The sequence below is a fragment of the Klebsiella sp. GG_Kp146 genome (genome assembly GCF_040061975.1).
Lineage (GTDB): Bacteria > Pseudomonadota > Gammaproteobacteria > Enterobacterales > Enterobacteriaceae > Klebsiella > Klebsiella quasipneumoniae.
This window is the reverse complement of sequence record NZ_JBEAHA010000006.1, coordinates 113,613-154,427: the sequence shown is the minus strand read 5'-3', so window position 1 is coordinate 154,427 and position 40,815 is coordinate 113,613. Positions and strand designations below refer to the sequence as shown.

Here is a 40,815-nt window from a genome sequence, read left to right as displayed (position 1 = left end):
GCAGTTGACTTTTAATCAATTGGTCGCAGGTTCGAATCCTGCACGACCCACCAATGTAAAAAGGCGCCCTAAAGGCGCCTTTTTGCTATGCGCGGAACTCAACGATTCGACAAAATTGTCGGGAACAATTTTGAACAACGCGGCGGCGTTGGCCCGCAGGGCGAGTCTCAGGATGAGACGAGTGTCTCTGCAGCAGGTTCGGGTCGAACGCAGTGAGACAACGGAGCCGCTTGCGGCGACGGCCCGAAGGGCGAGGTGAAGCCGAGTCATCCTGCACGACCCACCAATGTAAAAAGGCGCCCTAAAGGCGCCTTTTTGCTATGCGCGGAACGCACGCTCTGGCCACGAGCCTCCCCGTGGCGATAAACCGCTATCAACGCTGATACAGCGGATCTTCAACCCTGGCGGCGGTGAGATTCTCCCCTTCTTCTCGCACGATTTCCCATAAGGCCTGGGCGGCGGTCGACAGCGAGCGATTTTTCCGGCATGCCAGCATCAGCTGCCGCTCCATTATCGGAGTGAGTCGCTTCACCGCCAGATGGCTTCCCTGCGGTAACGGCAGCGCCAGCGCCGGCAGTACGCTGATGCCAATTCCCGACTCCACCATCGGAAACAGCGTTGCCGGATGGCCAATCTCCTGCACAATGTTCGCCCGGACAGCCAGCCTGCTGAGAGCCGCATCAATCAGCGGACGGCTGCCGGAGGCATAGTCCTGCAGGATCAGTCTCTCATCCTGTAGCGCCTGCCATGGCACTTCAGTCAGGCTGGCAAAAGGATGATCCTCCCGGCAGAGCAGCAAAAAAGGTTCCGCCAGGACCACTTCACATTGCAGGTCCGCCGCCGGGCCAGGATCAATCACAATGCCGAAATCCACTTCCCCCTGGCGAATACTCTCCAGCACCCACTGCTGAGGCCGGTCGTGCAGCACGAAATCGATATCAGGATAGCGACGATTGCTGTGAGCAATACACTGGGGAATAAGGTGGGCGGAAATCGTCTGACTGGCGGCAACCTTGACGGTGCCGCTCAGCTGCTGGCCTACCCGACCGGCATCGCGCAGCGTCACCGCCAGCTCATCGAGCAAACGCTCCAGCCTGCCTGCCAGCTGTTGACCCGCCTCGGTGAGGACCACCTCCCGGGTGGTACGGTCTAGGAGACGGACCCCGGTCTGATGCTCCAGCTCCTTGACGCTGTGGCTGACGGCCGACTGGCTTAAGCCAATCATCTCCCCCGCCCGGCTAAAGCTCCTGGCGCGGGCGACGGTAACAAATACTTTTAACTGACGCAGAGAGTAATTCATCTTTTTTATTCATGAATAGATGCAATAAATCAATTTTATTTCTCAAATCAAAAAAAGCACAATAACGCATCTCTTTTCAGGAGCGTTTATGAAACTTTTCCGCATTCTCGATCCGTTTACGGCAACCCTGGTCACCGTTGTCCTGTTGGCCTCATTCTTCCCGGCCCGGGGCGCTTTCGTCCCCTTCTTTGAACATCTGACCACCGCCGCCATCGCCCTGCTGTTCTTTATGCACGGCGCCAAACTCTCCCGGGAGGCAATTATCGCCGGCGGCAGCCACTGGCGTTTGCATCTGTGGGTGATGTGCAGCACCTTTATTCTCTTCCCGGTGCTGGGGGTTCTGTTTGCCTGGTGGGCGCCGGTGAAGGTCGATCCGATGCTCTACAGCGGCTTTATTTATTTGTGCATTCTGCCGGCCACCGTGCAATCCGCCATCGCCTTCACCTCGCTGGCCGGAGGCAACGTCGCGGCGGCGGTCTGCTCAGCCTCGGCCTCCAGCCTGCTGGGCATCTTTGTTTCACCGCTGCTGGTGGGTGCCCTGATGAACCTTCATGGCGCAGGCGGTAGCCTCGAGCAGGTCGGAAAGATCATGCTGCAGCTGCTGTTGCCTTTCGTGCTCGGCCATTTATCGCGGCCGTGGATCGGCAACTGGGTGGCGAAGCATAAGAAGTGGATTGGTAAGACCGACCAGACCTCGATTCTGCTGGTGGTTTACTCCGCCTTTAGCGAGGCGGTGGTGAACGGCATCTGGCATAAAGTGGGTCTGGGATCGCTGCTGTTTATCGTGGTGGTCAGCCTGGTGCTGCTGGCCATCGTCATCGCGGTCAATGTGTTCGTCGCCCGCCGCTGCGGCTTTAACAAAGCCGATGAAATTACCATCGTCTTCTGCGGTTCGAAAAAGAGCCTGGCCAACGGCATCCCGATGGCCAATATTCTCTTTCCGACCTCCATCCTCGGCATCATGGTGCTGCCGCTGATGATCTTCCATCAAATCCAGCTGATGGTCTGCGCGGTGCTGGCGCGGCGCTATAAACAGCAAACCGATGCGCGTCTCGCTCAGGAAAAGGCCAACGCCGCCAAAGCTTAACGCGCTTTCTTCAGGGGCTGGACCAGATCGCTCAGCCCCTCGCTTTTAATCAGAAGGGTCAGCGCCATCAGTTCGCCGAGATGGCCGGCAGGGAATTGATCCTTGCGCGCGAACCACAATAAATACTCCTCCGGGACATCGATTAAACGACGCCCCTTGTATTTACCGAACGGCATCTCAGTATTGGCGATCTCCACCAGCTGCGCTTTATCCACGTTATTCTCCCAGCAGACGCATCATTTCGGCTTCGTCAATCACCTCGATGCCGAGCTCCTGCGCTTTCGCCAGCTTAGAACCCGCCGCTTCGCCAGCAATCACCAGATCGGTCTTCTTCGATACGCTGCCCGCCACCTTCGCCCCCAGCGCCACCAAACGCGCTTTGGCGTCATCCCGCGACAGCTGACTGAGGCTGCCGGTCAGGACGACGGTTTTGCCTGCAAACGGGCTGTCAATCTCTTCCGCCTTCACCACCACCGGCGCCGGCCAGTGAACCCCTTCCGCCAGCAGCTGCGCGATGACATCGCGGTTGCTCTCTTCGGCAAAGAAGTTGAAGGTATGGGTGGCGACCACAATGCCGACATCAGGGACCTTCTGCAGCTCCTCAATGGAAGCCTGCTCCAGGGCCTCGAGGGTGCCGAAATGCGCCGCCAGGCCCGCCGCCGTCGCTTCTCCTACCTCGCGAATGCCTAAGGCGTAGAGGAAACGCGCAAAGGTTGTCTCTTTGGCTTTCTCGAGAGCGTTGACCACGTTTTGCGCGGACTTCGGCCCCATCCGATCCAGCCCGGTCAGTTTCCCTGCGGTCAGCCGGAACAGATCCGCCGGGGTATGGACGTACTCTTTCTCCACCAGCTGGTCGATGATCTTGTCGCCCATGCCGTCAACGTCCAGCGCGCGACGGGAGACAAAGTGCTTGAGCGACTCTTTACGCTGCGCGCCGCAGATAAGGCCGCCGGTACAGCGGGCTACCGCCTCGCCTTCCACTCGCTCAACGTCGGACTGACAGACCGGGCAGTGGGTCGGGAATTCAACATCCCGGGCATCTGCCGGGCGTTCGGAAAGCACCACGTTGACCACCTGAGGGATCACGTCGCCTGCCCGGCGAATCACCACCTTGTCGCCGATTTTCAAGCCTAAGCGTTCGATCTCATCGGCATTATGCAACGTGGCATTACTCACCAGCACGCCGGCGACATGGACCGGCTCCAGGCGCGCCACCGGCGTAATCGCCCCGGTGCGGCCCACCTGGAACTCCACGTCCCGGACGAAAGTCATCTGCTCCTGGGCGGGGAACTTAAAGGCCACGGCCCAGCGCGGCGCGCGGGCCACGAAACCTAACTGCTCCTGCAGCGCCAGCGAATCGACTTTGATCACCACGCCATCAATGTCAAAGCCCAGATGGGGACGATCTTCCTCGACTTTACGATAGTAAGTGAGCACTTCCTCGGGGGTATGACAAAGGGTGACGCGATCGCTCACCGGTAATCCCCATGCTTTAAACTGCTGTAAACGGGCCGAGTGGCTGGCCGGCAGCTCACCGCCCTCCAGCACCCCAACGCCGTAGCAGAAGAAAGTAAGCGGTCGCTTCGCGGTGATGCGCGGATCCAGCTGGCGCAACGAGCCCGCCGCCGCATTGCGCGGGTTAGCAAACACTTTTCCGCCGGTGCGTCGAGCTTCTTCATTGATTTTTTCGAACCCGGCCTGCGGGAGGAACACTTCCCCGCGCACTTCCAGGCGTGCGGGAATATTATCGCCATGCAGCCTGAGCGGGATGGTGCGGATGGTTCGCACGTTAGAGGTAATATCCTCGCCGGTGGTGCCGTCGCCGCGGGTCGCCGCCTGCACCAGCACGCCGTTTTCGTAGAGAATGCTCACCGCGAGGCCGTCGAGCTTCAGCTCGCAGCAGTAGATGAGAGGGTCAGTGCTTTTCAGGCGATCCTGCACCCGCTTGTTGAAGGCCAGAAAGCTCTCTTCGTCAAACACGTTGTCCAGCGACAGCATCGGCACTTCATGGCGGATCTGGCTGAAGGCGGTCAGCGGCGCCGCCCCCACGCGCTGAGTCGGTGAATCCGGGGTAATCAGCTCCGGATGCTGGCTCTCCAGCTCGCGCAGCTCGCGCATCAGCCGGTCATACTCCGCATCGGGCACTTCCGGTGCGTCCATAACGTGGTACAGGTATTCATGATGGCGAAGCGTGGTTCGCAGTTCAGTCAGTTGTTGTTCGATCGGTTCCATATCACACCATCAATGATAAAAAACCCCCGACAGGCGGGGGTTGAGAAGGAGTTGAGATAACGCGGAACGTCAGGCGTTCGCGTCTTTCACTTCGCGAATACGATCCTGGTATTCACGCAGTTTTTGCGGCGTCATCATGCGACGCTGATCGTCAAGCACCACGCCGCCCACTTCATCGGCGATATACTGCGCAGACTGCAGCATCAGCTTGAAGTTCTGCAGTTCATCACCGTAGGAAGGGACCTGCATAAAGATAGTCACCCCAGGGGTCATCATATCCGCCATGCTGTCCGGATTGAAGGTCCCCGGCTTCACCATGTTGGCCAGGCTGAACAGTACCGGGCCGCTGCCGTCCGGGCTCAGATGGCGGTGGAAAATATTCATTTCACCAAACTTGAACCCGGCCTGCTGGATGCTATTGATAAGCACCTCGCCGTTAAGCTGCGCGCCATGGTGCGCGGCAACGTTCATCACGATGACCGTCTCTTTACGCTCTTTCGGTTGGGGCGCTGCAGGCTGCTGCGGCTCTGTCGGCTGCGGTTCAGCAACCGCGGGCTGCGGCGCGGCAACAGGCTGGGGCGCAGGCTGCTGCGGAGCGGCCGGCTGCGGCTGGGCGACGGTCGGGGTCACCGGCTGCGGCGCGACAGGCTGTTGCACAGCAGGTTGCGGCTGGTGTTGCGGCTGCGCGGGTTGCGGCTGTTGCCAGCCAGGCTGTGGAGCCGCATGCGGCGCAGACGGTTGCCCCTGCGGTTGTGCCGGGGCCTGGCGCGGCGGCGCCTGACGAACCGGTTCCTCAGGACGCACAGGCTGCTGCATCTGGCGCTCGTAAGGCGGCTGGTACTGGTGCTGTGGCGCCTGACGAGGGGCTTCATGCTCCCCATGCGCGCCGTGCGGAGCGTGAGTCACCGGATGAACGCGGACTTCACCTACGCCTTCAACATTATCATCAAAGTCGTCATTTTCCGACTCATCGTCGCGCGACTTCATACGTTTCAGTGGGCGATCGCGAAACATCGAAGAACGTTCTTTACGGCTGGTCCAGAAACCATGTACCAGTAAAGCGATTATGGCGATCGCGCCAACAATGATTAATATCAGACGCAAATCCTGCATCATTATATTCTCTGTTGTTCTAACACCTTGCCACCACGGCAAACATTTACTCACTAAGAGTATTTGCCGATTACCTCAAGTGCAAGTGCGTCGGTCGCTTTCACCACATAAAGATGAACTAAATCGTGCTTTTTGCTGTTTTTTCGAACATTTCCTAACTGGTTATTGTCTGACGACCCGATAAAATAAGCGAGCATTCACACTGGATGTTCAAAAAGGAGCAATGCCTGGCTATGGTTTCATCATCCGCACCGACCCCGCGTAGCGGCGTATACTACTTTTCGCAGGGCTGGAAACTCATCAGGCTGCCGGGCATACGTCGTTATGTCTTCCTGCCTTTACTGGTTAACGTGCTGCTGATGGGCGGTGCTTTCTGGTGGCTGTTTACCCGTCTCGACAGCTGGATCCCTTCGCTGATGAGCCATGTGCCTGACTGGCTGCAATGGCTAAACTACCTGCTGTGGCCGGTGGTGGTGCTGTCGATCCTGCTGGTGTTTGGCTATTTCTTTTCTACTATTGCCAACTGGATTGCCGCCCCGTTCAGCGGCCTGCTGGCGGAACAGCTGGAAGCGCGTCTGACTGGCGCCACCCCGCCGGACGTCGGCGTCTTTGGCATCATGAAGGATATTCCGCGCATCATGAAGCGTGAGTGGCAGAAGCTGGCCTGGTACCTGCCCCGCGCCATCGTGCTGTTGCTGCTCTACTTTATACCCGGCGTTGGCCAGACGGTGGCCCCGGTACTCTGGTTCCTGTTCAGCGCATGGATGCTGGCGATTCAATACTGCGATTACCCCTTCGATAACCACAAGGTCCCCTTCAGGACCATGCGCGAAGCGCTGCGCAGCCGCAAGGTGATGAATATGCAGTTTGGCGCGCTCACCAGCCTGTTCACCATGATCCCGGTGTTAAACCTGGTGATCCTCCCGGTGGCTATCTGCGGCGCCACCGCCATGTGGGTCGATTGCTATCGCGACAGACACGCCAGCTGGAAGTAACAGCAGCACCTCCCCTGGAGCGGCGAGAGCCGCTCCTTATATCTCACTTATTCCTTCTTGATCATCATTATTTCCCTTCCGCATATAGATATGCTAAATCCTTACTTCCGCATATTCTTTAAGCGGGTATGCTGATGCCGTACCCCCAAATTTCATACAGTTAAGGACGGGCCATGAGTAAGATTTTTGAAGACAACTCCCTGACTATCGGTCATACGCCGCTGGTACGACTGAACCGCATTGGTAACGGCCGTCTCCTGGCAAAGGTAGAATCTCGTAACCCGAGCTTTAGCGTAAAATGCCGTATCGGCGCCAATATGATCTGGGATGCTGAAAAGCGCGGCGTGCTGAAACCGGGCGTGGAACTGGTCGAACCGACCAGCGGCAACACCGGTATCGCCCTCGCCTACGTGGCGGCGGCTCGCGGCTACAAGCTAACGCTAACCATGCCGGAAACCATGAGCATCGAGCGTCGTAAGCTTCTGAAAGCGCTGGGCGCCAACCTGGTGCTGACCGAAGGCGCCAAAGGCATGAAAGGCGCCATTCAGAAAGCGGAAGAGATTGTCGCCAGCAACCCGGAAAAATTCCTGTTGCTGCAGCAGTTCAGCAACCCGGCTAACCCGGAAATCCATGAAAAGACCACCGGCCCGGAAATCTGGGAAGACACCGACGGTCAGGTGGATGTCTTCATCTCCGGCGTAGGTACCGGCGGTACGCTGACCGGCGTCAGCCGCTACATTAAAAACACCAAGGGCAAAAAAGATCTATTCACCGTCGCGGTTGAACCGACCGATTCGCCGGTTATCTCCCAGGCGCTGGCGGGTGAAGAGCTCAAGCCGGGCCCGCACAAAATTCAGGGCATCGGCGCCGGCTTCATTCCTGGTAACCTGGATCTGAAGCTGGTGGACAAAGTGATCGGCATTACCAATGATGAAGCGATCTCCACGGCACGCCGCCTGATGGAAGAAGAAGGCATCCTCGCGGGTATCTCTTCCGGGGCCGCCGTTGCCGCGGCGCTGAAGCTGCAAGAAGATGAAGCCTTTACCAATAAGAATATTGTGGTTATCCTGCCTTCCTCGGGTGAGCGTTATTTAAGCACCGCGCTGTTTGCCGATCTCTTCACCGAGAAAGAACTGCAACAGTAGTGCCAGCTTGTAAATAATGTGTAAAAAAGCACCTTTTCAGGTGCTTTTTTGTGGCATACGTCAAAGTTTTACCCCTCCTGGCATTGATTCACCTCGTAGGGTCTGGTATTTAACCAGCACATTTATTTTGATGCGCGAAATTATTCAGAAGAGGATTTCCGCCAGCTGAATCGATTTTATGATTTGGTTCAAGTCTTCCTTTCGCGGCATAATGTTTAATGACGTGCTAGACGTCAATGGCCCGCAGGTCTTCGCAGCGCCAGGCGCTGCCGACGCCAAGGCCGGAAACGTAACGCCGGCGCTAACAATACAGGCTAAAGTCGAGTCGTTAGACTAGACTTTAGGTCCACAACACTAAACCTATAAGTTGGGGAAATATAATGTTCCAGCAAGAAGTTACCATTACCGCTCCGAACGGTCTGCACACCCGCCCTGCTGCTCAGTTTGTTAAAGAAGCTAAAGGCTTCACTTCTGAGATCACTGTAACCTCCAACGGCAAAAGCGCCAGCGCCAAAAGCCTGTTCAAACTGCAGACTCTGGGCCTGACCCAGGGCACCGTAGTAACCCTCTCCGCGGAAGGCGAAGATGAACAGAAAGCGGTTGAGCATCTGGTTAAACTGATGGCTGAACTCGAGTAAGTTCACGGGTTCTTTTTCATATCAGTCACAAGTAAGGTAGGGTTATGATTTCAGGCATTTTAGCATCCCCGGGTATCGCCTTCGGCAAAGCACTGCTGCTGAAGGAAGATGAAATTGTCATCGACCGGAAGAAAATTTCTGCCGATAAGGTTGATCAGGAAGTCGAACGTTTCCTGAGCGGCCGCGCCAAGGCCTCCGCCCAGCTGGAGGTCATCAAAACCAAAGCTGGTGAAACTTTCGGTGAAGAAAAAGAAGCCATCTTCGAAGGGCATATTATGCTGCTGGAAGATGAGGAGCTTGAGCAGGAAATCATAGCCCTGATTAAAGATAAGCATATGACTGCCGACGCGGCAGCCAATGAAGTTATCGACGGTCAGGCCACTGCCCTGGAAGAGCTGGACGATGAATACCTGAAAGAACGTGCGGCTGACGTACGTGATATCGGTAAGCGCCTGCTGCGCAACATCCTTGGTCTGGCCATCATCGATCTGAGCGCGATTCAGGATGAAGTCATCCTCGTCGCCGCCGATCTGACCCCGTCAGAAACCGCACAGCTGAACCTGAAAAAAGTGCTGGGTTTCATCACCGACGCGGGCGGCCGTACCTCCCACACCTCCATCATGGCGCGTTCTCTCGAACTGCCGGCCATCGTGGGCACCGGCAGCATCACGGCGCAGGTGAAAAACGGCGACTATCTTATTCTCGACGCGGTGAACAACCAGGTTCTGATCAACCCGTCCAACGAGCAAATTGAAGCGCTGCGTAATCTGCAGGCTCAGGTTGCGGAAGAAAAAGCCGAACTGGCGAAACTGAAAGATCTGCCGGCGATTACTCTCGACGGCCATCAGGTTGAAGTGTGCGCCAACATCGGTACCGTTCGCGACGTCGAAGGTGCTGAGCGCAACGGCGCCGAAGGCGTAGGCCTGTATCGTACTGAATTCCTGTTCATGGATCGCGACGCGCTGCCAACCGAAGAAGAGCAGTTTGCGGCTTATAAAGCGGTGGCTGAAGCCTGTGGCTCTCAGGCCGTTATCGTGCGTACCATGGACATCGGCGGCGACAAAGAGCTGCCGTACATGAACTTCCCGAAAGAAGAGAACCCGTTCCTCGGCTGGCGTGCTGTGCGTATCGCGATGGATCGTAAAGAGATCCTCCGCGATCAGGTTCGCGCCATCCTGCGTGCCTCCGCTTTCGGTAAGCTGCGCATTATGTTCCCGATGATCATCTCTGTTGAAGAAGTGCGTGCGCTGAAGAAAGAGATCGAAATCTACAAACAGGAACTGCGTGACGAAGGTAAAGCATTTGACGAATCCATTGAGATCGGCGTGATGGTGGAAACACCGGCTGCGGCGACTATTGCTCGTCATCTGGCCAAAGAAGTTGATTTCTTTAGTATCGGCACCAATGATTTAACGCAATATACTCTGGCAGTTGACCGTGGTAATGATATGATTTCACATCTTTACCAGCCGATGTCACCGTCTGTACTGAATCTGATTAAGCAAGTTATTGATGCTTCTCACGCTGAAGGTAAATGGACTGGCATGTGCGGTGAGCTTGCGGGCGATGAACGTGCTACACTTCTGTTGCTGGGTATGGGGCTGGACGAATTCTCTATGAGCGCCATTTCCATCCCGCGCATCAAGAAGATTATTCGTAACACGAACTTCGAAGATGCGAAAGTATTAGCAGAGCAGGCTCTTGCTCAACCGACAACGGACGAGTTAATGACGCTGGTTAACAAGTTCATTGAAGAAAAAACAATCTGCTAATCCACGAGATGCGCGGCCCAAATTACTGCTTAGGAGAAGATCATGGGTTTGTTTGATAAATTGAAATCTCTGGTTTCTGATGACAAGAAAGACACCGGAACTATTGAGATTGTTGCTCCCCTCTCCGGTGAGATCGTCAACATTGAAGACGTGCCGGATGTGGTTTTTGCGGAAAAAATTGTGGGCGATGGGATTGCCATCAAACCGACCGGCAACAAAATGGTCGCGCCGGTAGACGGTACCATTGGTAAAATTTTCGAAACCAACCATGCGTTCTCTATTGAATCTGATAGCGGCATCGAGCTGTTCGTTCACTTCGGTATTGATACCGTTGAACTGAAAGGCGAAGGCTTCAAGCGTATCGCTGAAGAAGGCCAGCGCGTGAAAGTCGGCGACCCGGTTATCGAATTCGATCTGCCGCTGCTGGAAGAGAAAGCCAAGTCGACCCTGACTCCGGTGGTTATCTCCAACATGGACGAGATCAAAGAGCTGATCAAACTGTCCGGTAGCGTGACCGTGGGTGAAACCCCGGTAATCCGCATCAAGAAGTAATATCTGCTGCATAAAAATGGCGCCGAAAGGCGCCATTTTTTTATATCGCATGGGTCACCGGCTGATAGCATTTTTCGCGGGATAAGATACGCAATCCTTCCGGAGTGCTCTCCAGAATTCGCCGCTCGCTGTCAGAGACCAGCAGTTCACACTGATATCCACCGGCCAGGCCGAACAGCGACCGCGCCACGCAGGCATCCTCCAGCGCCGCCTCCCCTGAAGTATCAAAATGACCAACAATGCGTCCCTGCTGACGGATCACTAACCGATAGCTTTTCATCTCTGTTTCTCCAGCGGCGGCAGGATCAGTTCGTCACATCCCTGCGCGGCAGTCCAGTTCATCACCTCCAGCACGCGCTGGGCGGCTGCCTCCGTCGCAGCACCCAGCGCCAGGCCGGAAAGCAACCCGCTCACCAGCTCGGCGCAGAACAGATCGCCGGTACCCTTTAAATCCGTCTCCACCCGCGGGTGAACCACCACCTCCACCGCATCGGCCGTCACCACCAGCACATTGATCGTCGAATCAGCTTCTCCCGGCGCGCTGGTGATCACCACCCATTTGAGGCTGTCCGACAGCAGGCTACGCGCCGCGGCGACCGCCTCCGGCTGATTGCGACAGCGCCGGCCGCTCAGCGTCTCCAGCTCAAACAGATTAGGGGTGATCCCTTGCGCCAGCGGCAGCAGGTGCTGACGATAGGCGTCCGGGATCTCGGCCTTGACGTAGATGCCGCTGTCGACATCGCCAATCACCGGATCCACCAGAATACAGAGATCGGGATGGCGGTCGCGGACCCGCGTCAGCCACTGCGCCAGACGTTCAATTTGCACGGCGTTGCCCATATAACCGGTCGTCACCGCACGCAGTTCGCGCAACGCGTCGCGCTCCTCCAGCGCCTGCAGGTACCCGACAAACCACTCCTCCGGGATAATGCCGCCATAGAACGTCTCATAATGGGGCGTATTGCTGAACAGCACCGTCGGCACCGCCAGCACGCGCAGACCGTGCTGTTTAATCGCCGGTACCGCGATGCTGTTGCCGACGCTGCCGTAGACTACCTGCGACTGCACGGCGACGATATCGACTTCCGAAGCCCGGCTTTTGTCGTGAAAGAGCACTGATTGTATGTCATCTTGCTGGCCCATCTTTTCTCCCCCCGCTGGACAGCGGGTCACGCTCTGATTATGATTCGTCCTATGCTAAATTTCATTTTGTCATAGGTCAATAATGTTTGCCGGAAAAACCGCCAGCGATATCTTCGATCATATCCGCCATTTGGTGCAGAGCGGTGGCTTGCAGCCCGGAGAGGTTCTGCCGCCGGTCCGCGAGCTCGCCAGCCAGCTTGCGGTGAATCGCAATACCGTCGCCGCCGCCTATAAACGGCTGGTCACCTCCGGGCTGGCCGTCAGCCAGGGACGGAACGGCACAGCTATCAAAGCACGGGATCCGCTGCCGGCGCTGGAAGGCGGTGACCCCACGACGCCGCTGAACGATCTTTCCAGCGGCAATCCGGACCCCGCCAGGCTGCCTGATTTACCACGCTATCTGGGCCATATTGCCCGCACGCCCCGCCTGTATGGCGATGCCCCCATCGAGCCGCGGCTAGGAGAATGGGCTGAGGCATGGTTTGCCAGGGAGATAACCGTTCCCTTTGCCCTGAATCTCGCCAGCGGGGCGATTGACGCGCTGGAGCGCCTGCTGTGCGCCTTGCTGCTCCCCGGCGACGGCGTGGTGGTTGAAGATCCCTGTTTTCTCAGCAGCATCAATATGGTGCGTTACGCTGGCTTTACCCCTTGCCCGGTGGCGGTGGATGCCGAGGGGATGGATCCAGACGGGCTGGAGGAGGCGTTACGCAACGGCGCGCGGGCGGTGATCTTGACCCCGCGCGCGCACAATCCTACCGGCTGTAGCCTGACGGAAACCCGGGCGCATGCCCTGCGGGAGGTGCTGGCCCGCTATCCGCAGGTGCTGGCGATCGTCGATGACCATTTTGCCCTGCTGTCGGCCACGCCCTGGTTTTCTCCTCTGCCAGCGAGCACCCAACGCTGGGCGGTGGTGCGTTCGATGTCAAAAACCCTCGGGCCAGACCTGCGGCTGGCTTTTATCGCCAGCGATGTCGACACCTCCTCCGCGCTGCGTCTGCGGCTTAACGCCGGCAGCCAGTGGGTCAGCCATCTGCTGCAGGATCTGACGCTGGCCTGTCTCACCGATAAGGCGTTTATCGCCTCGATGACGGAGACCCGCCGTCACTATCGGCAACAGAATGAGAAACTGGCGGCAGCGCTGGCCCGGCACGGCGACAGTCATGCTGCGCCTGGCGATGGCCTCAATTTCTGGCTGCCGCTGCCAACGGCGAGCCAACCCTACGCCTTACGCCTGGCCCGGGCCGGCTGGCTGGTCCGCGAGGGGGAGGTGTTTGGCATCCGTACGCCCTCCCACGGGCTACGCCTGTCGCTGGGCCGCCTGAGCGACGCTGAGATTGCCCGCCTGGCGGCCGATATAGCCCAGGTGTTAGACGCCCCCTGACGCAGGCAGTGCGCCGAACGCATCGGGGAGGGATGGCAGCTGTCGACAAGTTACTGAAAAATTAAACGAAAACAGGCGTAGTCTTACCTGCATGACCGGAACGTCGAGACGGATACAACGCTCTCGGTGGCTGATAAATCGCTCACAATAAGGAGCACCAGAGATGCATCACATTGACCTGACGCTAAAAACAGTCATTGAGGCCTGCGACCGCGCTATCTCGCAGGAAGATTACGATACCCTGATGGGCTATTACGCGGAAGACGCCGCGCTGGTCGTCAAACCGGGCATGGTGGTCAGAGGGAAAGAGAATATCCGCAAAGCGTTTATCGCCATTGCCGACTATTTCCAGCACCGGCTGATCGTGACTCAGGGGAAAATGGAGATCATCGAGGGCGGCGGCAATGCGCTGGTGATTCTGGAGACCCGGCTGGATATCCCGACGGCACAGGGGATAACACAGGTTACGCGACGCGCAACCTATGTCTTTCAGAAGCAGGGCGAGCGCTGGCTGTGCACCGTCGATAACTCCTACGGCACCGACCTGCTCGATGATTAAATACCCGCCCCCTGGCTAAAGTGTTCCTCGCCGAACACGCCGGTGGAGAGGTAGCGATCGCCGCGATCGCAGACGATCGCCACCACCACCGCGCCTGGGTTTTCGCGAGCGATACGTAACGCCCCGGCTACCGCGCCGCCAGAGCTGACGCCGCAGAAAATGCCTTCCTGTACCGCCAGCTGACGCATGGTGTTCTCGGCATCCTGCTGATGAATATCCAGCACCGCATCCACCAGCGAAGCGTTAAAGATCCCCGGCATATACTCTGCCGGCCAGCGGCGTATCCCGGGAATACTGCTGCCCTCCTCCGGCTGCAGGCCGACAATGGTCACCGGTTTACTCTGTTCGCGCAGAAAACGTGACACGCCGGTAATGGTGCCGGTGGTCCCCATACTGGAGACAAAGTGGGTGATACGCCCCGCGCTCTGCTGCCAGATTTCCGGCCCGGTGGTAGTGTAGTGGGCGTAGGGGTTGTCCGGGTTGTTGAACTGATCGAGCAGTTTGCCCTCCCCGCGCTGAGCCATCTCCAGGGCCAGGTCGCGGGCCCCCTCCATCCCCTGCTCTTTGGTGACCAGGATCAGCTCGGCGCCATAGGCGCGCATCGCGGCCCGGCGCTCCTGGCTCATGTTGTCGGGCATCAGCAGCTTCATCCGGTAGCCTTTCAGCGCGGCGATCATCGCCAGCGCGATACCGGTGTTGCCGCTGGTCGCTTCAATTAGCACGTCGCCGGGCTGAATTTCGCCCCGCTTTTCCGCTTCAACGATCATCGACAGCGCAGCGCGATCTTTCACCGAACCGGCTGGATTATTGCCTTCAAGTTTGACCCAGATTTCGCTGCCATTGTCCGGCCCCAGACGCTGAAGCCTGACCAGAGGGGTATTGCCGATGGTGTGTTCGAGTGTATTCACGATTTTTACTCAATAAAAAAGCCGGGCGGCGCTTCGCTTACCCGGCCTACCAGACGCGTGATAATTCCAGACCGGGTAAGCACAGCGTCACCCGGCAAAAGCACATGGATTTAAGCTATCAGGCCGACTGCGCCAGAGCAAGCTCGCCGCGCGGCTCGATACGCTCGGTACCGTTGTACAGGCGCGCGTTTTGCAGCCCGACGAACAGCCGTTCGCCGCGGGACGGCGCCTCATCGCCCGTTAACACCACGCTCAGCGGTTCGTCATACCACCCCAGAGGCTGGACGACTAATTGGGTGTAGTGACCTTTCGGGCTGGCCTCCAGGACCTGCACCGGCAGCGGCGAATCCAGGCTGGTTCGGCGGCTGATGTCCACTTCCCACGGACGCAGGAACAGATCCACCGGCCCCTGGTAAGCCGGGGTATAGCCTAACGGCCAGCGGTGAGCGCCAACGTGGAACTGTCCGCCGCGGATAACCCCCTGCAGGCGATTCACTTCCCCCATGAACTCCAGCACGAAGCGGGTCGACGGCTCACGCCACACGCGTTCAGGCGCATCGGCCTGTTCGATGTTGCCCTGGCTCATCACCACCACCCGGTCGGCAACTTCCATCGCCTCTTCCTGATCGTGGGTGACGAACACGCTGGTAAATTTCAGCTCTTCATGCAGCTGACGCAGCCAGCGGCGCAGCTCTTTACGCACCTGCGCATCCAGCGCGCCGAAAGGTTCATCCAGCAGCAGAATTTGCGGCTCTACCGCCAGGGCGCGCGCCAGCGCCACGCGCTGTTTCTGACCACCGGACAGCTGCGCCGGATAGCGATCCGCCAGGTGGGCCAGTTGCACCATCTCCAGCAGTTTGGTCACTTTGGCTTTAATCGCCGCGGCGTTGGGTCGTTCGCGGCGCGGCAGCACGGTCAGGCCAAAGGCGATGTTATCGAACACCGTCATATGGCGGAACAGCGCATAGTGCTGGAAGACGAAGCCCACTTTACGGTCGCGGGCGTGCATCCGGCTGACGTCGGTACCGTGGAAGCGGATATGACCGCTGGTCTGATGTTCCAGCCCGGCGATAATCCGCAGCAGGGTCGTTTTCCCGGAGCCGGAAGGCCCCAGCAGCGCAACCATTTGTCCGGAAGGGATATCCAGCGAGATATCATTCAGCACTTGGGTGCGACCAAACGATTTCTTAATATTGGCAATCTCAATGCTCATGATTTCCCTCCTGTTGCGCGCGTTTTTCCTGATTGGCCAGACGCCATTGCAACATACTCTTTAAAAACAGGGTCAGAATAGCCATTAACGTCAGCAGGGCCGCGGCGGTAAACGAGCCGACGGTGTTGTAATCCTGCTCCAGTAATTCAATTTGCAGCGGCAGCGACAGCGTTTCTCCGCGGATCGAACCGGAGACCACCGACACCGCGCCGAATTCGCCGATGGCGCGGGCGTTGGTCAACACCACGCCGTACAGCAGCGCCCAGCGAATATTGGGCAGCGTCACCCGGCGGAACATCTGCCAGCCGGAAGCGCCCAGCAAGACCGCCGCCTCATCTTCATGACTGCCCTGACTCATCATCACCGGCACCAGCTCACGCACCACAAACGGACAGGTGACAAAGATCGTCGCCAGCACCATGCCGGGCCAGGCGAACATGATTTGCAGGTTATGCGCATCAAGCCAGCCGCCCAGCGGACCGTTAGAGCCGTAGAACAGCAGATAAACCAGACCGGCTACCACCGGCGAGACAGCGAACGGGATATCCAGCATCGTCAATAGCAGCTGGCGTCCCGGGAACGTAAAACGCGTGACCAGCCAGGCCAGCAAGGTCCCGAACACCAGGTTCACCGGCACGGTAATCAAGGCGATCATCACTGTCAGCCAGATGGCGTGGAGCATGTCCGGATTGGCCAGGTTTTCCAGCACCGGCATTAACCCTTTGCTGAAGGCCTGGATAAAGATGTAAAGCATCGGCACCACGAGGATGAAGGCGGAGACCAGCATCCCGACGCCAATCAGAAACCATTTTCCCCAGTTGATGCGGGGCGCGTCGTAGCGTTTCAATTGAGTAACTTCCGCCATTAGTGACCTACCACGCGTCGACCAAAGCGACTCTGCAGGGTATTGATGGAAAACAGCAGCAGCAGTGAGGCGGCCAGGATCACCGAGGCGATGGCGCTCGCCGCCGGATAGTCAAACTCCTGCAGTCGAATAAAGATCATCAGCGACGTCACTTCCGTCTTCCACGCGATGTTGCCGGCGATAAAAATCACCGCGCCAAATTCGCCGAGGCTGCGGGTAAACGACAGGGCAATGCCCGCCAGCAGGGCTGGCGACAGCTCCGGCAGCACCACCTTGCGGAAGCTCTGCCAGCGCGTAGCGCCCAGCGTTTCCGCTGCTTCTTCATATTCCGGACCCAGCTCTTCCAGCACCGGCTGCACGGTACGTACCACGAAGGGGATGCTGGTGAACGCCATCGCCACGGCGATACCGAGCCAGGTATAGGTCACTTTAATATCGAACTTCGCCAGCCATTCCCCGTAAATGCCGTTAACCGAAAACAGCGAAGCCAGGGTCAGGCCGGCCACCGCCGTCGGCAGCGCAAACGGCAGATCCATTAAGGCATCCAGCAGCGTGCGGCCCGGAAAACGATAGCGGGTAAGGATCCACGCCATCAGCAGGCCGAAGACGCCGTTAAAAATCGAGGCCACGAACGCCGACAGCAGCGTCACCTTATAGGCCGCCACCACCTGCGGGTTGGTGATCACATCCCAGTACTGCGCCCAGCTCATCTGCGCCAGCTGCATCACCAGCGCGCTGAGCGGTAATAACAGAATCAGACAGACAAACAGCAGGCTGGTGCCGAGGCTCAGGGTAAAGCCCGGCAGCACGCGCTTGGACGACACAGCAAACATTACTTACGCCCCGCCGCCAGCAGTTTGTCCAGTTCGCCGCCGCTGGCGAAGTGGGTTTTCATCACCTCAGGCCAGGAGCCAAACTTGTCCTCCACGCGGAACAGTTCGGTCTGCGGGAATTTATCCTTCAGCGAATCCATCACTTTCGGGTTGTTTACCCGATAGTAGTAGTCGGTAATGATGGTCTGCGCCTGCGGACTGTAGAGCCAGTTCAGGTAGGCCTTCGCCGCCTTTTCCGTGCCGTTGGCTTTGACGTTTTTATCCACCCAGGCCACCGGGAACTCCGCCAGAATGTTGGTTTTCGGGATCACCACTTCAAATCCCTGCGCCTCATACTGCTTGCGAATATTGTTCACTTCCGACTCGAAGCTGATCAGCACATCGCCCAGGCCGCGCTCGGCGAAGGTGGTAGTCGCCCCGCGTCCGCCGGTGTCGAAGACTTCGACGTTCTTCAGGAACTGGGTCATAAACTGTTCGGTTTTGGCTTTATCGCCGCCGTCGGCTTTATCCGCCGCGCCCCAGGCCGCCAGGTAGGTATACCGCGCGTTGCCCGAGGTTTTCGGGTTCGGGAAGATCAGCTTAACGTCGGAGCGGACCAGGTCGCTCCAGTCATGAATGTTTTTCGGGTTGCCTTTGCGCACCAGGAAGCCCATCGTCGAATAGAACGGCGAGCTGTTGTTCGGCAGGCGGCTTTGCCAGTCGGCCGGGATCAGGTTGCCTTTGTCATGCAGGATCTGCACGTCCGTCACCTGGTTGTAGGTCACCACGTCCGCCTTCAGGCCCTGCAGGATCGCCAGCGCCTGCTTGGACGAGCCAGCGTGCGACTGCTTGATGGTCAGCTTGTCCCCGCCATTGTCCTTCGCCCACTGCTGCTCAAAAGGCGGGTTAAGGGCGGCAAACAGCTCGCGGGAGACATCATAGGAGCTGTTCAGCAGCTCCGTCGCCTGCGCCTGCGCCACCAGCAGCATGGAAGCCGCCAGCGCCAGATATCCTTTTTTCAGTGATTTAACGGCCATTGCGCACCCTTATCAAAAATGATCATTTACTGATGATCATCATATTTATAACGGGTACGAAAGGAGTAACGGTTTTATATACCGTTTGGCGATTTGGAAGTCGAAAAGGGAATAAGCGCCTGGCAAAGCTTAGCTGAAAGCGGCTGGCAAATAAGGTAATGAAATCGGACGAGGAGCGAACAGCGTGGCACACTTTGTTAATGGAAAACAGCACAAATGACGCCCGGCAGTTGCGCCGCCACCTGACGCCGCAGGAGCGCCGCCTGTGGCACCAGCTGCGCGATCGCCGTTTTGCCAGCTACAAGTTTCACCGCCAGCATCCCGCTGGACCCTATATTCAAGATTTCGCCTGGTGATTGAGCTCGACGGCGGCCAGCATGACAGCCGGACTGAATACGATGCCCGGCGCACAACATGGCTTAAGCAGCAGGGCTGGACCGTTTTACGCTTCTGGAATATCGAGTATGACCGGAACGAAACCGGCGTGCTGCAGGTGATCCTGCGCACGCACGAGGAACTCTCCCCCTCACCCCGGCCCTCTCCCTCAGGGAGAGGGTTAGGGTGAGGGGAAAGCATTACAGCGCCTGAATACGCTCCAGGGACGGCGCGAAGTAATAGCCGCCGGTCACCGGTTTGGTGAAGCGCAGCATCGCGTCGCGTTTGCCGTCGGTATCGCCGAACATGCTCAGCAGCTGCTGCTCGATGTTGTACAGACGCGCGCAGTAGGCGCAAAAATAGAGGCCATGGGTACCGCTGGCGGTGCCATACGGCAGGCTCTGGCGGACGATTTTCAGCCCTTTGCCATCTTCTTTTAAGTCAACGCGGCTCAGGTGAGACGTGACCGGACGTGCGTCGCCATCGATCTCTTCGTTGGCTTCTTTGGTGCGGCCAATCATCATCTCCTGATCCGGCACGCTCATGCGGTTCAGCTGTTTGAGATTATGCTCCCAGCGCTGGACGAATACGTAGCTGCCGCCCGCATCCACGCCGTCTTTGATCACCGCCACTTCACGACGGGTTTCTTCCCCCGCCGGGTTTTCGGTGCCGTCGACGAAACCGCTGAGGTCACGCTCTTCCACCCAGCGGAAGCCGTGGATCTCTTCTTTCACCTCGATAGCGTCGCCAAAGGCGGCCAGCGCGGCCTGCGCCACCGAGAAGTTCACTTCATGGCGGGCGGATAAAATATGAATCAGCAGGTCATACTGGGTGGATGGCGCCAGCCCTTTGCCGTAGACCGGAAAATCTTTTAACTCCTCCGCCCCTTCGCCGCCGCTCAGCTGACGCCAGACGTTATTGCCGAACGCCACCACCGCACCGAGTTTAGCGTCGGGGAATTTAGCCTGGAAGGTGGCCACGTTATCGACAAAATTTTTGCTCGCTTCGCGCAGGGCGTTAACGTCCCCTTTGATATTGGCTTCAATCCAAATCGCCGCGCGGCAATGTTCCGGCAAAATGCCGCTCTGAACCTGAGACATCGCTCCTCCTGAAATGATGCAACTACAACGCTGTCGCGTTGCTAACGCGCCATTGTAACCGTTTTTCAGGGCCGTCGTGTCTCTTCAGATCAATTTAGCGACGCCAGATAATTTTGCTGACCTTCCAGTTTTTCAGCGTATCGTCGGAGGGCATCAGCTCGTCCGGGCCGCTCCAGTGACCGGTGAAGGCGTAACTGATATGCTGGCTCCCCTCGGCCTGACACTCGACGACCGCGCCATTGTCATTGCTGCCTTTCTGGCAGTTGCCGAAGGCTTTGCTGTACAGGTCGCTGAACGGTGTGCCGATTTTCACGCCGCTGGCGGTTTTGATTTCGGCATCGCGGACGTCAATCCGGCTGATGGCGCCGTTGTCGCCATTGATGGTCAGCGCCACGCTGTTGTCTTTCAGCGCTTCAAAGTAGTGGACGATATTCCCCTTATCGGTCTTCATTCCGCTGCGCAAACGGTAGTCGCTCCCCAGCGCATCGCTAATGGCCTGTTCGTTGAGCGGCGTGGACGCCGTCAGTTTCCCCACCCCCTGCTCGGTCACCTCGGTGGAAGAACCAAACCAGTTCCACGGATAGGCCGCCGACCAGTTGACCGCGCTCATCGTTGAGCAGCCGGTCAGCGCCAGCGGAAGCGCGCAGAGCATTACACGTAGCGATTTCATATCACAATCCTTTCTGAGTCATTCAACGCATGTTGGAGTTCACGATCGGCAAAAAGTGCCATTAAAAGGTGGTCTGGCGAAAACAGGCGCCGAGGCGACGGCTGGTTGCCAGCCACCATAGGGCATAACCATCCGCCGCCAGCAGTCCGATGGTCAGCGAGGAGGGAGATTCGCCGCTCAGCCATAGCATCGGCTGCCACAGCAAGAGCAGCACTTGCGATAACACCAGCAGCCAGCGCATCGCCCGCCACAGGCGCGGCAGGCGCTGACGATAGCCGCTAAGCAGAAAGGCCAGCACCGCCGGCACGCCGGGGAGTAGACCGAGCCAGAAGCGGTCGTGATCGGGATAGAACAGATTTAGAATCGCGTCGCCCTGCTGACGCGACGCGCCGGCCATCAAGAACAGCACCCAGGTGCGGGCCTGTAACAACAGCACGCACCAGAAAAGGAAAGGCAGACGCAGACGGCCATGGGCATCAAAATCGGCGGGGATAAACTCAGTATTCTTCATCTTCAATCAGGCGTTTGCCCAGGGTCAGGACATCGGCGTACTCATAGCCCAGCCGCTCGTACATCCCCTGCACCACGTCGTTGTCCTCGCGGACCATAATATTGATTTTCGGGCAGCCGCGAGCAATCAGCTTTTTCTCCAGACGGTTGAGCAGCGCGTTCGCGATCCCCCGACCGCGATATTCCGGATGGACGCCCAGATAGTAGGCCGACCCGCGATGGCCGTCATATCCGCCCATCACCGTACCGACGACTTCGCCGTTCACTTCCGCCACCAGGAACAGGCTGACATCGTGATTCAGCTTGCGCTCAATATCCATCTCCGGATCGTTCCAGGGACGCAGCAGATCGCAACGCTCCCACAGCGTCACAACCTCTTCGAAATCCTGCTGGCGAAAAACGCGAATCTCCATGGTATTCCCCACCATTGACGGTTAAAAACAGTGATTATGGCGCGAATATGACTGATAGCCAATATCAGGCGAAATCAGCGACAAAAAATGGCATAATATGACTTTGTCATGTATTGAAATGAAAAGTAAAACAATTCTTATTTTGAATGGTCGTAACGGCAAACGCGATACGATATAACATTGGACATCACTTGTTTACAATTCAGGCCGAATGAGCACTTTTAAACCCTTAAAAATACTTGCTTCGCGCCGTCAGGTGCTGAAAGCCGGGCTGGCTGCCATGACGCTGAGCGGCGTCACTGCACAGGTCAGCGCAAAAGAGCAGCCACTGAAAACATCAAATGGACACAGCAAACCCGCCGCCAAAAAGGCCGGCGCACGCCGCATTGTGATGCTCGACCCGGGCCACGGCGGCATCGACACCGGGGCTATCGGCCATAATGGCTCGAAAGAGAAGCATGTGGTGCTGGCGATCGCTAAGAACGTGCGCAGCATCTTGCGCAGCAACGGCATTGACGCCCGCCTGACCCGCACCGGCGATACCTTTATCCCGCTGTATGACCGCGTGGAGATTGCCCATCAGCACGGCGCCGATCTGTTTATGTCGATCCACGCCGATGGCTTCACCAACCCGAGCGCTGCCGGCGCCTCGGTGTTCGCTCTGTCAAACCGCGGCGCCAGTAGCGCCATGGCGAAATACCTCTCCGATCGCGAAAACCGCGCCGACGAGGTCGCCGGTAAGAAAGCGACGGATAAAGACCATCTGCTGCAGCAGGTGCTGTTCGATCTGGTACAGACCGACACCATTAAAAACAGCCTGACGCTGGGCTCGCATATCCTGAAAAAGATCAAGCCGGTGCATAAGCTGCACAGCCGCAATACCGAACAGGCGGCGTTCGTGGTGCTGAAGTCGCCGTCCATACCGTCCGTGCTGGTGGAAACCTCGTTCATTACGAACCCGAACGAGGAAAAACTGCTCGGCACCACCGCCTTCCGGCAGAAAATCGCCACCGCGATTGCCAACGGCATTATCAGCTATTTCCACTGGTTCGATAACCAGAAAGCCCATTCGAAGAGACGTTAATGAAACCCGATGCCGCGCAGGTTAAAACTTTTCTGCTCCAGCTGCAGGACAGCCTCTGTCAGCAGCTAAGCGCCGTGGATGGCGCGCCGTTTATTGAAGACGCCTGGCAGCGGGAAGGCGGCGGCGGCGGACGCAGCCGGGTGCTGCGCGACGGCAATGTGTTCGAGCAGGCGGGGGTCAACTTTTCCCATGTCCATGGCGACGCCATGCCAGCCTCCGCCACTGCCCACCGCCCGGAGCTGGCCGGACGCAGCTTTGAAGCCATGGGCGTCTCGCTGGTGGTCCATCCGCTGAACCCCTATGTGCCCACCAGCCACGCCAACGTGCGGTTCTTTATTGCCGAAAAGCCTGGCGCCGAGCCGGTGTGGTGGTTCGGTGGCGGCTTTGATTTAACCCCTTACTACGGCTTTGAAGAGGATGCCGTCCACTGGCATCGTACCGCCCGCGATCTGTGTCTGCCTTTCGGCGAAGCCGTCTATCCGCGCTATAAAAAATGGTGCGATGATTATTTCTATCTGAAGCACCGCCAGGAACAGCGCGGGATTGGCGGTCTGTTCTTTGACGACCTGAACACCCCGGATTTTGACCACTGCTTCGCCTTTATGCAGGCAGTGGGTAACGGTTACGCTGACGCCTATTTACCCATCGTCGAACGCCGAAAAGCCACGCCGTACGGCGAGCGTGAGCGCCATTTTCAGCTCTATCGCCGCGGCCGCTACGTCGAATTCAATCTGGTCTGGGACCGTGGGACCCTGTTCGGTCTGCAGACCGGCGGTAGGACGGAATCTATTCTGATGTCGATGCCGCCGCTGGTACGCTGGGAATATGATTACCAGCCGGAGGCCGGCAGCCCTGAGGCGGCGCTGAGCGAGTTTATTAAAGTGAAAGCCTGGATCTGAGCGACGCCAAATCAGACCAAAAAGCCCCGGAGTACCGGGGCTTTTTTATGACGTTTACAGCGGTTCGGTTTGCGCTTCGACAACCGCCAGCGCCACCATATTCACGATGCGACGCACAGAGGCGATCGGCGTCAGGATATGCACCGGCTTCGCTACCCCCATCAGCACCGGCCCGACGGTGACCCCTTCCGAACTGGAGACGCGCAGCAGGTTATAGCTGATCCGGGCGGCTTCCATATTCGGCATCACCAGAATATTGGCCGACCCCTTCAGCGGGCTGTCCGGCATGCGATCGTTGCGAATGCTTTCCACCAGCGCGGCGTCGCCATGCATTTCGCCATCGATCATCAGCTCCGGCGCGCGCGCCTTCACCAGCTCAAGGGTTCTGCGCATCTTGCTGGCGGACGGGCAGTCGGCAGAGCCAAAGTTGGAATGCGACAGCAACGCCACCCGCGGTTCGATACCAAAGCGACGCACGCTTTCCGCCGCCATCAGGGTGATCTCCGCCAGCTCTTCCGGCGATGGATCGTGATTGACATAGGTGTCGGCGATAAAGGTGTTGCCGCTCGGCAGCAACAGCGCGTTCATCGCCCCGGCGGTGCTGACGCCGTCGCGATAGCCGAACAGCGGCTGCACCACGCGGTAGTGGTCGTGGTACTCGCCAATGGTGCCGCAGATCATCGCATCCGCTTCGCCACGGTGAACCATGATGGCGCCAATCACCGTGGTGTTGCTAATCACCGCCCGCTGCGCCTGCTCCTGGGTAATGCCGCGGCGTTTCATCAGCTGGTAGTACTCGCTCCAGTACTCTTTAAACCGCGGGTCGGATTCATTATTGACGATCTCGAAGTCAACGCCGGCCTTGATCTGCAGGCCCAGCTTCTGGATGCGCATTTCAATCACGCTCGGGCGCCCCACCAGAATCGGTTTGGCCAGCCCCAGCGACACCAGCTCCTGGGTGGCGTGCAGCACCCGGGTCTCCTCCCCTTCCGCCAGCACCACGCGCTTCGGCTCTTTGCGCGCCTGAGAGAAGATAGGCTTCATAAACAGGTTGGTCTTATAGACGAACTCGCTCAGCTTCTCGATATAGGCGTCAAAATCGGCGATCGGGCGCGTCGCCACGCCGGAGTCCATCGCCGCCTTCGCCACCGCGGGGGCGATCTTGACGATCAGCCGCGGATCGAACGGTTTCGGAATAATGTAGTCCGGGCCAAAGCTTAAATCCTGATCGCCGTAGGCGGAGGCGACCACTTCGCTCTGCTCGGCGTGGGCCAGCTCGGCAATGGCATGCACCGCCGCCAGCTTCATCTCTTCGTTGATCGCCGTCGCGCCGACGTCCAGCGCGCCGCGGAAGATGAACGGGAAGCAGAGGACGTTGTTGACCTGGTTAGGGTAGTCGGAGCGGCCGGTGCAGATGATGGCGTCATCGCGGACCTGCTTCGCCAGCGGCGGCAGAATTTCCGGCTCCGGGTTGGCCAGGGCGAGGATCAGCGGCGCGCGCGCCATCTTCTTCACCATCTCCGGGGTCAGCACTTTCGGACCGGAGCAGCCGAGGAAAATGTCCGCGCCGTCGATCACGTCATCAAGGGTGCGTTTGCCGTCGTCTTCCACCGCGTAGGCCGCTTTGGTTTCCGCCATGTTCGGCTCACGATCCTTATAGATAACGCCTTTCGAATCGCAGACCACGATGTTGTGCTTTTGCATCCCCAGCGCCACCAGCAGGTTCATGCAGGCGATAGCCGCCGCCCCCGCGCCGGAGACCACCATCCGCACGTCGGACAGATTCTTCTCAACGACGCGCAGGCCGTTGAGGATCGCCGCGGTGCTGATGATCGCCGTGCCGTGCTGATCGTCATGGAACACCGGAATATTCATCCGCTCGCGCAGCTGCTGCTCAATGTAGAAACACTCCGGCGCTTTAATATCTTCGAGGTTGATGCCGCCGAAGGTCGGCTCGAGGGCGGCGACGACGTTAATGAATTTGTCCGGGTCCAGCTCATCGACTTCGATATCAAACACATCGATGCCGGCAAATTTCTTAAACAGGACGCCTTTGCCCTCCATTACCGGTTTGCCGGCCAGGGCGCCGATGTTGCCAAGCCCCAGCACCGCAGTGCCGTTGGAGACGACCGCCACCAGGTTGCCGCGGGCGGTATATTTGTAAGCCGCCAGCGGATCTTTTTCGATTTCCAGACAGGGGGCCGCGACGCCCGGCGAGTAGGCCAGCGCCAGATCGCGCTGGGTGGCGAGAGGTTTGGTCGGCGAGACCTGGATTTTTCCGGGAACCGGAAATTCGTGGAAGTCGAGGGCGCTCTGTTTTAACTGCTCATCCATTTTATATTCCTTTCTTTCACGTATCGTTCGTAGGGAAAAAGCGTGATGACCATCCTGTCGTTCACCTTTCAGTGGCAGACAGTATCCCTCCTGGCGGGGCGATAAACTTTGAACACCGCCAAACTCTGGCCATCGCTATGATCTGGTTGTTATCAATTTATAGCGGTTATGTTACCCGGATTCGCCGCCAATAATAGCCCCGTCTGCTATGCTTTTTGGTTATGTACCTCATCAATATTTATACCGCATACCGGCAAGCACTCATGTAACACCTTGTTCCAGGAGGACTTATCCATGAATCAGCTAGACAGTATTAAGCAGTTCACCACCGTGGTCGCCGACAGCGGCGACATCGAATCCATCCGCCACTACCATCCGGAAGATGCCACCACCAACCCCTCCCTGCTGCTGAAGGCCGCCGGGCTGGCGTCCTATAGCGGACTCATCGACGACGCGATCGCCTGGGCCAAAAAGCAAGGAGGCAGCCGCGAAGCGCAGGTAACTCACGCCTGCGATAAGCTGGCGGTCAATTTTGGCGCGGAGATCCTCAAAAGCATTCCTGGCCGTGTCTCCACCGAGGTGGACGCCCGGCTCTCCTTCAACCGGGAGAAGAGTATCGAGAAGGCGCGCCATCTGGTGGCGCTGTATCAGGAGATGGGCATTGATAAGTCACGGATCCTGATCAAGCTGGCCTCCACCTGGGAGGGGATCCGCGCCGCCGAAACGCTGGAAAAAGAGGGGATCCACTGCAACCTGACGCTGCTGTTTTCCTTCGCCCAGGCCCGGGCCTGCGCCGAAGCCGGGGTCTATCTGATCTCCCCTTTCGTCGGGCGTATTTATGACTGGTATCAGGCGCGCAAACCGCTGGATCCTTACGTGGTTGAGGAAGATCCAGGGGTGAAATCCGTGCGCAATATCTATGACTACTTCAAACAGCATAAATACAACACCATCGTGATGGGCGCCAGCTTCCGCCGCACCGAGCAGATCCTCGCCCTGGTCGGCTGCGACCGCCTGACCATCGCCCCGCCTTTATTAAAAGAGCTGCAGGCCAGCGACGCCCCGGTGGTGCGCAAACTGATCCCTGCCAGCCAGATCCTGCCGCGCCCGGTGCCGCTCAGCGAGGCGGAGTTCCGCTGGGAACATAATCAGGATCCTATGGCGGTCGAAAAGCTGGCGGAGGGTATCCGCCTGTTCGCCGTCGATCAACGCAAACTGGAAGATCTGCTTGCCGCCAAACTGTCACTTTAGTCTCACGGAGAAAACTATGTCCCGAAGAGAGCTTGCCAACGCCATCCGCGCCCTGAGTATGGACGCGGTGCAGAAAGCCAATTCCGGCCACCCCGGTGCGCCAATGGGGATGGCAGATATTGCCGAAGTGCTGTGGAACGATTTTCTCAAGCACAATCCGCAAAACCCTGGCTGGGTGGACCGCGACCGCTTTATTCTGTCCAACGGCCACGCGTCGATGCTGCTCTACAGTCTGCTGCACCTGACCGGCTACGATCTGCCGCTGTCAGAGCTAAAGCAGTTCCGCCAGCTTCACTCTAAAACGCCGGGTCACCCGGAGCATGGCTATACCCCCGGGGTGGAGACCACCACCGGCCCGCTGGGCCAGGGGCTGGCGAACGCCGTCGGTATGGCCATTGCCGAACGCACCCTGGCGGCGCAGTTTAACCGCCCCGGTCATGAGATTATCGACCATCACACCTGGGTTTTCATGGGCGATGGCTGTCTGATGGAGGGGATCTCCCATGAAGCCTGTTCGCTGGCAGGCACGCTCGGACTGGGCAAGCTGATCGGTTTTTACGATCACAACGGCATCTCCATCGACGGCAAAACCGAAGGCTGGTTTTCCGACGATACAGCGGAACGCTTCCGCGCCTACCACTGGCATGTGATCGGCGATATCGACGGCCACGATCCGCAGGCCATCAAACAAGCCATTACGGAAGCGCAGGCGGTGAAAGATAAGCCGTCGCTGATCATCTGTCGGACCATCATCGGCTTCGGTTCGCCCAACAAAGCCGGCTCAGAGGAGTCGCACGGCGCGGCGCTGGGTGAAAAAGAGGTGGCCCTGGCCCGCCAGCAGCTGGGCTGGAAATATCCGCCCTTTGAGATCCCGAAAGAGATCTATCAGGGTTGGGATGCGCGGCCACGCGGCGAAAAAGCCGAGCACGCCTGGAACGAGAAATTCGCCGCCTACCAGCAGCAGTTCCCGGAACTGGCCGCTGAGCTAACCCGTCGCATGGCAGGCGCCCTGCCGGAAGATTTTGCCGCGACGGCGCGTGACTACGTGGCGAAGCTGCAGGCCGAGCCGGCGAAGATCGCCAGCCGTAAAGCCTCGCAGAATGCGCTGAACGCGTACGGCCCCCACCTCCCGGAGCTGCTGGGCGGTTCGGCGGATCTCGCGCCGAGTAACCTGACCATCTGGTCCGGCTCGACATCGATTAAAGAGGATGCCGCCGGCAACTATATTCACTACGGCGTGCGCGAATTCGGCATGACCGCGGTGGCTAACGGCATCGCCCTGCACGGGGGCTTCATTCCCTATACCTCGACCTTTCTGATGTTTGTGGAATACGCCCGCAACGCCGCGCGCATGGCGGCCCTGATGAAGGCCCGGCAGATCATGGTCTATACCCATGACTCCATCGGTCTTGGGGAAGACGGTCCGACCCACCAGGCGGTGGAACAGCTGGCCAGTCTGCGGCTGACGCCCAACTTCAGCACCTGGCGCCCTTGCGACCAGGTGGAGACCGCCGTCGCCTGGCAGGCGGCCATCGCGCGTCAGGGCGGACCGACGGCGCTGATCCTGTCGCGACAAAACCTGGCGCAGATGCCGCGTACCCCGCAACAGGTTCAGGATATCGCCCGGGGCGGCTACGTGCTGAAGGATGCCGGCGGCAAACCCGACCTGATCCTTATCGCCACCGGCTCGGAAGTGGAAATCACCGTCCTGGCGGCGGAAAAACTGTTGGCCAACGGAGTGAATGTGCGGGTGGTTTCGCTCCCCTCCACCGACGTGTTTGACGCTCAGGACGAGGCCTGGCGCGAGTCGGTGCTGCCGTCGGACGTCAGCGCCCGGGTGGCCGTCGAGGCCGGGATAGCGGACTACTGGTATAAATATGTCGGCTTAAAAGGCAAGATCGTCGGCATGACCGGCTACGGTGAATCCGCCCCGGCGGAGCAGCTGTTCCCGTTCTTTGGCTTTACGGTCGACCATATCGTCGCCACCGCCGAACAGGTGCTTAACGGGTGATCCACAGCGTGGGCCAGGCATCTGGCCCCTGCCAGTTGTCGCACGTCGGCTGCTGTGCGTAACGGGAGAGGCTGAACCGCTGGCCGTCAAAACGCCAGCGGGTCTGGATCCCGCAATCGCCAGACGCGCGCCCCTTGTCCAGGGTCACCAGCTCATGACGACGGTCATCATAGCTGGCGTTAATCAGCTCAATCTCCCGCGGCGCCTCGCCGGGCGGCTGAAATGGCAGCGTCAGCCGCACCTGACGGGCGACATACGGGCGCTGGCGGGAGACCAGCCAGGCCAGCCAGACGGTGTTGTACGCCCCGGATTCACAGCTGGTCATCAGCAGCACTTTGTCATCCGTCAGCGCAGTGACGCGAATTTCGCGGCGGAACGGATCGAGGGAGCAGTTGCTGTTGCTCATCCGCTCATTGCCGTAATCCATCAGATCGTTGAGTTCATCACGTCCCAGCGGCGACTGCGCCGTGACCGCGCTCGCCACCGCGCGCAGCGCCGGCGCCGGCGGTACGCTGAGCGGCGGCTCCTCCCCTTTGCCGACCCAGGCCGTTTCGCTGCCCACCCGCTTTTGCCGGGCATCGATAAATAACAGGGCCGCTTTCAGCCCCTGCAGGGAGATGGTCTGCAGGCCGTTGGCCAGCGAGAGGGTTTTTCCCTCCTGGACCCGCTGAAGGAAGGCATCGATCGTCACGCTGTCGTCGGTTTTAATGAGTTTATCTTCAATGCGCCAGCGCTTGTCGGTCAGGGACAGCGGTTTACCATCCAGCAGCAGGCGCGGCGCTATCGGCGCGAGCGTCGCCACCGGATTGCCGGTGCCGCCCAGTTCGATACGCAGGCTGGCGTCAGTAGCCGCCCCGGCGCTGCGGCTGAGGGTCATCACCAGACCATAATGCAGCCCCACGTTGCGGGTGACGCAGAAATTTTGGTTATTACAGGTGACCTGCCAGTCGTTGAAGCGCTGCTGCGCCGGTGCCGACCATGCCTGTGAGCAAGGCAGCACCGCCAGAAAGAGGAAAAAAATGATGCGAAAAAGCATGAACCGCCCGACCCCAGATAAACCCGACCACGGCGCCTATCCTGGACAACGGCAGCCGCTGACTCAATCGGATTTGTCAGAGTTCCCCGACATCAGGCCGGAGGTTTGCAGATACTGCAGCAGAATGACCGCTTTCCCGTCGCGGATCTCCCCATCAGCGACCATCTGTAGCGCCTGGCTAAAGGGCAGCTCCAGCACCTCGATGGCTTCGTCATCCACCCCGCCGCCGCTGGTGGTTCGCTGGGCGTCGCTGTACTCGGCGATAAAGAAATGCACCACTTCGGTGACGCCGCCTGGCGACATAAACAGCTCAAACAGCTTTCGCACCTCGCCCACTTCATAGCCGGTCTCTTCCACCGCCTCTTTCCGAATGCAGGCCTCCGGCTCGTCGTTGTCCAGCAGCCCGGCGCAGGTTTCAATCAGCATGCCGTCATGATTGCCATTGACCCAGGTGGCGACCCGGAACTGACGCACCAGGACCACCGTCTGCTTATGGCGGTTATACAGCAGCACGGTGGCGCCATTGCCGCGATCGTAGACCTCGCGTTTGTGGCGCACGACGCTGCCGTCCGCCCGCGTCAGCTCATAGGTCATGTTGCGTAGTACGAACCAGTTCTCAGAGAGGATTTTATCTTTAATGACGTGAATATTGAGTGACATACCGACCCCACAGCGTAAAAGGACGCCCTCATACTACGCTGCGGAGCCGGGTTTGTCGTCAGTGAAGCGGCGTCGTTTTCAGCCCCAGATAGTCAAGGATCCCCTGCGCCGCATGACGGCCTTCCGCCATCGCCGTTACCACCAGGTCGGCGCCGCGCACGGCATCGCCGCCGGCGAAGATCTTCTCCTGACTGGTCTGATAACGGTAACGGCTCTCCACTCCGGCTTTAATCCGCCCCTGGCTGTCCAGCGCCACCCCGGCCGCTTCCAGCCAGGGCATGCGGTGCGGGTGGAAGCCAAAGGCCATGATCACCGCCTCTGCCGGCATAACAAACTCGCTGCCGGGGATCGGCGTCGGGCGGCGTCTTCCGCCGGCGTCCGGAGCGCCAAGCTCGGTGCGCAAAAAGCGAACCCCGTTCACCCGTCCGTTCTCGTCCAGCTCAAGCGTCACCGGCTGGACGTTAAACTCAAAGAGCGCCCCCTCTTCGCGGGCGTTTTTGACCTCTTTTTTCGAGCCCGGCATGTTGGCTTCATCCCGCCGATAGGCGCAAGTCACCTGGCGGGCGCCATGGCGCAGCGCGGTGCGCACGCAGTCCATCGCCGTATCGCCGCCCCCCAGCACCACCACGTTCAGCCCGGCGGTGTTGACATAAGGCTCCAGCGCCGATTCCGTCAGCCCCATCACCTGTTTGGTGTTGGCGATAAGAAACGGCAGCGCATCGTAGACCCCGGGCGCCTCTTCATTCGGCAGGCCGGCCTTCATGGAGCGATAGGTTCCGGCGCCGACGAACACCGCGTCATACTCAGCCAGCAGCGTCGCCAGGGGGATATCTTTCCCCACCTCGCAGTTGAGCTCAAAGTGGACGCCCATCTCGCAGAAAATCGCCCGCCGCCGGGCCAGCAGTGACTTATCCAGCTTGAACGCCGGAATGCCGAAGGTCAGCAGGCCGCCGATCTCCGGATGACGGTCAAAGACCACCGGCTGTACGCCGTGGCGCACCAGCACATCGGCGCAGGCCAGCCCGGCCGGTCCGGCGCCGATAATCGCCACCCGTTTGCCGCTCGGCTTAACCTGCGAGAGGTCCGGACGCCAGCCGCTGGCCAGCGCCTGGTCGGATATAAATCGCTCAATATTGCCGATGGTGACCGCGCCGCTTTCATCGCGCAGGGTGCAGGCGCCCTCACACAGCCGGTCCTGAGGGCAGACGCGGCCGGTGATCTCCGGCAGACAGTTGGTCTGATGGGACAGGGCGACCGCGGCGGCGATATCCCCTGCCTTCACCAGCTCGACCCACTGCGGAATGTGGTTATGCAGTGGACAGGTCCATTCACAGATGCTGTGTTCTCCACATTTCAGGCAGCGGGCGGCCTGCTGCCGTGCCTGCGTCGGGGTGAACGGCTGATAGATCTCCTCAAAGTGGCTCTTACGCGCCTCCGCCGCCAGCTTATCCGGCTCTCCGCGCGGCGGCGTCATCGCCATTTGCCTGGCCTTCTCGCCGGCGTCGGGCTGCCTGGCGGGGGCCGCGCCGCGCTGCCACGGCTGCGCCTCCTGGCAGGCCGACCGCAGACGCCGCTGCCTGGCCAGCGTGGTCAATGTCTCATCGTCGGCGAGGGTCAGCGCCTGCGCCGGACAGTTTTCCACACAGGCCGGTCCCGCCTCGCGGCCCGCGCACAGATCGCATTTTTGCGCGCTGGCTTTCACCTGGCCTGCGGCCTGTGGCGTGACCACGACCTGCATCACCCCGAACGGGCAGGCCACCATGCAGGATTTACAGCCAATGCATTTCTCCTGACAGACCTGAACGCTGTCGCCAGTCTGGGCGATGGCGCCGTTGGGGCAGCTGCGGAGGCAGGGGGCGTCTTCGCAGTGGCGGCAGGTGATGGCGTTACGCTGCCCTTCTGCTTTAATCACGGTGATACGGGGCAAAAAGCGCTGCGGGGTCAGCGCATGTTGCTCCTCGTTATGCGCCATTACGCAGGCCACTTCGCAGGCCTGGCAACCGATACATTTTCGGCTATCGCTCAATATAAAGTGGTTCATGGCTTCCTTTTGTCTTATTGGTGAATAACCCCTTAATGCGCATGCCTATTTATTACCCGACAAGACGAGGCCGGAACAATGTTCATTTGCCCAGGATACCCTTTTTCTGGAAAGAATCCGTTTTGGATCAATTTTTTTGACTTAAATGAAATCAGGTTTCACATCGGCAAGGAATAATGCGTCCCCGGGTGCTGCGGGCGAAGCGGAGTGGCCGACCCGGCGGCAGGAAAGTTCGATGTTTCTTTACGATACGGCAAAAGCAACATGATAAATTACACTATCTCCTTAATTTCTCCACGATTGCCGGAGGCGCTGGGGCTAAAGTGGCACAGGCTGTGCAATAACAAGAACATGTGCATATGAGGTTTTTATTCTGATGGCGAATTTCTTTATCGATCGCCCCATTTTTGCGTGGGTGCTGGCAATCCTGTTATGCCTGACGGGCACCCTTGCCATTTTGTCGCTGCCGGTTGAACAGTATCCCGATCTGGCCCCGCCGAATGTGCGGGTCACGGCCAACTATCCCGGCGCCTCCGCGCAAACCCTGGAGAATACCGTCACCCAGGTTATCGAACAGAATATGACCGGCCTCGATAACCTGATGTATATGTCATCCCAGAGCAGCGCCACCGGCCAGGCGACCATCACCCTCAGTTTTACCGCCGGTACCGACCCGGACGAAGCCGTGCAGCAGGTGCAAAACCAGCTGCAGTCGGCGATGCGTAAGCTGCCGCAGGCGGTGCAAAACCAGGGGGTAACGGTGCGCAAGACTGGCGATACCAATATCCTGACCCTCGCCTTCGTCTCCACCGACGGCAGTATGGATAAACAGGATATCGCCGACTACGTCGCCAGTAACATTCAGGACCCGCTCAGCCGCGTCAACGGCGTAGGGGATATCGACGCCTACGGCTCGCAATACTCAATGCGCATCTGGCTCGATCCGGCAAAGCTCAATAGCTTCCAGCTGACCACCAAGGATGTTACCGACGCCATCAGTTCGCAGAACGCCCAGATTGCCGTCGGCCAGCTCGGCGGCACGCCTTCCGTCGATAAGCAGGCGCTGAACGCCACCATCAACTCGCAATCTCTGCTGCAAACCCCGGAGCAGTTTCGCAATATCACCCTGCGCGTCAATCAGGATGGTTCAGAGGTGACCCTCGGCGATGTCGCTACCGTGGAGATGGGGGCGGAGAAGTACGACTATCTTAGCCGCTATAACCGCCAGGCCGCCTCTGGCCTGGGAATTAAGCTCGCCTCCGGCGCCAACGAAATGGCCACCGCGGAGCGCGTGATCGCTCGCCTCAATGAGCTGTCGCAGTATTTCCCGCACGGGCTGGAATATAAAGTCGCCTACGAGACCACCTCCTTCGTGAAGGCTTCCATTACCGACGTGGTGAAAACCCTGCTGGAGGCGATCCTGCTGGTTTTCCTCGTGATGTATCTGTTCCTGCAGAACTTCCGCGCCACCCTGATCCCGACCATCGCCGTGCCGGTGGTGCTGATGGGCACCTTCGCGGTGCTTTATGCCTGTGGCTACAGCATCAACACCCTGACGATGTTCGCGATGGTGCTGGCTATCGGCCTGCTGGTGGATGACGCCATCGTGGTGGTGGAAAACGTTGAGCGCATCATGAGCGAGGAAGGCCTGTCGCCGCGGGAAGCCACCCGCAAATCGATGGGACAAATTCAGGGCGCGCTGGTGGGGATCGCGATGGTGCTGTCGGCGGTGTTTGTGCCGATGGCCTTCTTCGGCGGCACCACCGGCGCTATCTATCGCCAGTTCTCAATTACTATCGTCGCGGCGATGGTCCTCTCGGTGCTGGTGGCCATGATCCTCACCCCGGCCCTTTGCGCCACCCTGCTCAAACCGGTTAAGCCAGGTGAATCTCATGAGAGAAAAGGCTTCTTCGGCTGGTTCAACCGCACCTTTAACCGCAGCGCCAGCCGCTATGAAACCTTCGTCGGCAAAATTCTTCATCGCTCGCTGCGCTGGATGCTGATCTACGTCGTTCTGCTCGGCGGGATGGTGTTCCTGTTCCTGCATCTGCCCACCTCATTCCTGCCGCTGGAGGATCGGGGGATGTTCACCACCTCGGTACAGTTGCCGAGCGGCAGCACCCAACAGCAGACGCTGAAAGTGGTGCAGAAAGCGGAAGATTACTTCCTCAATAACGAGAAGCAAAACGTGGAGTCGGTGTTCGCTACCGTTGGCTCCGGCCCCGGCGGCAACGGGCAGAACGTAGCCCGTATGTTCGTGCGCCTCAAAGACTGGGACCAGCGCGATCCGCAAACCGGCTCCTCCTTTGCCATTATTGAACGCGCCACCAAAGCGTTTAATCAGATCAACGAAGCCCGGGTCATCGCCAGCAGCCCGCCGGCGATCAGCGGCCTCGGCAGTTCGGCAGGCTTCGATATGGAGCTGGAAGATCACGCCGGTAAGGGGCACGATGCGCTGATGGCGGCACGCGATACGCTGCTTGAGCTGGCGGGTAAAAACCCGCTGTTGACCCGCGTCCGGCATAACGGGCTCGACGACAGCCCGCAGCTGCAGGTCGATATCGATCAGCGTAAAGCTCAGGCGCTGGGCGTCTCCATTGACGACATCAACGATACGCTGCAAACCGCGTGGGGGTCGAGCTACGTCAACGACTTTATGGATCGCGGGAGGGTGAAGAAAGTCTACGTCCAGGCGGCGGCGAAATATCGAATGCTGCCTGACGATATCAATCTCTGGTACGTCCGCAACAGCAGCGGCACGATGGTGCCGTTCTCGGCCTTCGCCACCTCGCGCTGGGAGACCGGCTCGCCGCGTCTGGAGCGCTACAATGGCTATTCGGCGGTGGAGATCGTCGGTGAGGCGGCGCCGGGCATCAGTACCGGTACCGCGATGGACATGATGGAGAAACTGGCCGCGCAGCTGCCAACCGGCTTTGGCCTCGAATGGACCGCCATGTCCTATCAGGAACGCCTCTCCGGCGCTCAGGCGCCGGCCCTGTACGCGATTTCTCTGCTGGTGGTGTTCCTGTGCCTGGCGGCGCTGTACGAGAGCTGGTCGGTGCCGTTCTCGGTGATGCTGGTGGTCCCACTCGGGGTGATTGGCGCCCTGCTGGCGACCTGGATGCGCGGCCTGGAGAATGACGTTTACTTCCAGGTGGGCCTGTTGACGGTGATCGGCCTGTCGGCGAAAAACGCCATTCTGATCGTCGAGTTCGCCAATGAGCTCAACGAGAAAGGCCAGGATCTGCTCAGCGCCACGCTGTCGGCCTGCCGTCAGCGCCTGCGCCCCATTCTGATGACCTCGCTGGCGTTTATCTTCGGCGTCCTGCCGATGGCCACCAGCACCGGAGCCGGCTCCGGCAGCCAGCATGCGGTCGGTACCGGGGTGATGGGCGGGATGATCTCCGCCACCGTGCTGGCCATCTTTTTCGTACCGCTGTTCTTTGTGCTGGTGCGCCGCCGCTTTCCGCTGAAGGAGCGTCCGCAATAAACCGTCGGGCGTCGGCGGCGAGCCGGAATAACAGAAAAGGCGACCTGGATGGTCGCCTTCTTTATGTGTTCAGAACCATGACGCGCTTATTTACGTCGCGTTATTCCCCTGCTCACATTGCGGAAATTTATTTACGAAGCATGCCTTCAATAAAATCTTTCCAGTTCCCCAGTTCATGTTCAATCATAATAGCCTCTCTTATTATTATGGTCGATTCTATATAACTTCATTGCTGATGGGAAGTTGTGCTCCCCTATTGCTCTGATTGTCTTGTGGACCGCTGACAGAGATAAAACCTCTGGTTGCCGCCACTATGCCGTCTCGTATGTAAAAATTATGTGACGCAGAGCACCATCAGGCAACATTTTCGTAATATTGTTAGTGCCCTCACATCATGCCCGCGACTGGGCGAATTTTAATCACCCGAAAACATGGCATAAGATACCCGGTAAAAAGTTATATTTATTCATCTGAATCACGTATTATTTCAATAAGGCTTATATATTCGGAAATATCTGAGTTAACCGCTTAATTGAATGTTAAAGGTTTATCTATGCTCACCATGTACGGAATTAAAAACTGCGATACCATTAAAAAAGCCCGCCGCTGGCTGGAAGCGCATCAGATTGACTATCGCTTCCATGACTACCGCGCCGATGGCCTCGACCGCGCGCAACTGGATACCTTTATTGCCGAACTGGGCTGGCAGGCGCTGCTGAACACCCGCGGCACCACCTGGCGCAAGCTGGACGAATCGCTGCGCAACAGCATCGATAATGCCGATGCCGCCGCCGCGTTGATGCTGGAAATGCCAGCGATTATCAAACGCCCATTGCTCTGCGCGCCCGGTCGTCCTATGCTGCTGGGTTTTAGTGAAGCAAGTTATCAGCAGTTTAACGAGGTATAGTCTATGTCTTGCCCGGTCATTGAGCTGGCTCAGCAGCTTATTCGCCGCCCTTCCCTTAGCCCCGATGATGCGGGATGCCAGGCGTTAATGATTGAACGCCTGCGTGCGATCGGCTTTACCGTTGAACCGATGGATTTCGGCGATACGCAGAACTTCTGGGCCTGGCGCGGCCACGGCGAGACGCTGGCCTTCGCCGGCCACACCGACGTAGTCCCGGCAGGCGACGCCGACCGCTGGATCAATCCGCCGTTCGAACCCACCATCCGCGACGGGATGCTGTTTGGCCGCGGGGCGGCAGATATGAAAGGCTCGCTGGCGGCGATGGTGGTTGCCGCTGAGCGTTTTGTCGCGCAGTACCCGAACCACCGGGGCCGGCTGGCGTTTTTGATTACCTCTGATGAAGAGGCCAGCGCCAAAAACGGCACCGTCAAAGTGGTGGAGACGCTGATGGCGCGTAACGAGCGTCTGGACTACTGTCTGGTCGGCGAACCCTCCAGTACCGAAGTGGTCGGCGATGTGGTGAAAAACGGCCGCCGCGGCTCGCTGACCTGCAATCTGACCATTCACGGCGTACAGGGCCATGTCGCCTATCCGCACCTTGCCGATAACCCCGTCCATCGCGCGGCGCCGATGCTGGCGGAGCTGGTCACTATCGAGTGGGATAAAGGCAATGAATACTTCCCGCCGACCAGCATGCAGATTGCCAACGTGCAGTCCGGCACCGGCAGCAACAACGTGATCCCTGGCGATATGTTCGTCCAGTTCAACTTCCGCTTCAGTACGGAACTGACGGACGAGATGATCAAAGCCCGGGTGGTCGCCCTGCTGGAAAAATACCAGCTGCGTTACAGCGTGGAGTGGTGGCTCTCCGGCCAGCCGTTCCTCACCGGACGGGGCAAGCTGGTGGATGCGGTCGTCAACGCGATTGAGCACTATAATGAGATCAAACCGCAGCTGTTAACCAACGGCGGCACCTCAGACGGACGGTTTATCGCGCGCATGGGGGCGCAGGTGGTAGAGCTGGGCCCCGTGAACGCCACGATTCACAAAATTAATGAATGTGTGAACGCCGCCGACCTGCAGCTGCTGGCGCGGATGTATCAACGCGTAATGGAACAGCTGGTCGCCTGACGTACTGACGTAAAGAGGAAGCGCGCATGGAATGGCTTATTAAACACTGGTGGATTCTGGTGCTGGTCTTTTTGGTGGGGGTAATTATCAACGTGATTAAAGATCTGAACCGCGTTGACCACAAAAAATTCCTTAACAACAAACCCGATCTGCCGCCGCACCGTGATTTTAACGATAAATGGGACGATGACGACGACTGGCCGAAGCACGACCAGTCGAAGAAACCGTAAGTTTGCCTTTATCGCGGTACCGCCCGCCTGTAACCCCGCCCGCCGGGGTTACAGCATTTCGATGATATCGTCCCCTTTCGGCGTACTGCCGCTCAGCGCCTCATCAAAATAGTGCTTCGGCACGGTATAGCGCAGTCGCTCAATCGCAAACTGCATGCTGCGATCGTCAATGGCATGCCCCAGATCGTCAACAATATCTAAGGTCACGTCGCCCCCCGCCTGCAACAACGCCTCCTGAGCCGACACCGCCCATGCCAGATCGATAACCCGATCGTCACCACCGTGGATCAGGTGAATGGTGGTGGCCGTCGTTGCGGTGACCGGCAGCGTCGCGTAGCGGCCATTAAAGGCGATCACCCGCGAAGCCAGATCCGGCGCCGCTTTGATGCTCTCCAGCGACATGATCGCCCCCTGAGAGAAGCCGATCAGCGCGGTGGCCAGCGGGCTGACGCCGCTCTTTTCCTGCCAGTAGCGCACAATGTCAATAAAGGTCGGCATAATGGCGTCGATACGCTGCTGACGATTCTCTTCCGTCACTCCCTGCACCGAAAACCACTGCCGGCCGTTGGGACCGCAAGGCTCCACCCCGCCAATGCTAACGATCAGCGCATCAGGAAACTGCGGCGCGAACCAGCTGCCAATTTGCCCCATGGAGACCGGGTTATCCCCCACGCCATGAAACAGCAGCAACAGCTGTTGCGCAGGCGTCGCAGGGCTTTGAACAATAAAATGATCGTGTTTCATGGCTGTCTCCTTTGTGTATGCGGGCAGTGTACGCCGCTCGCCAGATATGACCATGCCATTTAACTGAATGAGTTAGTTAAAAAAATTGCAGGTGCGCTACCTGCTGACGCAGCGCCTCAGCGCGCGCTGCATCGAGGAAGCGCAAGGCGTCAGCGGTCTCCTGACGCCATCTCGCCAGCAGCGCTTTACGCCCTGTTAGCTGCAGCGCGGCGCAGAGTTCGGCCTCTTCTTCCCCCTGCAGGCGCCCGCGCAGCGCCGGCAACGGCATGTCGACCTGCATCAGCAGACGATTGAGGCAACCCAGCGCCGCAGCCAGCGGGCGGTGGGCGAAGGCAAAGCTGGCCGCTTCCAGCCAGTCCTCCTCACTAAGCATAGCCCCTGAAACGGCAGTCAGCGGCGCGGGCACGTCCCGCCACGGGCGCAGCCAGTATTCATCGCGTTGTAGCCGCTGTGCCTCCCGCTGCGCGAGCTGATGCCCCGCTGCAGTCAGCGGGAACAGAGCCATCGCGGTATAGCATCCGCTGCTGGCCTCGCGATGAGTACCCAGCCGCACGAGGATAAACCCGCAGCGTTGCCAGAAGCGCCACAGCTCAGGGGTATAGCCAAAGCTGACGGAGAGATAGTCATAACCTGCGGCATCGGCGGCGATATCCGCGATCATCTGCTGCCCCAGCCCTTCGCGCTGGCGGGCGGGGTGGACGGCGATCCGACTGACCCGCAGCCCGCGCAGCGTCGCCGCCAGGGGACTGCCGCCATGCGCCGCCAGAGACTGGGCGACCAGGTTCCCTCGCGGCCGGCGAAAACCCGCCCACACCGCCCGGCTGAGTTCAGGAGAAAGTCCCCCCTCGGCCACCAGCCACAGGGCGCCCGCCACCGCGCCGCCGGCGCGTGCGCAGCGGAAAGCCTGGCCCGGCGCGTCCATCATGCGCCGCAGATCGAGAGGAGAAGTGCGGTAATGCGCCCCGGACAACAGCTGGTACATCGCCTCCGGCAGCGCCGACCGCGTTTGCCAGCTGGACTGATCGACCTCTTCCACGGCAACCTCCCCCGTCGGCGCATCGCGAAATGCCTCATCGCTGAAGATCAGCAGCTGACTGATGGCTGACTCCAGCGGGCAGCCCACTGCCCAGCGGATCGGCGCGCTCAGGCTGAACGACTGCAGATGGGGCAGGCTGGC

General features: G+C 58.9%; 38 protein-coding genes, 1 other RNA gene and 1 pseudogene (1 of these 40 cut by a window edge). 18 read left to right on the top strand and 22 right to left on the bottom strand.

Translation table 11 applies throughout. From position 1 onward, the window contains the following. Positions 1 to 148 precede the first annotated feature (148 nt). Positions 149 to 286, top strand: a non-coding RNA gene (locus ABLU95_RS08785) — RtT sRNA. 87 nt (positions 287 to 373) lie between these two features. Here the strand turns inward: ABLU95_RS08785 and ABLU95_RS08780 are convergent. After that, positions 374 to 1,300, bottom strand: a complete 927-nt coding sequence (locus tag ABLU95_RS08780; protein ID WP_032453682.1) for a LysR family transcriptional regulator — start codon at positions 1,298 to 1,300, stop codon at positions 374 to 376. An 88-nt stretch (positions 1,301 to 1,388) separates the two neighbouring features. Between ABLU95_RS08780 and ABLU95_RS08775 the strand changes: the two genes are divergently transcribed. Further along, entirely contained in the window at positions 1,389 to 2,387 is a 999-nt protein-coding gene (locus tag ABLU95_RS08775; protein ID WP_023290588.1) for a bile acid:sodium symporter family protein, read from the top strand. Here the strand turns inward: ABLU95_RS08775 and ABLU95_RS08770 are convergent. From ABLU95_RS08770 to zipA, 3 genes are all read right to left on the bottom strand, one after another. Beyond that, complete coding sequence (locus ABLU95_RS08770) at positions 2,384 to 2,602, bottom strand: DUF3820 family protein (RefSeq protein WP_004202007.1); 219 nt, start codon at positions 2,600 to 2,602, stop codon at positions 2,384 to 2,386. The genes ABLU95_RS08775 and ABLU95_RS08770 overlap by 4 nt on opposite strands. Position 2,603: 1 nt before the next feature. Continuing rightward, positions 2,604 to 4,619: an NAD-dependent DNA ligase LigA gene (ligA, locus tag ABLU95_RS08765; RefSeq protein WP_032453683.1), complete on the bottom strand. Its 2,016-nt coding sequence runs from the start codon at positions 4,617 to 4,619 to the stop codon at positions 2,604 to 2,606. 69 nt (positions 4,620 to 4,688) lie between these two features. Then, on the bottom strand, positions 4,689 to 5,735 hold the full coding sequence (zipA, locus tag ABLU95_RS08760; protein ID WP_023290590.1) for a cell division protein ZipA: 1,047 nt from the start codon (positions 5,733 to 5,735) through the stop codon (positions 4,689 to 4,691). 230 nt (positions 5,736 to 5,965) lie between these two features. Between zipA and cysZ the strand changes: the two genes are divergently transcribed. The 5 genes from cysZ (at position 5,966) to crr (ending at position 10,834) form a co-directional block, all read left to right on the top strand. Continuing rightward, entirely contained in the window at positions 5,966 to 6,727 is a 762-nt protein-coding gene (gene cysZ, locus ABLU95_RS08755; protein WP_023290591.1) for a sulfate transporter CysZ, read from the top strand. Between the two features lie 173 nt (positions 6,728 to 6,900). Continuing rightward, a complete protein-coding gene (gene cysK / locus ABLU95_RS08750; RefSeq protein ID WP_348879254.1) occupies positions 6,901 to 7,872 on the top strand; it encodes a cysteine synthase A in 972 nt (323 codons plus the stop codon). A 380-nt stretch (positions 7,873 to 8,252) separates the two neighbouring features. Next, positions 8,253 to 8,510 carry a phosphocarrier protein Hpr gene (gene ptsH, locus ABLU95_RS08745; protein WP_002913505.1) on the top strand — a complete coding sequence of 86 codons (258 nt, stop codon included), beginning with the start codon at positions 8,253 to 8,255 and terminating at the stop codon, positions 8,508 to 8,510. Between the two features lie 44 nt (positions 8,511 to 8,554). Beyond that, positions 8,555 to 10,282 (top strand): phosphoenolpyruvate-protein phosphotransferase PtsI, encoded by a 1,728-nt coding sequence (ptsI, locus tag ABLU95_RS08740; RefSeq protein ID WP_004201998.1) that lies wholly within the window; start codon positions 8,555 to 8,557, stop codon positions 10,280 to 10,282. Positions 10,283 to 10,324: 42 nt separating this feature from the next. After that, on the top strand, positions 10,325 to 10,834 hold the full coding sequence (gene crr, locus ABLU95_RS08735; RefSeq protein ID WP_000522253.1) for a PTS glucose transporter subunit IIA: 510 nt from the start codon (positions 10,325 to 10,327) through the stop codon (positions 10,832 to 10,834). Between the two features lie 40 nt (positions 10,835 to 10,874). Here the strand turns inward: crr and ABLU95_RS08730 are convergent, their stop codons facing one another. Beyond that, positions 10,875 to 11,114 (bottom strand): hypothetical protein, encoded by a 240-nt coding sequence (locus tag ABLU95_RS08730; RefSeq protein WP_044524307.1) that lies wholly within the window; start codon positions 11,112 to 11,114, stop codon positions 10,875 to 10,877. Beyond that, positions 11,111 to 11,977, bottom strand: a complete 867-nt coding sequence (gene pdxK, locus ABLU95_RS08725; RefSeq protein ID WP_080820347.1) for a pyridoxine/pyridoxal/pyridoxamine kinase — start codon at positions 11,975 to 11,977, stop codon at positions 11,111 to 11,113. Before pdxK ends, ABLU95_RS08730 begins: the two co-directional genes overlap by 4 nt. 82 nt (positions 11,978 to 12,059) lie before the next feature. Between pdxK and ptsJ the strand changes: the two genes are divergently transcribed. Both ptsJ and ABLU95_RS08715 read left to right on the top strand, forming a co-directional pair. Next, positions 12,060 to 13,358 carry a transcriptional regulator PtsJ gene (ptsJ, locus tag ABLU95_RS08720; RefSeq protein WP_348879252.1) on the top strand — a complete coding sequence of 433 codons (1,299 nt, stop codon included), beginning with the start codon at positions 12,060 to 12,062 and terminating at the stop codon, positions 13,356 to 13,358. 163 nt (positions 13,359 to 13,521) lie between these two features. Beyond that, complete coding sequence (locus ABLU95_RS08715; RefSeq protein WP_348879251.1) at positions 13,522 to 13,917, top strand: nuclear transport factor 2 family protein; 396 nt, start codon at positions 13,522 to 13,524, stop codon at positions 13,915 to 13,917. Here the strand turns inward: ABLU95_RS08715 and cysM are convergent. The 5 genes from cysM to cysP form a co-directional block, all read right to left on the bottom strand. Continuing rightward, positions 13,914 to 14,825 (bottom strand): cysteine synthase CysM, encoded by a 912-nt coding sequence (gene cysM, locus ABLU95_RS08710; RefSeq protein WP_032453688.1) that lies wholly within the window; start codon positions 14,823 to 14,825, stop codon positions 13,914 to 13,916. The two genes, ABLU95_RS08715 and cysM, sit on opposite strands and share 4 nt — an antisense overlap. Positions 14,826 to 14,943: 118 nt before the next feature. Beyond that, a complete protein-coding gene (gene cysA / locus ABLU95_RS08705) occupies positions 14,944 to 16,038 on the bottom strand; it encodes a sulfate/thiosulfate ABC transporter ATP-binding protein CysA (protein WP_004201991.1) in 1,095 nt (364 codons plus the stop codon). Beyond that, complete coding sequence (gene cysW, locus ABLU95_RS08700; RefSeq protein ID WP_004201990.1) at positions 16,028 to 16,903, bottom strand: sulfate/thiosulfate ABC transporter permease CysW; 876 nt, start codon at positions 16,901 to 16,903, stop codon at positions 16,028 to 16,030. The genes cysA and cysW overlap by 11 nt, the downstream gene beginning before the upstream one ends. Next, on the bottom strand, positions 16,903 to 17,736 hold the full coding sequence (gene cysT, locus ABLU95_RS08695) for a sulfate/thiosulfate ABC transporter permease CysT (RefSeq protein WP_002913626.1): 834 nt from the start codon (positions 17,734 to 17,736) through the stop codon (positions 16,903 to 16,905). Before cysT ends, cysW begins: the two co-directional genes overlap by 1 nt. Continuing rightward, a complete protein-coding gene (gene cysP, locus ABLU95_RS08690; protein WP_023290598.1) occupies positions 17,736 to 18,752 on the bottom strand; it encodes a thiosulfate/sulfate ABC transporter substrate-binding protein CysP in 1,017 nt (338 codons plus the stop codon). The genes cysT and cysP overlap by 1 nt, the downstream gene beginning before the upstream one ends. Positions 18,753 to 18,910: 158 nt before the next feature. On the opposite strand from cysP, the pseudogene ABLU95_RS08685 reads away from it, so the two are divergent. Next, positions 18,911 to 19,249 (top strand): annotated as a pseudogene (locus tag ABLU95_RS08685) (DUF559 domain-containing protein). Between the two features lie 78 nt (positions 19,250 to 19,327). Here ABLU95_RS08685 and ABLU95_RS08680 read toward each other — a convergent pair. The 4 genes from ABLU95_RS08680 to ABLU95_RS08665 all read right to left on the bottom strand — a co-directional run bounded on the left by ABLU95_RS08680 (position 19,328) and on the right by ABLU95_RS08665 (position 21,820). Beyond that, the gene (locus tag ABLU95_RS08680) at positions 19,328 to 20,227 is read right to left on the bottom strand and encodes a Dyp-type peroxidase (protein WP_348879250.1); all 900 of its coding nucleotides are present in this window, start codon (positions 20,225 to 20,227) and stop codon (positions 19,328 to 19,330) included. Between the two features lie 94 nt (positions 20,228 to 20,321). Continuing rightward, positions 20,322 to 20,897 carry an RpoE-regulated lipoprotein gene (locus ABLU95_RS08675; protein ID WP_023290601.1) on the bottom strand — a complete coding sequence of 192 codons (576 nt, stop codon included), beginning with the start codon at positions 20,895 to 20,897 and terminating at the stop codon, positions 20,322 to 20,324. Between the two features lie 61 nt (positions 20,898 to 20,958). Next, positions 20,959 to 21,408, bottom strand: coding sequence for a DUF2919 domain-containing protein (locus tag ABLU95_RS08670; protein WP_032453690.1), 450 nt, complete (start codon positions 21,406 to 21,408; stop codon positions 20,959 to 20,961). Further along, entirely contained in the window at positions 21,395 to 21,820 is a 426-nt protein-coding gene (locus ABLU95_RS08665; RefSeq protein ID WP_002913637.1) for a GNAT family acetyltransferase, read from the bottom strand. Before ABLU95_RS08665 ends, ABLU95_RS08670 begins: the two co-directional genes overlap by 14 nt. Positions 21,821 to 22,031: 211 nt before the next feature. Here ABLU95_RS08665 and amiA point away from each other — a divergent pair, with 211 nt between their 5' ends. After that, the gene (gene amiA, locus ABLU95_RS08660) at positions 22,032 to 22,904 is read left to right on the top strand and encodes an N-acetylmuramoyl-L-alanine amidase AmiA (protein WP_004201984.1); all 873 of its coding nucleotides are present in this window, start codon (positions 22,032 to 22,034) and stop codon (positions 22,902 to 22,904) included. Beyond that, entirely contained in the window at positions 22,904 to 23,803 is a 900-nt protein-coding gene (gene hemF, locus ABLU95_RS08655) for an oxygen-dependent coproporphyrinogen oxidase (protein ID WP_101881322.1), read from the top strand. Before amiA ends, hemF begins: the two co-directional genes overlap by 1 nt. A 54-nt stretch (positions 23,804 to 23,857) precedes the next feature. On the opposite strand, the gene maeB is transcribed toward hemF, so the two are convergent. Beyond that, on the bottom strand, positions 23,858 to 26,137 hold the full coding sequence (gene maeB, locus ABLU95_RS08650) for an NADP-dependent oxaloacetate-decarboxylating malate dehydrogenase (RefSeq protein WP_023290604.1): 2,280 nt from the start codon (positions 26,135 to 26,137) through the stop codon (positions 23,858 to 23,860). Between the two features lie 294 nt (positions 26,138 to 26,431). Here maeB and tal point away from each other — a divergent pair, with 294 nt between their 5' ends. Beyond that, positions 26,432 to 27,388, top strand: a complete 957-nt coding sequence (gene tal, locus ABLU95_RS08645) for a transaldolase (protein ID WP_023290605.1) — start codon at positions 26,432 to 26,434, stop codon at positions 27,386 to 27,388. A gap of 16 nt (positions 27,389 to 27,404) precedes the next feature. Further along, the gene (gene tkt / locus ABLU95_RS08640) at positions 27,405 to 29,399 is read left to right on the top strand and encodes a transketolase (protein ID WP_023290606.1); all 1,995 of its coding nucleotides are present in this window, start codon (positions 27,405 to 27,407) and stop codon (positions 29,397 to 29,399) included. Here the strand turns inward: tkt and ABLU95_RS08635 are convergent. The 3 genes from ABLU95_RS08635 to aegA all read right to left on the bottom strand — a co-directional run bounded on the left by ABLU95_RS08635 (position 29,389) and on the right by aegA (position 33,136). Continuing rightward, entirely contained in the window at positions 29,389 to 30,435 is a 1,047-nt protein-coding gene (locus tag ABLU95_RS08635; RefSeq protein ID WP_023290607.1) for a DUF1176 domain-containing protein, read from the bottom strand. The genes tkt and ABLU95_RS08635 overlap by 11 nt on opposite strands. Positions 30,436 to 30,498: 63 nt before the next feature. Further along, complete coding sequence (gene nudK, locus ABLU95_RS08630; protein WP_002913754.1) at positions 30,499 to 31,095, bottom strand: GDP-mannose pyrophosphatase NudK; 597 nt, start codon at positions 31,093 to 31,095, stop codon at positions 30,499 to 30,501. Between the two features lie 58 nt (positions 31,096 to 31,153). Then, positions 31,154 to 33,136, bottom strand: coding sequence for a formate-dependent uric acid utilization protein AegA (gene aegA / locus ABLU95_RS08625; protein WP_261902142.1), 1,983 nt, complete (start codon positions 33,134 to 33,136; stop codon positions 31,154 to 31,156). A 376-nt stretch (positions 33,137 to 33,512) separates the two neighbouring features. Between aegA and acrD the strand changes: the two genes are divergently transcribed. Next, on the top strand, positions 33,513 to 36,626 hold the full coding sequence (gene acrD / locus ABLU95_RS08620) for a multidrug efflux RND transporter permease AcrD (RefSeq protein ID WP_032453700.1): 3,114 nt from the start codon (positions 33,513 to 33,515) through the stop codon (positions 36,624 to 36,626). Between the two features lie 127 nt (positions 36,627 to 36,753). On the opposite strand, the gene ypfM is transcribed toward acrD, so the two are convergent. Further along, the gene (ypfM, locus tag ABLU95_RS08615; protein WP_100181659.1) at positions 36,754 to 36,813 is read right to left on the bottom strand and encodes a protein YpfM; all 60 of its coding nucleotides are present in this window, start codon (positions 36,811 to 36,813) and stop codon (positions 36,754 to 36,756) included. A 366-nt stretch (positions 36,814 to 37,179) separates the two neighbouring features. On the opposite strand from ypfM, the gene ABLU95_RS08610 reads away from it, so the two are divergent. The 3 genes from ABLU95_RS08610 to ABLU95_RS08600 are packed head-to-tail and all read left to right on the top strand — an operon-like array spanning position 37,180 to position 38,894. After that, entirely contained in the window at positions 37,180 to 37,533 is a 354-nt protein-coding gene (locus tag ABLU95_RS08610; RefSeq protein WP_023290610.1) for an ArsC family reductase, read from the top strand. A gap of 3 nt (positions 37,534 to 37,536) precedes the next feature. Next, positions 37,537 to 38,664, top strand: a complete 1,128-nt coding sequence (dapE, locus tag ABLU95_RS08605; protein WP_023290611.1) for a succinyl-diaminopimelate desuccinylase — start codon at positions 37,537 to 37,539, stop codon at positions 38,662 to 38,664. A 26-nt stretch (positions 38,665 to 38,690) separates the two neighbouring features. After that, positions 38,691 to 38,894, top strand: coding sequence for a YpfN family protein (locus tag ABLU95_RS08600; RefSeq protein WP_002913768.1), 204 nt, complete (start codon positions 38,691 to 38,693; stop codon positions 38,892 to 38,894). Between the two features lie 48 nt (positions 38,895 to 38,942). Here ABLU95_RS08600 and ypfH read toward each other — a convergent pair whose 3' ends face one another. Continuing rightward, positions 38,943 to 39,638 carry an esterase gene (ypfH, locus tag ABLU95_RS08595; RefSeq protein ID WP_023290612.1) on the bottom strand — a complete coding sequence of 232 codons (696 nt, stop codon included), beginning with the start codon at positions 39,636 to 39,638 and terminating at the stop codon, positions 38,943 to 38,945. 76 nt (positions 39,639 to 39,714) lie between these two features. Beyond that, on the bottom strand, positions 39,715 to 40,815 hold the 3' portion of the coding sequence (locus ABLU95_RS08590) for a GNAT family N-acetyltransferase (RefSeq protein ID WP_348879246.1). The gene runs 903 nt beyond the window's last position; the window shows 1,101 of its 2,004 coding nt (coding positions 904-2,004); the start codon falls outside the window, past its right edge; it ends in the stop codon at positions 39,715 to 39,717.

Excerpts from the sequence above, each read along its gene's own strand:
- ABLU95_RS08670 (WP_032453690.1), bottom strand. The coding sequence starts at position 21,408 with ATGAAGAATACTGAGTTTATCCCCGCCGATTTTGATGCCCATGGCCGT.
- ABLU95_RS08680 (WP_348879250.1), bottom strand. The coding sequence starts at position 20,227 with ATGTCTCAGGTTCAGAGCGGCATTTTGCCGGAACATTGCCGCGCGGCG.
- cysW (WP_004201990.1), bottom strand. The coding sequence starts at position 16,903 with ATGGCGGAAGTTACTCAATTGAAACGCTACGACGCGCCCCGCATCAAC.
- crr (WP_000522253.1), top strand. The coding sequence starts at position 10,325 with ATGGGTTTGTTTGATAAATTGAAATCTCTGGTTTCTGATGACAAGAAA.
- cysT (WP_002913626.1), bottom strand. The coding sequence starts at position 17,736 with ATGTTTGCTGTGTCGTCCAAGCGCGTGCTGCCGGGCTTTACCCTGAGC.
- cysP (WP_023290598.1), bottom strand. The coding sequence starts at position 18,752 with ATGGCCGTTAAATCACTGAAAAAAGGATATCTGGCGCTGGCGGCTTCC.
- acrD (WP_032453700.1), top strand. The coding sequence starts at position 33,513 with ATGGCGAATTTCTTTATCGATCGCCCCATTTTTGCGTGGGTGCTGGCA.
- amiA (WP_004201984.1), top strand. The coding sequence starts at position 22,032 with ATGAGCACTTTTAAACCCTTAAAAATACTTGCTTCGCGCCGTCAGGTG.
- cysZ (WP_023290591.1), top strand. The coding sequence starts at position 5,966 with ATGGTTTCATCATCCGCACCGACCCCGCGTAGCGGCGTATACTACTTT.
- nudK (WP_002913754.1), bottom strand. The coding sequence starts at position 31,095 with ATGTCACTCAATATTCACGTCATTAAAGATAAAATCCTCTCTGAGAAC.
- zipA (WP_023290590.1), bottom strand. The coding sequence starts at position 5,735 with ATGATGCAGGATTTGCGTCTGATATTAATCATTGTTGGCGCGATCGCC.
- maeB (WP_023290604.1), bottom strand. The coding sequence starts at position 26,137 with ATGGATGAGCAGTTAAAACAGAGCGCCCTCGACTTCCACGAATTTCCG.
- ABLU95_RS08675 (WP_023290601.1), bottom strand. The coding sequence starts at position 20,897 with ATGAAATCGCTACGTGTAATGCTCTGCGCGCTTCCGCTGGCGCTGACC.
- ABLU95_RS08665 (WP_002913637.1), bottom strand. The coding sequence starts at position 21,820 with ATGGAGATTCGCGTTTTTCGCCAGCAGGATTTCGAAGAGGTTGTGACG.
- ptsH (WP_002913505.1), top strand. The coding sequence starts at position 8,253 with ATGTTCCAGCAAGAAGTTACCATTACCGCTCCGAACGGTCTGCACACC.
- aegA (WP_261902142.1), bottom strand. The coding sequence starts at position 33,136 with ATGAACCACTTTATATTGAGCGATAGCCGAAAATGTATCGGTTGCCAG.
- ABLU95_RS08635 (WP_023290607.1), bottom strand. The coding sequence starts at position 30,435 with ATGCTTTTTCGCATCATTTTTTTCCTCTTTCTGGCGGTGCTGCCTTGC.
- ypfH (WP_023290612.1), bottom strand. The coding sequence starts at position 39,638 with ATGAAACACGATCATTTTATTGTTCAAAGCCCTGCGACGCCTGCGCAA.
- ptsI (WP_004201998.1), top strand. The coding sequence starts at position 8,555 with ATGATTTCAGGCATTTTAGCATCCCCGGGTATCGCCTTCGGCAAAGCA.
- tkt (WP_023290606.1), top strand. The coding sequence starts at position 27,405 with ATGTCCCGAAGAGAGCTTGCCAACGCCATCCGCGCCCTGAGTATGGAC.
- ligA (WP_032453683.1), bottom strand. The coding sequence starts at position 4,619 with ATGGAACCGATCGAACAACAACTGACTGAACTGCGAACCACGCTTCGC.
- ABLU95_RS08775 (WP_023290588.1), top strand. The coding sequence starts at position 1,389 with ATGAAACTTTTCCGCATTCTCGATCCGTTTACGGCAACCCTGGTCACC.
- ABLU95_RS08780 (WP_032453682.1), bottom strand. The coding sequence starts at position 1,300 with ATGAATTACTCTCTGCGTCAGTTAAAAGTATTTGTTACCGTCGCCCGC.
- hemF (WP_101881322.1), top strand. The coding sequence starts at position 22,904 with ATGAAACCCGATGCCGCGCAGGTTAAAACTTTTCTGCTCCAGCTGCAG.
- ABLU95_RS08715 (WP_348879251.1), top strand. The coding sequence starts at position 13,522 with ATGCATCACATTGACCTGACGCTAAAAACAGTCATTGAGGCCTGCGAC.
- ptsJ (WP_348879252.1), top strand. The coding sequence starts at position 12,060 with ATGTTTGCCGGAAAAACCGCCAGCGATATCTTCGATCATATCCGCCAT.
- ABLU95_RS08730 (WP_044524307.1), bottom strand. The coding sequence starts at position 11,114 with ATGAAAAGCTATCGGTTAGTGATCCGTCAGCAGGGACGCATTGTTGGT.
- dapE (WP_023290611.1), top strand. The coding sequence starts at position 37,537 with ATGTCTTGCCCGGTCATTGAGCTGGCTCAGCAGCTTATTCGCCGCCCT.
- pdxK (WP_080820347.1), bottom strand. The coding sequence starts at position 11,977 with ATGGGCCAGCAAGATGACATACAATCAGTGCTCTTTCACGACAAAAGC.
- cysK (WP_348879254.1), top strand. The coding sequence starts at position 6,901 with ATGAGTAAGATTTTTGAAGACAACTCCCTGACTATCGGTCATACGCCG.
- ABLU95_RS08610 (WP_023290610.1), top strand. The coding sequence starts at position 37,180 with ATGCTCACCATGTACGGAATTAAAAACTGCGATACCATTAAAAAAGCC.
- cysA (WP_004201991.1), bottom strand. The coding sequence starts at position 16,038 with ATGAGCATTGAGATTGCCAATATTAAGAAATCGTTTGGTCGCACCCAA.
- ABLU95_RS08600 (WP_002913768.1), top strand. The coding sequence starts at position 38,691 with ATGGAATGGCTTATTAAACACTGGTGGATTCTGGTGCTGGTCTTTTTG.
- tal (WP_023290605.1), top strand. The coding sequence starts at position 26,432 with ATGAATCAGCTAGACAGTATTAAGCAGTTCACCACCGTGGTCGCCGAC.